This window comes from Streptococcus sp. IMAU 99161 (assembly GCF_014435245.1).
Classification (GTDB): Bacteria; Bacillota; Bacilli; order Lactobacillales; family Streptococcaceae; genus Streptococcus; species Streptococcus lactarius.
In genome coordinates, this window is the sequence record NZ_JAAPAW010000011.1 from 63,498 (window position 1) to 121,168 (window position 57,671).

At 43.3% G+C, this 57,671-nt stretch carries 46 protein-coding genes and 2 pseudogenes (1 of these 48 only partly in view); 45 read left to right on the forward strand and 3 right to left on the reverse strand.

Annotation, left to right across the window (positions count from 1 at the left end; genetic code table 11):
- Positions 1 to 397 precede the first annotated feature (397 nt).
- The 6 genes from HA044_RS05920 (at position 398) to recG (ending at position 10,188) form a co-directional block, all read left to right on the forward strand.
- Positions 398 to 2,242 (forward strand): APC family permease, encoded by a 1,845-nt coding sequence (locus tag HA044_RS05920; RefSeq protein WP_187540124.1) that lies wholly within the window; start codon positions 398 to 400, stop codon positions 2,240 to 2,242.
- A gap of 719 nt (positions 2,243 to 2,961) precedes the next feature.
- Positions 2,962 to 5,481 (forward strand): preprotein translocase subunit SecA, encoded by a 2,520-nt coding sequence (secA, locus tag HA044_RS05925; RefSeq protein ID WP_187540126.1) that lies wholly within the window; start codon positions 2,962 to 2,964, stop codon positions 5,479 to 5,481.
- 51 nt (positions 5,482 to 5,532) lie between these two features.
- Positions 5,533 to 6,561: a 3-deoxy-7-phosphoheptulonate synthase gene (locus HA044_RS05930; RefSeq protein ID WP_187540128.1), complete on the forward strand. Its 1,029-nt coding sequence runs from the start codon at positions 5,533 to 5,535 to the stop codon at positions 6,559 to 6,561.
- 86 nt (positions 6,562 to 6,647) lie between these two features.
- Positions 6,648 to 7,013, forward strand: coding sequence for a holo-ACP synthase (gene acpS, locus HA044_RS05935; protein ID WP_187540130.1), 366 nt, complete (start codon positions 6,648 to 6,650; stop codon positions 7,011 to 7,013).
- Positions 7,000 to 8,112: an alanine racemase gene (gene alr, locus HA044_RS05940; RefSeq protein ID WP_187540132.1), complete on the forward strand. Its 1,113-nt coding sequence runs from the start codon at positions 7,000 to 7,002 to the stop codon at positions 8,110 to 8,112. The genes acpS and alr overlap by 14 nt, the downstream gene beginning before the upstream one ends.
- Positions 8,113 to 8,172: 60 nt before the next feature.
- On the forward strand, positions 8,173 to 10,188 hold the full coding sequence (gene recG, locus HA044_RS05945; protein WP_187540134.1) for an ATP-dependent DNA helicase RecG: 2,016 nt from the start codon (positions 8,173 to 8,175) through the stop codon (positions 10,186 to 10,188).
- 540 nt (positions 10,189 to 10,728) lie between these two features.
- Here the strand turns inward: recG and HA044_RS05950 are convergent.
- Positions 10,729 to 11,691, reverse strand: a complete 963-nt coding sequence (locus tag HA044_RS05950) for an asparaginase (RefSeq protein WP_187540136.1) — start codon at positions 11,689 to 11,691, stop codon at positions 10,729 to 10,731.
- A 64-nt stretch (positions 11,692 to 11,755) separates the two neighbouring features.
- Here HA044_RS05950 and HA044_RS05955 point away from each other — a divergent pair, with 64 nt between their 5' ends.
- Positions 11,756 to 13,156 (forward strand): Cof-type HAD-IIB family hydrolase, encoded by a 1,401-nt coding sequence (locus HA044_RS05955; protein ID WP_187540138.1) that lies wholly within the window; start codon positions 11,756 to 11,758, stop codon positions 13,154 to 13,156.
- Positions 13,157 to 13,767: 611 nt separating this feature from the next.
- Here the strand turns inward: HA044_RS05955 and HA044_RS05960 are convergent.
- Positions 13,768 to 14,220: a universal stress protein gene (locus HA044_RS05960; protein WP_187540139.1), complete on the reverse strand. Its 453-nt coding sequence runs from the start codon at positions 14,218 to 14,220 to the stop codon at positions 13,768 to 13,770.
- Positions 14,221 to 14,431: 211 nt separating this feature from the next.
- Between HA044_RS05960 and HA044_RS05965 the strand changes: the two genes are divergently transcribed.
- The 36 genes and pseudogenes from HA044_RS05965 (at position 14,432) to HA044_RS06135 (ending at position 56,011) form a co-directional block, all read left to right on the forward strand.
- Positions 14,432 to 15,646: a pyridoxal phosphate-dependent aminotransferase gene (locus HA044_RS05965; protein WP_187540141.1), complete on the forward strand. Its 1,215-nt coding sequence runs from the start codon at positions 14,432 to 14,434 to the stop codon at positions 15,644 to 15,646.
- Between the two features lie 179 nt (positions 15,647 to 15,825).
- Entirely contained in the window at positions 15,826 to 16,614 is a 789-nt protein-coding gene (gene codY / locus HA044_RS05970; RefSeq protein WP_187540143.1) for a GTP-sensing pleiotropic transcriptional regulator CodY, read from the forward strand.
- Positions 16,614 to 17,198, forward strand: coding sequence for a cysteine hydrolase family protein (locus HA044_RS05975; protein ID WP_187540144.1), 585 nt, complete (start codon positions 16,614 to 16,616; stop codon positions 17,196 to 17,198). Before codY ends, HA044_RS05975 begins: the two co-directional genes overlap by 1 nt.
- A 107-nt stretch (positions 17,199 to 17,305) precedes the next feature.
- On the forward strand, positions 17,306 to 18,529 hold the full coding sequence (locus tag HA044_RS05980) for a glycosyltransferase (RefSeq protein WP_187540146.1): 1,224 nt from the start codon (positions 17,306 to 17,308) through the stop codon (positions 18,527 to 18,529).
- Complete coding sequence (locus tag HA044_RS05985; RefSeq protein ID WP_187540148.1) at positions 18,516 to 19,406, forward strand: glycosyltransferase family 2 protein; 891 nt, start codon at positions 18,516 to 18,518, stop codon at positions 19,404 to 19,406. Before HA044_RS05980 ends, HA044_RS05985 begins: the two co-directional genes overlap by 14 nt.
- 22 nt (positions 19,407 to 19,428) lie before the next feature.
- Positions 19,429 to 20,727: an accessory Sec system glycosyltransferase GtfB gene (locus tag HA044_RS05990; protein WP_187540150.1), complete on the forward strand. Its 1,299-nt coding sequence runs from the start codon at positions 19,429 to 19,431 to the stop codon at positions 20,725 to 20,727.
- Complete coding sequence (locus HA044_RS05995; RefSeq protein WP_187540152.1) at positions 20,708 to 22,201, forward strand: glycosyltransferase; 1,494 nt, start codon at positions 20,708 to 20,710, stop codon at positions 22,199 to 22,201. Before HA044_RS05990 ends, HA044_RS05995 begins: the two co-directional genes overlap by 20 nt.
- 118 nt (positions 22,202 to 22,319) lie before the next feature.
- Positions 22,320 to 22,622: an Asp-tRNA(Asn)/Glu-tRNA(Gln) amidotransferase subunit GatC gene (gatC, locus tag HA044_RS06000; protein ID WP_187540154.1), complete on the forward strand. Its 303-nt coding sequence runs from the start codon at positions 22,320 to 22,322 to the stop codon at positions 22,620 to 22,622.
- Entirely contained in the window at positions 22,622 to 24,088 is a 1,467-nt protein-coding gene (gene gatA, locus HA044_RS06005) for an Asp-tRNA(Asn)/Glu-tRNA(Gln) amidotransferase subunit GatA (protein ID WP_187540156.1), read from the forward strand. The genes gatC and gatA overlap by 1 nt, the downstream gene beginning before the upstream one ends.
- A complete protein-coding gene (gatB, locus tag HA044_RS06010) occupies positions 24,088 to 25,530 on the forward strand; it encodes an Asp-tRNA(Asn)/Glu-tRNA(Gln) amidotransferase subunit GatB (RefSeq protein WP_187540158.1) in 1,443 nt (480 codons plus the stop codon). Before gatA ends, gatB begins: the two co-directional genes overlap by 1 nt.
- A gap of 99 nt (positions 25,531 to 25,629) precedes the next feature.
- Entirely contained in the window at positions 25,630 to 26,013 is a 384-nt protein-coding gene (locus HA044_RS06015) for a hypothetical protein (RefSeq protein WP_187540160.1), read from the forward strand.
- Positions 26,014 to 26,142: 129 nt separating this feature from the next.
- On the forward strand, positions 26,143 to 27,186 hold the full coding sequence (locus HA044_RS06020; RefSeq protein WP_187540162.1) for a 2,3-butanediol dehydrogenase: 1,044 nt from the start codon (positions 26,143 to 26,145) through the stop codon (positions 27,184 to 27,186).
- A gap of 277 nt (positions 27,187 to 27,463) precedes the next feature.
- A complete protein-coding gene (locus HA044_RS06025; RefSeq protein WP_187540164.1) occupies positions 27,464 to 34,996 on the forward strand; it encodes an SIALI-17 repeat-containing surface protein in 7,533 nt (2,510 codons plus the stop codon).
- 350 nt (positions 34,997 to 35,346) lie between these two features.
- The gene (locus HA044_RS06030; RefSeq protein WP_187540166.1) at positions 35,347 to 36,258 is read left to right on the forward strand and encodes a DMT family transporter; all 912 of its coding nucleotides are present in this window, start codon (positions 35,347 to 35,349) and stop codon (positions 36,256 to 36,258) included.
- 282 nt (positions 36,259 to 36,540) lie between these two features.
- Positions 36,541 to 37,629, forward strand: coding sequence for a DUF4352 domain-containing protein (locus tag HA044_RS06035; RefSeq protein WP_262407546.1), 1,089 nt, complete (start codon positions 36,541 to 36,543; stop codon positions 37,627 to 37,629).
- Between the two features lie 139 nt (positions 37,630 to 37,768).
- Positions 37,769 to 38,905: an amidohydrolase gene (locus HA044_RS06040; protein ID WP_187540170.1), complete on the forward strand. Its 1,137-nt coding sequence runs from the start codon at positions 37,769 to 37,771 to the stop codon at positions 38,903 to 38,905.
- 129 nt (positions 38,906 to 39,034) lie between these two features.
- Positions 39,035 to 39,862, forward strand: a complete 828-nt coding sequence (locus HA044_RS06045) for an amino acid ABC transporter substrate-binding protein (protein ID WP_187540172.1) — start codon at positions 39,035 to 39,037, stop codon at positions 39,860 to 39,862.
- Positions 39,863 to 39,882: 20 nt separating this feature from the next.
- Positions 39,883 to 40,746, forward strand: a complete 864-nt coding sequence (locus HA044_RS06050) for a MetQ/NlpA family ABC transporter substrate-binding protein (RefSeq protein ID WP_187540174.1) — start codon at positions 39,883 to 39,885, stop codon at positions 40,744 to 40,746.
- Between the two features lie 73 nt (positions 40,747 to 40,819).
- Positions 40,820 to 42,193 carry a M20/M25/M40 family metallo-hydrolase gene (locus HA044_RS06055; protein ID WP_187540176.1) on the forward strand — a complete coding sequence of 458 codons (1,374 nt, stop codon included), beginning with the start codon at positions 40,820 to 40,822 and terminating at the stop codon, positions 42,191 to 42,193.
- A complete protein-coding gene (locus HA044_RS06060) occupies positions 42,186 to 43,253 on the forward strand; it encodes a methionine ABC transporter ATP-binding protein (RefSeq protein ID WP_187540178.1) in 1,068 nt (355 codons plus the stop codon). Before HA044_RS06055 ends, HA044_RS06060 begins: the two co-directional genes overlap by 8 nt.
- Complete coding sequence (locus HA044_RS06065) at positions 43,250 to 43,942, forward strand: methionine ABC transporter permease (RefSeq protein WP_187540180.1); 693 nt, start codon at positions 43,250 to 43,252, stop codon at positions 43,940 to 43,942. The genes HA044_RS06060 and HA044_RS06065 overlap by 4 nt, the downstream gene beginning before the upstream one ends.
- A 12-nt stretch (positions 43,943 to 43,954) precedes the next feature.
- Positions 43,955 to 44,551 carry an MptD family putative ECF transporter S component gene (locus HA044_RS06070; protein ID WP_187540182.1) on the forward strand — a complete coding sequence of 199 codons (597 nt, stop codon included), beginning with the start codon at positions 43,955 to 43,957 and terminating at the stop codon, positions 44,549 to 44,551.
- Positions 44,541 to 45,389, forward strand: coding sequence for an S-adenosyl-l-methionine hydroxide adenosyltransferase family protein (locus tag HA044_RS06075; protein ID WP_187540184.1), 849 nt, complete (start codon positions 44,541 to 44,543; stop codon positions 45,387 to 45,389). Before HA044_RS06070 ends, HA044_RS06075 begins: the two co-directional genes overlap by 11 nt.
- A gap of 13 nt (positions 45,390 to 45,402) precedes the next feature.
- On the forward strand, positions 45,403 to 45,954 hold the full coding sequence (locus HA044_RS06080; protein WP_187540186.1) for an ECF-type riboflavin transporter substrate-binding protein: 552 nt from the start codon (positions 45,403 to 45,405) through the stop codon (positions 45,952 to 45,954).
- 139 nt (positions 45,955 to 46,093) lie between these two features.
- Positions 46,094 to 46,288 carry a helix-turn-helix transcriptional regulator gene (locus tag HA044_RS06085; protein WP_003005328.1) on the forward strand — a complete coding sequence of 65 codons (195 nt, stop codon included), beginning with the start codon at positions 46,094 to 46,096 and terminating at the stop codon, positions 46,286 to 46,288.
- Between the two features lie 28 nt (positions 46,289 to 46,316).
- Complete coding sequence (locus HA044_RS06090) at positions 46,317 to 46,799, forward strand: DUF6773 family protein (RefSeq protein ID WP_187540188.1); 483 nt, start codon at positions 46,317 to 46,319, stop codon at positions 46,797 to 46,799.
- 10 nt (positions 46,800 to 46,809) lie between these two features.
- A complete protein-coding gene (locus tag HA044_RS06095) occupies positions 46,810 to 47,301 on the forward strand; it encodes a DUF6773 family protein (protein ID WP_187540190.1) in 492 nt (163 codons plus the stop codon).
- 142 nt (positions 47,302 to 47,443) lie between these two features.
- Positions 47,444 to 48,298, forward strand: a complete 855-nt coding sequence (locus HA044_RS06100) for a helix-turn-helix domain-containing protein (protein WP_187540192.1) — start codon at positions 47,444 to 47,446, stop codon at positions 48,296 to 48,298.
- Positions 48,299 to 48,512: 214 nt separating this feature from the next.
- Positions 48,513 to 49,748, forward strand: a complete 1,236-nt coding sequence (locus HA044_RS06105) for a permease (protein ID WP_187540194.1) — start codon at positions 48,513 to 48,515, stop codon at positions 49,746 to 49,748.
- Positions 49,749 to 49,862: 114 nt separating this feature from the next.
- A complete protein-coding gene (locus HA044_RS06110; RefSeq protein WP_187540196.1) occupies positions 49,863 to 50,846 on the forward strand; it encodes a rhodanese-related sulfurtransferase in 984 nt (327 codons plus the stop codon).
- A gap of 134 nt (positions 50,847 to 50,980) precedes the next feature.
- Entirely contained in the window at positions 50,981 to 51,754 is a 774-nt protein-coding gene (locus tag HA044_RS06115; protein ID WP_187540198.1) for a nucleoside phosphorylase, read from the forward strand.
- Positions 51,755 to 52,606, forward strand: a pseudogene (locus HA044_RS10165) (DUF3744 domain-containing protein); the annotation flags it as partial. It lies immediately after the preceding gene.
- A gap of 30 nt (positions 52,607 to 52,636) precedes the next feature.
- A pseudogene (locus tag HA044_RS10170) lies at positions 52,637 to 53,458 on the forward strand (energy-coupling factor ABC transporter ATP-binding protein); the annotation flags it as partial.
- Positions 53,430 to 54,263 carry an energy-coupling factor transporter transmembrane protein EcfT gene (locus HA044_RS06125; RefSeq protein WP_187540202.1) on the forward strand — a complete coding sequence of 278 codons (834 nt, stop codon included), beginning with the start codon at positions 53,430 to 53,432 and terminating at the stop codon, positions 54,261 to 54,263. The pseudogene HA044_RS10170 and the gene HA044_RS06125, both read left to right, overlap by 29 nt.
- Before the next feature lies 1 nt (position 54,264).
- Positions 54,265 to 55,017, forward strand: a complete 753-nt coding sequence (locus tag HA044_RS06130; RefSeq protein WP_187540204.1) for an SDR family oxidoreductase — start codon at positions 54,265 to 54,267, stop codon at positions 55,015 to 55,017.
- A 91-nt stretch (positions 55,018 to 55,108) separates the two neighbouring features.
- Positions 55,109 to 56,011: a carbohydrate kinase family protein gene (locus HA044_RS06135; RefSeq protein ID WP_187540206.1), complete on the forward strand. Its 903-nt coding sequence runs from the start codon at positions 55,109 to 55,111 to the stop codon at positions 56,009 to 56,011.
- Between the two features lie 203 nt (positions 56,012 to 56,214).
- Here the strand turns inward: HA044_RS06135 and rsmG are convergent, their stop codons facing one another.
- Positions 56,215 to 56,928 (reverse strand): 16S rRNA (guanine(527)-N(7))-methyltransferase RsmG, encoded by a 714-nt coding sequence (gene rsmG / locus HA044_RS06140; protein WP_187540209.1) that lies wholly within the window; start codon positions 56,926 to 56,928, stop codon positions 56,215 to 56,217.
- 70 nt (positions 56,929 to 56,998) lie between these two features.
- Between rsmG and HA044_RS06145 the strand changes: the two genes are divergently transcribed.
- Positions 56,999 to 57,559 (forward strand): LemA family protein, encoded by a 561-nt coding sequence (locus HA044_RS06145; protein WP_187540211.1) that lies wholly within the window; start codon positions 56,999 to 57,001, stop codon positions 57,557 to 57,559.
- Position 57,560: 1 nt separating this feature from the next.
- Positions 57,561 to 57,671 carry the 5' end (the start) of a zinc metalloprotease HtpX gene (gene htpX, locus HA044_RS06150; RefSeq protein WP_187540213.1) on the forward strand. Its footprint extends 786 nt past the window's final position, so 111 of the gene's 897 nt are visible here — the first part of the coding sequence; it begins with the start codon at positions 57,561 to 57,563; its stop codon lies off the right edge, out of view.

The window sequence follows — 57,671 nt, forward strand, 5'->3', positions numbered from 1 at the left end:
TATCAGCGTAGTAGAGCCCACTCAACCACTGCGTCTTGCTCGACAATCTAAAAATAATTGAGAGGCTAGGACTTTTGTCCCAGCCTCGTTTTTGCTTGGAAATTTTGATAAGAAGCTGCGCGAGCTAGGGTCGGTTTAGGAGATGGACAAGATGAAAATTTTATGAAATTATTACAATAATTTCATGATATAAGTTGACAGCTATAAAAAAAAAGAGTAGAATAACCCCAGTTTTATGAAAAGTGGAAGTAGGGCAGGCTCTTGTGCTTGCAGGTATAGTTTGTCCTACTCTTTGAGCTATGAATCGTCAGAAAGACGCGGTTGGCTTGTAAGATGACGATGATTGCTCAGAGGTTGGAGATTTTTCAGCCTCTAGATCTTTTTCAAGGAGTTTTTTATGTTTTCAACATTAAAAAAATGGTTTATTGGTCGCCCTTTGAAATCTGGTGCGGAAGCTGAAGGAGGCTTGCTTGGAAAAATGCAGGCTTTGGCCATGCTCTCAAGTGACGCCCTTTCCTCTATTGCTTACGGTCCTGAACAGGTCGTGTTGGTCTTGATGACGGTATCAGCAGGAGCCATTTGGTGGTCTCTTCCAATTGGGGTTGTGGTGCTGATTCTCTTAGCCAGCTTGACTATTTCCTACCGTCAAGTTATTCATGCCTACCCTCAAGGGGGTGGAGCCTACATGGTGACTTCGGAGAACCTGTCTCCCAAAGCGGGGCTGATTGCAGGTGGGAGCCTCTTGGTCGACTATATGTTGACGGTGGCAGTATCTGTTTCATCAGGTGCAGATGCCATTACCTCAGCCATCCCAGCCTTGCATCCATACAACCTTCATATTTCCATCCTGTTGGTCTTGATCTTGATGCTGATGAACCTGCGGGGTCTTCGTGAATCGGCTTCTTCCTTGATGGTTCCGGTTTATCTTTTTATTGTCAGTACCATTGCCTTAGTTGGCTATGGCTTTGTCCAAATCTTGACTGGCCAATTGCCTTACAATGCGACAGCTCATGTGGGGCAAACCATTTCAGGTGTTAGTGTCATCCTTTTGTTGCGGGCCTTTACCAGTGGTTCTGCCTCTCTGACAGGGGTTGAAGCCATCTCCAATTCAGTTCCTTTCTTTAAAAAACCAAAAGCCAAGAATGCGGCGTCGACGTTGACCATCATGGCCTTGATTTTGGGGATCATGTTTGCAGGAATTACCTTCCTTAATTACTGGGTTGGTGTGGTCCCTGCTAAAAATGTGACGACCTTGGCTCAAATGGCCCAAGCTATTCTAGGCAACTCTCCAGTTGGACAAGCTTTCTTCTATATTTTCCAATTATCAACAGCCTTGATCCTGGCAGTTGCGGCTAATACTGGTTTTTCAGCCTTTCCTATGTTGGCCTTCAACATGGCTAAAAACAAATACATGCCACACATGTATATGGAAAAAGGGGATCGTCTGGGCTATTCCAATGGGATCTTAACCTTGGCGATTGGAGCCATCGTCTTGCTTCTGATCTTTGATGGCCAAACAGAAAGTTTGATTCCTCTTTATACCATTGGGGTGTTCATTCCGTTTGCCCTTTCTCAAACAGGGATGGTCATTCACTGGAAACGCCAATACCAAAGAGGATTTTTCAAGTACTCGATCGCCAATATCCTTGGTGCTGCTATCTGTTACGGCATTGTCTTGATTCTCTTGCTCTTCCGTTTGCGTGAAATCTGGCCCTTCTTCCCTATTATTGGGCTCTTGCTATGGATGTTCTTAAGAATTCGTAGCCACTATGATAAGGTTGCTGCTCAATTACGCTTAGGTGCAAAGATCGAAAAAACAGACTATGCTGGCAATACCGTCATCGTTCTTGTCGGAAATGTGACCCAAGTAAGTGTTGGAGCGATGAGTTATGCCAGCAGTTTGGGAAATGACATCGTGGCCATGCACGTTTCTACAGAAGAAACCAAGGCTAAGGATACGGAAGTAGCTGAAGAATTCAAGCATTACTTCCCAGATATTCGTTTTGAAAATGTTATGACGAGCTATCGGGATATTATCCAGCCAACCGTTGAATTTGTTGCAAAAGTAGCCGAAGAAGCAAAAGCCAAAGGTAATACCGTTACAGTTTTGGTTCCCCAATTCATTCCTAAGAAACATTGGCAAAATATCTTGCACAACCAAATGAGTTTGAAATTGAAATATGCTCTTCGTTGGCACGAAGAAGTCGTCGTCGCCAGCTATTCTTACCATTTGTCACAATGATCGAATGGTCTTCCAAAGATGTCTGTTCTAGCAGGCATTTCGGATTGAAAGCAAAGTTGTCTTAGAAACTTTCCTTAGGTGAGTACGGACGTCAGCGAACTTCTTCGAAGTTCCATGACTTAGTTTTGGACCTAAGGTTCCAAAACTCCCGAGTGCTAGAAACGTTATTGTTTCTAGCACTTTTCTCACGGCGGAAAGTTTCAGTGAATGTTTGAACCACCTGAATAGTTCCTTTCTCATTTTAATTTTATCCGCATCGCTTAGGTTGCTTTATGTGAAATATAACTTGTCTACAATTAAAGGAGGCTGGGACAAAAGTCCTAGCCTCTCAATTGTTTTTGGTTTGTCGAGCAAGATGCAGTGGTTGAGTGCTCAAAGCACTGCTTTGAGGTGGCGGATAGAACTTGCAAAGCAAGTATCCTAAGTTTTTGTTCGCTTTTTAAGCTTCAAAGATGCCCTATGTTGACGGAAACTATGTTTCCTTTATCTGCAACCTTCAACAGTCTCCCAGACTGTTGAAGCTGTGCGGAGGTGGGACGACGAAATCGAATTCTAACGAAATACCGATTTCTGTCCCACTCTCTTTTTTGAATCTTTTTACGCGGGAAAATCCGCTTAAAAGTCCTGTAAGATACAGTCTTAATCTTGAAAAAATCTTTAAAAAATGCTACAATAAAAAGAACGTTTTAGATTTTGAAAGATTCAAAGTAAGGAAAAAAATGGCAAATTTAGTAAAAACAATTATTGAAAATGATCGAGGCGAAATCAAACGTCTTGAAAAAATGGCGGACAAGGTCTTTTCTTATGAAGATCAAATGGCAGCGATGTCTGATGACGAACTAAAAGCAAAAACTGCTGAGTTTAAGCAACGCTACCAAGATGGTGAGTCTTTGGATGACCTCTTGTACGAAGCTTTTGCAGTTGTTCGTGAAGGGGCAAAACGTGTGCTTGGTTTGTTCCCTTATAAGGTTCAGGTTATGGGGGGAATCGTCCTTCACCATGGGGATGTTCCTGAAATGCGTACAGGGGAAGGAAAAACCCTGACTGCGACCATGCCTGTTTATTTAAATGCCCTTTCTGGTAAAGGGGTACACGTTGTTACCGTCAATGAATACCTTTCTGAACGGGATGCAACTGAAATGGGTGAGCTCTACTCTTGGCTTGGCCTTTCAGTAGGGATCAACTTGGCAGCTAAATCTCCAGCTGAGAAAAAAGAAGCCTACGAATGCGATATCACATACTCTACCAACTCAGAAATTGGTTTTGACTATCTTCGTGATAACATGGTTGTTCGTGCAGAAAACATGGTGCAACGTCCGTTGAACTATGCCTTGGTCGATGAGGTTGACTCTATCTTGATTGACGAAGCCCGTACACCTTTGATCGTCTCTGGTCAAACAGCTTCTGATACAAGCCAACTTTACCACATGGCTGATGCTTATGTGAAGACCTTAAATGAGGATGACTACATTATTGATGTGCCATCTAAAACTATTGGTTTGTCAGACTCAGGGATTGATAAGGCGGAAGAATACTTTAAGTTAGAGAACCTCTACGATATCGACAACGTGGCTCTTACTCACTTTATTGACAATGCCCTTCGTGCTAACTATATCATGATCTTGGATATCGACTATGTGGTCAGTGAAGATCAAGAAATTCTGATCGTTGACCAATTTACGGGTCGTACCATGGAAGGACGTCGTTATTCAGATGGCCTCCACCAAGCGATTGAAGCTAAAGAAGGCGTACCCGTTCAGGAAGAAACCAAAACTTCTGCATCGATTACCTACCAAAACCTCTTCCGTATGTACAAGAAGTTGTCAGGGATGACAGGGACAGGGAAAACGGAAGAAGAAGAATTCCGTGAAATCTACAACATTCGCGTCGTTCCAATTCCAACCAACCGTCCGATTGCTCGGATTGACCATCCAGACCTTCTCTATCCAAGCTTGAAATCAAAATTCAAGGCCGTTGTGGAAGACGTGAAGGCTCGTCATGAGAAAGGTCAACCAGTCCTAGTCGGTACAGTTGCCGTTGAAACCAGTGATTATTTATCTCAATTGTTGGTACAAGCAGGTGTTCCTCACGAAGTCTTGAATGCGAAAAACCACTACAAAGAAGCGCAAATCATCATGAACGCTGGTCAACGTGGTGCGGTTACGATCGCAACCAACATGGCCGGACGTGGTACCGATATCAAGCTCGGTGAAGGAGTTCGCGAACTCGGTGGACTTTGTGTCATCGGAACAGAACGTCACGAAAGCCGACGGATCGATAACCAGCTGCGTGGTCGTTCAGGACGTCAAGGAGATCCAGGGGAATCTCAATTCTACTTATCACTTGAAGATGAATTGATGCGTCGTTTTGGTTCAGAGCGGATCAAAGCAGTTCTCGATCGCTTCAAGTTGAGTGAAGAAGAATCCGTCATCCGTTCGAAGATGTTTACCCGCCAAGTAGAGGGGGCTCAAAAACGGGTCGAAGGGAACAACTACGATACTCGGAAACAAGTCCTTCAATACGATGATGTCATGCGGGAACAACGTGAAATTATTTACGCCCAACGTTATGATGTCATCACGGCGAACCGTGACTTGGCTCCTGAGATCAAAGCCATGATCAAACGGACCATCAAACGGATTGTTGAAGGAGCCAGCCACTCAAGCAAGGAAGAACGCGTTGAAGCAATTCTGAACTTTGCCAAATACAATTTGGTTCCTGAAGATACGATTTCTGAAAACGATATTGAAGGTAAATCTGACAAGGAAGTTATTGATTACTTGTATGCACGTGCAGAAGAAATCTATGCCAGCCAAGTAGCGAAATTGCGAGATGAAGAATCTGTACAAGAATTCCAAAAAGTATTGATCCTTCGAGTGGTAGACAGCAAATGGACAGACCATATCGATGCCTTGGATCAATTGCGGAACGCTGTTGGACTTCGTGGTTATGCTCAAAATAACCCAGTGGTAGAATACCAATCTGAAAGTTTCCGTATGTTTAATGACATGATCGGATCGATCGAATTTGATGTCACTCGTCTGATGATGAAAGCTCAAATTCACGAACAAGAGCGTCCACGTACGGAGCACAATATTTCAACAACTGCGACACGCAATATTGCAGCACAACAACAAGACATTCCAGATGATATTGACTTGTCACAAGTGAAACGCAATGACTTGTGTCCTTGTGGATCTGGTAAGAAATTTAAAAATTGTCACGGACGTAAATTTTAAGAGTCCTCTTCAGCCAAGAGAGGAAGGGTCTAAGTAGCAAAAGGAGGCCGTATGGTATTCGTTACGAAGAGCACTAAAATTGATGAAAAAGAAATTACGTCGCTTTACCGTTTGGAGGGCCCTGCCTTGGAGCGGAAAGAAGCGCGTGATCGTGAGTTAGAAGCGATTATCAAAGGGGAGGACCAACGGATTCTTCTAGTGATTGGTCCTTGCTCATCTGATAATGAAGAAGCGGTTTTGGATTATGCTCATCGCTTGGCAGACTTGCAAGAGCAAGTCAAAGATCAGATTTTTATCGTCATGCGGGTCTATACGGCTAAGCCTCGAACCAATGGGGATGGTTACAAAGGATTGATGCACCAACCAGATACACATGGTGCACCAAGCTTTGTGGATGGTCTGAAGGCTGTCCGTCATCTCCATTACCGTGTGGTGACAGAAACTGGTTTGACAACGGCAGATGAATTGCTTTACCCAAGCATCCTACCTTATGTGGAGGATCTGATTTCCTATCACGCCATTGGAGCGCGCTCGGTTGAAGACCAAGAGCACCGTTTTGTGGCAAGTGGGATTGCAGCACCTACAGGGATGAAGAATCCAACTTCAGGAAATCTTTCGGTCATGTTCAATGCGATTTATGCAGCCCAACATCCAAAAAATTTCTTGTTCAATGCCCAAGCCGTGGAAACATCAGGAAATCCTTTGGCCCATGCGATCCTTCGTGGAGGCTTGGATGCTAGTGGTAAGAATATTCCAAATTACCATTATGAAGATTTGCTTGCGGCAGCCAAACGCTATAGCGAAATGGGCTTGCAACATCCCTTTATCCTTGTGGACACCAACCATGACAATTCTGGCAAACAATTCGAAGAGCAAGTACGGATTGTGAGAGAGACCATGATGAACCGTGCTTGGAACAAGGAGTTAGCTTCCTTGGTTCGTGGTTTCATGATTGAATCCTATCTTGAAGATGGTCGTCAAAATGAACCGGTAGTTTATGGTCAATCCATCACAGACCCTTGCCTAGGTTGGGAAAAGACAGAGGCTTTGGTCAAAGAAATAGCAAGCATGAATCAGTAAAAGGCAGGGGCGGAAGGAGTGATTCTTTGGCCCCTTCTCTTTTATCAGTTAGACGATACTGAAACGATAACAAAGGATACATCAAGATGATCAAAGGACATGGCATCGATATCGAATCGATCGCTGCGATTGAAAAAGCCTATCAAAAGAATACCCGATTCGCTGAAAAAGTCTTAACTGAGGCTGAGCGGGAGCGCTTTGAGGAATTGTCTGGGAAACGAAAGATGGAATATTTAACGGGCCGCTGGTCCGCCAAAGAAGCCTTTTCAAAGGCAATGGGGACTGGGATTGGACCAGTTGGTTTTCAAGATTTAGAAATTTTAAATGATGCCCATGGAGCTCCCTATTTTTCTAAGTCCCCGTTTTCTGGGAAGGTTTGGGTTTCGATCAGTCACAAGGGTGATTTGGTATTAACCAGCGTCATTTTGGAGGAAGTAGATGAAAGCAAGTAAACATAGACCAACAGTTGCTACAGTCGATTTGGATGCCATTGCCTTTAATGTGCAGCAAGTCAGTCGGCATATTCCAAGCCAAACTTTAAAATATGCAGTGGTGAAGGCCAATGCTTATGGCCATGGAGTGGCAGCTGTGACGAAGAAATTGGCGGCTCAAGTGGATGGCTTTTGCGTGTCCAATATGGATGAGGCCCTTGAAATCCGTGAAGAGGGCTTAGACCACCCCATTTTAATTTTAGGAGTGGTCCCAACTGAAACAGTTGATTTAGCTAAAAAGTATGACATCAGATTAACGGTGGCCAGCCTTGCTTGGTTGAAGCACTTATTGGCAGAAGAGCCAGATTTTTCAGGATTAAAAGTTCATATCAAGGTAGATTCAGGAATGGGGCGGATTGGATTCCGAAAAATCGAAGAGATCAAAGAGGCAGAAGGCCTGCTCTTAGCAGCTGGAGCTGAAGTTGAAGGAATTTTTACTCATTTTGCGACAGCAGATGAAGCAGATGATCGGAAATTTCAAGACCAATACCACTTTTTCAAAGAAGTATTGGCTGCTCTTGAAAGCCTTCCTCCGATTGTCCATGCTAGTAATTCTGCCACTTCTTTGTGGCATCCTGATACGATTTTCACAGCTGTACGTCTAGGAGATGTCATGTACGGTTTGAATCCGAGCGGTTCTGTGCTAGCCCTGCCTTATGAAATCAAGCCGGCCTTGAGTTTGGTGAGTGAGTTAGTTCATGTGAAACAGTTAGAAGCGGGTCAAGATATTGGTTACGGGGCTACCTATACGACGGATGATGCCCAATGGATTGGGACGATTCCCATTGGCTATGCGGATGGTTGGATTCGGGAAATGCAAAATTTCCATGTCCTCATTAATGGAGAGTTTTGTCCCATTGTTGGTCGTGTTTCGATGGATCAGGTGACGGTTCGCCTGCCACATGAATTTCCTTTGGGAACCAAGGTTACCTTGATTGGACGAGATGGCGAGAAGGAAATCACTGCAACAGAGGTTGCGGACTACCGTGGCACCATTAATTACGAAGTGGTTTGTCTCTTGAGTGACCGGATCCCTCGTGACTATACAGGTGAAGAATAAGAAAAAGCAGGTGGAACTTTCCCAGAAGGACCTGCTTTTTTATCAAAGAAAGGAGGAGCAATGAATTTACACCAACCCTTATCCGTACTGCCTGGTGTTGGCCCCAAATCAGCGGAGAAGTTTCAAAAATTAGGGATTGAAACTCTAGAGGATTTGCTTTTGTACTTCCCATTTCGCTATGAAGACTTTAAAACGCGCAATGCCTTAGAGTTGGAAGATGGTGAAAAAGCTGTTATCTCTGGGCTTGTAGCAACGCCAGCCAATGTTCAATATTACGGCTACAAACGAAATCGCTTGCGCTTTTCGATCAAACAGGGAGACCAAGTCATTGCGGTTAATTTTTTCAACCAACCTTACCTAGCAGACAAAATCGAGATCCAGCAGACAGTGGCGATTTTTGGGAAATGGGACAAGGCCAAAGGCAGTTTGACGGGCATGAAACTTCTGGCCCAGGTGGAAGATGATTTGCAACCGGTCTATCGAGTGATGCAAGGAGTCAGCCAAAATAGCCTGGTAAAGTTGATCAAAATAGCTTTTGATCAGGGATTGGATCAACTCTTGGAAGAGAATTTGCCCCAAGTTTTGCGGGATCGTTATCAGCTTTTGTCACGCTCGAATGCAGTGCGAGCGATGCATTTTCCGAAGGACTTGGCAGAGTATAAACAAGCCCTTCGTCGGGTGAAATTTGAAGAACTCCTCTTTTTCCAGTTGCAGCTTCAAGTGTTAAAAGAAGAAAATCACGATGCCAGTCAAGGGATTTCCTTGGCTTGGAATCCAGAAAAATTAGCAGAACGAAAAAAACAGCTCCCTTTTGAGCTGACACAAGCCCAAGAAACAAGCTTAACTGAAATCTTGACAGATATGGCTTCTCCATACCATATGAATCGGCTCTTGCAAGGGGATGTGGGAAGCGGGAAGACAGTTGTGGCCGGTCTTGCTATGTATGCTGCCTTAAGTGCTGGGAAGCAAGCAGCCTTGATGGTGCCAACGGAGATTTTGGCAGAGCAACACAAGGAAAGCTTGCAAAATCTTTTTCCAGATTTGCCAATTGCCCTTCTAACAGGAGGGTTAAAGGTGGCTGAGAAACGAGAAGTCTTAGACGAGATCGCTTCTGGCAAGGCTCAACTGATTGTGGGAACACATGCCTTGATCCAAGAAGGAGTTCACTACCAAGATCTTGGATTGGTCATTATTGATGAGCAGCACCGTTTTGGGGTTTCTCAGCGACGTATTCTCCGAGAAAAAGGCCAAAATCCAGACGTCCTGATGATGACGGCGACTCCTATCCCCCGGACCTTGGCCATTACGGCTTTTGGAGATATGGATGTGTCAATGATTGACCAGATGCCTGCTGGACGAAAGGAGATCATTACGCGTTGGGTCAAGCATGAACAGTTAAAAGTGGTCCTCGACTGGTTGGTAAAAGAGCTCGTAAAAGGTTCTCAAGCCTACTTTATCTCTCCCTTGATCGAGGAGTCAGAAGCGCTAGATCTAAAAAACGCCCTTGCGCTTCAAGAGGAGTTGGAAGCCTTCTTTGGTAAGCGGGCGCGCGTTTCTCTTCTTCACGGGAAGATGAAAAGTGAAGAAAAAGAGACCATTATGCAGGCCTTTAAAGAGCACCAAGTTGATGTTCTAGTATCCACGACCGTCATTGAAGTAGGAGTCAATGTGCCTAATGCGACTGTCATGGTCATCATGGATGCAGATCGGTTTGGCCTTAGTCAACTCCATCAGCTTCGAGGTCGGGTTGGTCGGGGAAATAAGCAATCCTATGCCATCCTAGTTGCCAATCCTAAGACGGACAGTGGCAAACAGCGCATGAAAATCATGACCGAGACGACCAATGGGTTTGTGCTGGCAGAGGAAGATTTGAAAATGCGGGGTTCAGGTGAAATTTTTGGAACCCGTCAATCGGGGATTCCAGAGTTTCAAGTAGCAGACCTGGTTGAAGATTACCCCATCCTTGAGGAAGCGCGGAAAGTCGCTAGCCAGATCGTAACGACGCCAAATTGGCGAGAACATCCAGACTGGCATTTGCTCTATCTTTATCTGGAAAAGCAAGAACATTTAGATTAGAGTATAAAAAGCGAGCAGAGGCTGGGACAAAAGTCCTAGCCTCTTCTTGTTTTTGGATTGTCGAGCAAGACGCAGTGGTTGAGTGGGCTCTACTACGCTGCTTTCATCAGCTTTTACAGCCCTACTCAACTGTGCGGAGGTGGGACGACGAAATCGAATTCTAACGAATGACCGATTTCTGTCCCACTCTCTACTCACTTTTATGATTGCATTTTACGGGCTTTGTATCTTGTTAAATTGCGACAGGACAAAGGTGGATCGATATCATCCACCTGAGGAGTTAGTGAGTCGTGTAGGCAAGGCACCCTAGTTCTTGCCGTTACACGAATTGAACACTGGCTGCGGATTGTGTCAAAAAACGCCAACTATACTAGTACTAACTGCAAGACACAGTAGCTGATTGGACTCTTCTCTCGCTTATAAGCTTGGAAGAATCCTAATCAGCCTTGTGGTGGCAGGACAACGAAGCATTCCTATACAACAGTGCTTCTGTCCTGCTCTCTATTTTGACTGTATCCGCTACGTCCTTTGTATTTGATACTACCCTTCGATATATTCTTTGAGTTCTTGTCCTTTGAGACCGGCATTGAGGGCGATGAGGAGTTTGATACGTGCTTTGGGGGCGTTCAATTCTTTGATAAAGAAGACGCCTGATTGATGGAGTTGGACACCGCCTCCGTCGTAGGCATAAACGGGTTCAGCGATTCCATTGAAACAGCGTGACACTAAAGCGATTGGGAGCCCTGCATCCATGAATTCTTGGAGTTTATGGGCTGTTTCTTTGGGAATATTCCCAGCTCCAAAGGCTTCGATAATGAGGCCGTCCAGTTTAGCTAGATCCAGCATATCCAATAAGTCTGTTTTCATTCCTGCATATGTCGAAATAATGGGAATAAAACCTTCGATCTTGTCGAGATCAAAGCGAACTCGAGGCTCTGCCGTCTTGAAAAATAGAATCTCTTTTTTCATAACTAAGCCGAGTGGCCCGTGTGTCGGCGTCTGAAAGGTGCTGACGTTGGTGGTGTGCGTTTTGGTAACATATTTAGCTGCATGAATTTCATCGTTCATGACGACTAAGACACCTTTATCGCGTGCTTTTGGATCGGCCGCCACTCGAAGGGCTGTCAGAAAATTGTAGACGCCATCGCTTCCAAGTTCATTGGAACTTCGCATAGCACCTGTAATGACCACAGCGATCTCTGGTAACTCCATGGTATCCAAGAAATAAGCCGTTTCTTCCAGCGTATCTGTCCCATGGGTGATGACGATACCGTCGTAGTTGTGGGCTTCCTCTTTGATTTTTTGATATAGGGCTAACATGTGACGAGGAGTCATTTGAGGGCTAGGAAGGTTGAAAAAGTCCTCTGAGGTGACTGCAATCCCTTCAATTGGTGAAGTGACTTGGGTCATAGGATTGACTTCATTGGTAATCACTGCCCCAGAGTCATCCGCTGCCATCGAAATGGTTCCACCTGTATGGAGTGCTAAAATTTTCTTAAACATGTGAAGCTCCTTGGAATATGTGATATAATTTATTTTAACATAAAAAGAAAGAAACAGTAGAGAGATGGAAATAAAAGCAGTCTTTTTTGATATTGATGGGACCTTGGTTAATGACAGCCGAGCGGTCTTGAAATCAACAGAAAAAGCCATTCAATCCTTAAAAGAAGAAGGAATTTATGTTGGACTTGCGACTGGTCGAGGTCCAGCCTTTGTTCAACCGTTTATGGAGCGCTATGGCTTTGATTTTGCGGTGACTTTTAATGGTCAATATATCTTTACCCAGGACCGTGTGCTGTTTACGAGTCCAATTGATAAAAAAAGCCTGCATCAGTTAATCGACTATGCTCACGAACACCGTAAAGAAATTGCTCTTGGAACCAAGGACGGGGTATTTGGCTCTCGAATCATGAGCTTTGGGATGAGTCCTATTTCGATTTGGTCTAGCCGCTTTGTTCCGCGAAAAATGGCCCGTACAGTGAGTCGAGGATTTAACAAAGTGGTGAGTAAAGTAGTTCCTCAAGATCAAAAGCATCTCTATACGATAGCTCAAGAACCAATCTATCAAGTATTGATTTTATCAAGTCCTGAAGAGACGGCAAAGATTGAAAAAGAATTTCCTCATCTAAAATTCACACGTTCCAGTCCGTTTGCTGCAGATGTCCTCAATCCAGGGATTTCTAAACTAGAAGGGATTCGCATCGTTGGCCAGGAGTATGGCTTTGACATCGATGAGGTCATGGCTTTTGGTGATTCGGACAATGATTTAGAGATGCTTTCAGGTGTTGGTTTGTCGATTGCGATGGGGAATGGGACCACAAGCGTCAAAGCGATTGCCAAGCATACAACAACCAGTAATGACAAGGATGGTATTGAAAAGGCCTTACAACATTTTGGAATTCTCTCTGGGAAAGAACTCTTTCTTTCTAAAGACGATCATTTCAATAAGGTCAAGACCTTCCATGGCGTGATGGATGGGGCAACTCAGGAAAAACCAGTTGTCTGGCAACCTCAGGATGCCCTCTATCGGACCATGTTTAAGCAAGAAGAGCTGGTAGAATTTATCCGAGCAGCTAGTAGCAGTGAGGAAGAGTTTGACCGCTCGGTGGTGGCCCTTCATGAAGCGATTGAAACGGCTGCTGCCAAGGTTCGTAGCAAGCATCCAGCTGAAATTTCTATGACAGGGCAAGTGGATGCCTTGATCGACACGCTGTACCTGACTTATGGTAGCTTTGTTCTAATGGGAGTTGACCCAGAAGAGGTCTTTGAGATTGTTCACCGTGCCAACATGGGTAAGATCTTCCCAGATGGAAGAGCCCACTTTGATCCGGTAACTCACAAGATTTTAAAACCAGATGATTGGGAAGAAAAATATGCCCCAGAACCTGCTATTGAAAAGGAACTGGAGCGCCAACTAAAGGCCTACGAAAAACACGCCAAACAAAAAGAAACACCAACAGACAATTAAAAAACTCTAACAGATACCATTAAAGTCTTATTCCTAAGAGTTTTTGCTATATGCTATACAATTTCTAAAAAGGAAATTTCTTATTGTCTACATAAAGCAAGCTAGGGAATGAAGAAAAAATTAAACGAAGATATTCTATTAGGCTCATTCAAAAGTATACTGAAACTTTCCGTCGTGAGAAAAGTGCCTGAAACAATAAAGATTCAGGCATTCGGAATTATTGAGACCTTAGGCTCAATAATTAGTCATGGAACTTCGAAGAAGTTCGCTGACGTCCGTACTCACCTAAGGAAAGTTTCTAAGAAAAGTTTATCTTTAAAAAAGAGGCTGGGACAAAAGTCCTAGCCTCTCAATTGTCTTTGGATTGTCGAGCAAGACGCAGTGGTTGAGTGCTCAAAGCACTGCTTTGAGGTGGCGGATAGAACTTGCGAAGCAAGTATCCTAAGTCTTTGTTCGCTTTTTAAGCTTCAAAGATGCCCTATGTTGACGGAAACTATGTTTCCTTTATCTGCAACCTTCAACAGTCTCCCAGACTGTTGAAGCTGTGCGGAGGTGGGACGACAAAATCGAATTCTAACGAATTACCGATTTCTGTCCCACTCTCTTTTTAGTTACATGGTTTTGTCTTTGTCACGTACCACTAGTAAGTCGACCTTGGCGTGGCGAAGGATATATTCTGAGGAGGATCCGACCATAAGGCGTTCAAAGGCATTGAGTCCAGTAGCTCCAACCATAATCAGGTCAATTCCTTCTTTACTTGGGATATCATTTGCCAGGAGCACTTTTGGATTTCCCATCTCTACCACAGTGACTACATTTTTAACCCCAACATTTAGAGCGCGTTCTTTGTACCCTTGAAGGAGCTCTGTGGCTTCTTTTTGCAAGGCTTCGTAGACTTCGGCATCAAAGGTTGAGACGCTTTGTAGTGCACGTGTGTCAATCACATGAGCAATGGTCAATTTGGAGCCATTGCGAAGAGAAACATTGACCCCCTTTTCAAAGGCCAACTCGGCTTCATGCGAACCGTCAATTGCGACCATAATGTTTTCGTATGTTTGAGACATGTCTCTACCTCCTTTTTAACTTGAAAACAGGGACTAGATACCAGAAGGATCCATCCTTTCTATAATTGTATTGTATCTCTTTTATACTGGAATGTAAAGGTAAAGTCGTGCTTTTTCTTCTCTATTTTTTCCGAAAGTTTTGAAGGTATCAGATTGTACTCTCTCTGAACTAGTGGTATAATAGAAATAATTTCGTGAATCGAGGCATAGTATGAAAGAATACAATAAATCAAGTAAGTTGGAACATGTGGCTTATGATATTCGTGGCCCAGTTTTAGAAGAAGCCATGCGTATGCGGGCAAATGGCGAAAAAATCCTCCGTCTGAATACAGGAAATCCTGCTGAATTTGGCTTTACAGCACCCGATGAAGTCATCCATGATTTGATCATGAATGCGCGTGATAGTGAAGGCTATTCGGATTCAAAAGGGATCTTTTCAGCCCGTAAGGCGATTATGCAGTACTGCCAGTTGAAGAAAATTCCAAATGTGGATATCGATGATATTTACCTTGGAAACGGGGTGAGTGAGCTGATCGTCATGTCCATGCAAGGCTTGCTGGACAATGGCGATGAGGTCTTAGTTCCCATGCCGGATTACCCTCTTTGGACAGCAGCTGTCAGTCTAGCTGGTGGGAATGCGGTGCATTACCTTTGTGATGAAGAAGCAGATTGGTATCCAGATATTGAAGACATCAAATCCAAGATCACCTCAAATACCAAAGCCATCGTCGTTATCAATCCCAATAACCCAACAGGAGCGCTCTATCCAGATGAGATCCTGCTTGAGATTGTGGAGATCGCTCGTCAAAACAACCTGATCATTTTTGCGGATGAAATTTACGATCGTTTGGTCATGGATGGGGAAAAACACACAGCTATTGCAAGTCTGGCCCCGGATCTCTTTTGTGTCAGCATGAATGGCTTGTCAAAATCTCACCGGATTGCAGGTTTCCGTGTTGGGTGGATGGTTCTATCTGGTCCAAAGAAACACGTGAAGGGCTACATTGAAGGACTCAATATGTTGTCCAATATGCGTTTGTGCTCGAATGTTCTATCCCAACAGGTCGTGCAAACCTCTCTTGGTGGCTACCAATCGGTGGATGAACTCTTGCTTCCAGGTGGTCGAATCTACGAACAACGCAACTTTATCTACAAGGCTATCAATGATATTCCAGGTCTCTCAGCGGTTAAGCCAAAAGCTGGTCTCTATATCTTCCCTAAGATTGACCGGGACATGTACCGAGTGGATGATGACGAGCAATTTGTCTTGAATTTCTTGAAACAAGAGAAGATCCTCTTGGTTCATGGACGTGGATTTAACTGGAAAGATCCAGATCACTTCCGGATTGTTTACCTCCCACGGGTGGACGAATTGGCTCAAATTCAAGAAAAAATGACCCGTTTCTTGAAACAATACAAACGCTAAGAAGAAATAAAGGTGGGAAACCGAAGGAATTGTCTTCAAATTCTGTTTGGTTTCCCCCTTTTTTAGTGGTTTTTTAAATTGTGCACAATTGTAGAAAAAAATAAATAATTTTCAGATAATTCGATTGAAATTCCCTCACTTATATGATATACTTTAGTCGACTATATGCGAGGTTTATTATGGCAAATTTATTAGAAAAGACACGTAAAATCACCTCTATCCTGAAACGGACAGATGAACAGTTACAGGCTGAGATGCCTTACAATGATATTGCTCAGCAATTGGCAGATATCATCCATTGCAATGCTTGTATCATTAACAGCAAGGGGACCCTTCTTGGTTATTTCATGCGATACAAGACCAATAACGATCGGGTGGAAGCTTTCTTCCAAAACAAAAAACTACCAGAAGATTATGCCAAGGCAGCTAGTTTGGTCTATGATACAGAAGCTAATTTAGATGTGGATCATGATTTGAGTATCTTTCCGGTCGAAACCAAGTCTGAATTTCCTGATGGCTTGACCACCATTGCGCCGATTCATGTTTCTGGGATTCGGTTGGGTTCCTTGATCATTTGGCGCAATGATAAACCGTTTGCGGATGATGATTTGATCTTGGTTGAGATTGCGAGCACCGTGGTGGGCATTCAAATGTTGAACTTCCAACGCGAGGAAGATGAGAAGAATATTCGTCGCCGGACAGCTGTCAACATGGCGGTCAATACCTTGTCCTACTCAGAATTACGGGCAGTCTCTGCTATTTTGAATGAGTTGAATGGCAACGAAGGCCAATTGACGGCCTCTGTCATTGCAGACCGGATCGGAATTACCCGCTCGGTGATTGTCAATGCCCTTCGTAAATTAGAGTCAGCTGGTATTATTGAAAGCCGTTCTCTAGGAATGAAGGGAACCTATTTAAAAGTGTTGATACCAGATGTGTTTGAGGAAATTAAGAAAAGAGAATACTAATGATGAAAGCGTTGATTTCCATTGATTATACCGTTGATTTTGTAGCAGATGATGGCAAGTTGACAGCAGGGGCACCTGCCCAAGCCATTTCTGAGACCATTGCACAGGTGACCCAGTTGGCCTTTGACCAAGGAGCCTATGTCTTTTTTGCCATTGATGGGCATGACGTTAACGATCCATTCCATCCTGAAAGTAAGCTTTTCCCACCTCATAATATCATTGGGACGAGTGGTCGTGATTTGTACGGCCCTTTAGCAGATTTTTATCGGGAGCACAAAGCGGATCCACGCGTCTTTTGGATGGACAAGCGGCATTATTCGGCTTTTTCTGGGACGGACTTGGATATCCGCTTGCGGGAACGCCATGTAGATACAGTGATCTTGACGGGTGTATTAACGGATATCTGTGTTCTTCACACAGCGGTTGATGCCTATAATCTTGGCTATCAGATCCAAGTGGTCGCACCGGCAGTAGCCTCACTCACTCCTGAAAATCACCAGTTTGCCTTGAATCATTTCAAGCATGTCTTAGGAGCCAGCTTGGTGGACGATCAACTCGCTCCATTAGATCAAAATGAAGGCTAAGTTAAAATAGAGGTTTGTGGCAAGCTGTCCAGGCCTCTTTTTTGTGCTTAGGAATTGTTTTCCGCTCATGAAAATGGTATTCTAATGAAAGAAAACAAGGGGGAGTTATGACTAAAAAAGCTGTTGTCTTTTCGGCCAATCTATCTTATATGGAGAAGTTGGAAATTGCTATAAAATCTCTGTGTGCGCATCAGGGTCAATGGAAGATTTATGTGTTGAATGAGGACTTACCAACAGAGTGGTTTGCCATCATGAATCAGCGCTTGCAAGTGTTGGATTCAGAAATCATCAATTGTCGGATGTCGGCGGAGCAATTTCAATCCTTCTCGCTTCCAAGTAGCCATATCCACTATTCAACCTATTTCCGCTATTGTATTCCAGATGTGGTGGAAGAAAAGCGGGTCCTCTACTTGGATTGCGACATGATCTTTACACAGGATTTGTCTCCCTTGTTTGACGTAGATCTACAAGGATTGGGACTTGGGGCTGTTGTTGACAAACCAACGACGACAGCGGGATTTAATGCTGGTCTCTTGCTGATCGATAGAGATTGGTGGCAGGAACATCACGTCACAGAAGCTCTATTTGCTCTGACCAAGGACCACCATCAGGAAGTTTACGGGGATCAAGGAATCTTGAATCTTTATTTCAAAGATGCCTGGTGTCCCCTGCCTTGGACCTATAATCTCCAAGTAGGATCCGATAAGGATCAGTATATCTATGGAGACCTAGCTTGGTACGATGCCTTTCAAGGGGTTCCGGCGGTTATCCACTATACCTCCCACAATAAACCATGGACTTCCAAACGGTTCAATCGTTTCCGCGAACTCTGGTGGTTTTATTATGCTCTTTCTTGGGAGGAAGTTTTGCTTCGAAAACCAATTCTCAAGCAAGATTTTGAAGATTTGGTGGGAACATATCCTTATCATGCTGCTATCTACACGAATACCGCAGATGTCCATGAGCTAGAGACTCTGTTAAAAGAGTTGCCGAATGTCGCCTTTCATGTCCTTGCTCATAGCCATTTTGGCTTTAACTTGGTACAATTAGAACGTTACCCCAACCTCTTTCTTTACCCTTCATTTGATCCGTTGACCAGTCGAAAGGTCTTGGGGAAATTGGACTTTTATCTGGATATCAATCCTTATGGCGAAGTGGATCAGATCACGGAAAAAATCAGTCAGAAAGGCCTCCCTATTTTTTCTTTTGAAGGGACGAATCATGTGAAGACAGGGAAAAATGTCGTCTTTGCGGATGATCAAGTGGCCCAAATGGTGGCAGCCATTCGCGATTATTTAAAGAGAAGCGAGAAGAATCATGCAAGCAAATGAAGTAGTGAGTATCATCATTCCCATTTATAAGGTGGAAGCGTATCTGAGGCAGTGTTTGGAGACGGTTACCCACCAGACCTACCCGCATTTGGAAATTATTTTGGTCAATGACGGTTCGCCAGATCGGTCCGAAGAGATCTGTAAGGAATTTTTCAAACGAGATACTCGTATTCGCTATGTCCGCCAGGAAAACGGTGGCCTATCAGCAGCTCGAAATACGGGAATTGAGTTAGCTACAGGAGACTACATCACCTTTATCGACCCGGATGACTGGGTGACAGAGGATTATGTAGAAGTCCTCTATCAAAAACTCAAAGACTACCATGCGGATGTCTCAACCGCTAATTACAATCTTTATGATGACAGTAGCAGCAAGTACTTGATCAAGGTGACGGAAGCGGATTATTCCGAGACCCTTTATGAAGGGCGAGCGATTATGGACCAGGACGCCATTCAAGAAACCAGAGATGTGGCCTGGGCCTGTGCCATGATGAAGCTTTATAAGCGCAGCTTATTTGAGGGCTTACGCTTTCCAGTTGGAAAAAATGTGGAAGACAACTTCCTCATGTACAAGTTGTTGTTAAAGGCTGATCGGGTGGTTCATACAGAGAAGTGCATTTATTGGTATCGAGTGGGCCGTAAAGATACCCTCTCACAAGTTTGGACAGAAAAGCGGGTGATCGATGAGATGGAAGCCAAACAGGAAAAATTAGCTCTCCTTGGGATGTTGGGCTATGATTTGACCTGGCACCGTTATATCTATAAAACACGTTTGAAGCGGGCCCTTGAAAAATTAGAGGAAGCGGGTCTTCAGGAAACGGAAACCTATGCGCGTGTGCGGATGAACCTCAGTCTGATTGAAAATATAAAGGAATAGGATGGCAACGGAAAGGAGCACTATGCTCATCATTGCAAAAGAAGAGACCCTGGAGCTGGCTCGTTTGGAAAAACTTCTACACCAACTCAATCAACCCTACCGGGTGCTATTGACCAATCTGGAAACCGATCTGGAGAAGGAAAAGGAAAGCCTGGCAACTTTCTTTACCCAGCAAGATCCAGCATCGAAAATAGGAGAGCCCTTATTTTTCAATGATTTGGAGGTTCCTGAATATTGGGAGCCGTGGACATTGGGAATCACGACCTATATTTTTGATGGAACAGAACGTCGGGCAAATGTGATTTTTCGGAAAGATGTCTTGTCTCGGACCGTTGGAAGAGTTGAGTGGTTTGGTCAGGGAGAAGAGATCGCAACTATTGATCTCTATAATCGCTATGGTTGGCGTAGTAAGCAAAGTTTGTTGGATGAAAGAGGTCAAGCCTATCTGGAGATTTACCTCAATCAAAAACAAGAAGAAGTCCTCCTCCACTTTGTCTCAGAAGGGACCTTTTTGCATCAAACTGCTAAGGGACGTGATCGGGTGTATGCCAACAAAGAGGAGCTTTTAAGAGCTGTTTTAGATCACCTTCTGCCTGAGGCAAAAGGCGTTCTTTTGATGGACAAGTACCTGCTTTCTTTTGTAGAACGGATAGATAAAGAACGATTGGCCTATTGTGGGAATTGGTCACTCGATCTAGCTGAGCTTACAGAGCATGTCGGCCAACTGATGGTTTTGGATGAGACTCTCTTGCCAGAGAAAAAAGAAGGCTTGATGGAGCTCTCAGGATTTGTGGACCTTGAAGGAGTCAGCTTTCATCCTCAAGCTCTGATCATGACAGCTTCGCAAGAGGTAAAAGGCTTATCCAACTTGGTTGATCAATTTCCACAAGTGACCTTTCACATTTCAGCCTTGACAACTATGGGGCCTAAATTAACAGAGCTTGCTCCTTGCTCCAATGTTCGGCTATACCCGGGCATTTCAATGGATCAATACGAAGAGTTACTGGCAAGCTGTTCGCTTTATCTGGATTGCAATCAGGGAAAAGAAGTGCTCAGCAGTAGCATACGTGCTCTTGAAAATGGGCAACTGTTACTTGGCCTACAGGACACGGTGCATCAGGAAGTCTACAAAAAATTGACCACCGTCACGGAGACTGTAGAGGAGATGAAGGTGCAACTTGGAGAAATCCTAGCTCATCCAGAGAGTTTCCAAGAACGCTTGAAAGAGCAAGCCCACATCTTGCAGCTTCCCAAAAAAGAAGAGCTACGAAGACGATTTGAGTGTTTAGAGGGAGGCAGCCATGAGCATCTATACCTTTAATTTATTGGTGGGTTATGAGCCCAATGGGGTTGATGTGGCGCAAGCCTCAAGAGCTAAGCTACTTCGTGATTTAGGAGTGCAATCGACCTTTGTTTTTACCACTTGGCCAAGCCCTGAAAAATTAGCTTATTACCTTTCTTTGGGACACCGAGACGAGGAATTGCTTTATGCCCAGCTAGCTTTTACGGATCAAAAAAAGACGGTCCCTCAACAGACAGTTGGGGCCTTGCAAATGGCCTTGCAGTTGACTCGCCTAGATATCATCGAACAATCAGAAGAAAAAATTTGCTATCAGTTGGCAGACAATAATGTCTTGGCCTTTCATCTAGATCCCTACCACCCAGACTGCGTGCGCTATGTGGAGTATCTGTTGGGGACCACGATCATCAAGCGAGAGTATTATGGTGCTTGTAAACTGGTGACGGAATATTTTCAATACGGGAGTGTGATTAGACGGACCTATCATGATCAGAATGGGCGGATCGCCTTTGAAGAAGCGAGACAAGGTGGACATTGGCTCTCTAAAATGGGGCCGGAAATCTTGACAAGCCAAACGGAGGTGATGAGACGATTTCTCTCGAAACTTTCACTAAAAAAGGAAGATTTAATCCTAGTGGATCGAGCTTCAAGAATGGAATTTGCTCGTCCCTTGTTGGAGCAAAGATCTCCGGCTAAGTTGGCTATGGTCTTTCATTCGGAGCACGAATTTGAAAATGGACAGCTCAACTACGAATATTATTATGTATTCAAGTATGCCCAGCGCTTTGATGCCTTCATCACTGCGACAGAGGCACAAAAGGAAGTGTTACAGCAGACGCTTGCCAAGCAAGATTGTCACGGAATGCCCATCTACACCATTCCAGTGGGGCATCTAGAGAAGCTGACAGGTTCACTAGAAGGAAGGCGCCCTTTTAGTCTGATGACAGCATCGCGTCTTGATCCAAGAAAGCGTCTGGATTTGGCCATTCGTGTCGTCGCAACAGCTCATCTAACCATGCCGGATCTTCGGTTTGATATCTATGGGAAAGGTGGAGAAGAGGACAACTTGCAGAACCTGATTCAAGAGCTTGGAGCGCAAGACTATATCCACCTGCGCGGTCATGCGGATCTTCAGCAGATTTATCCTTGCTACCAGGCTTATCTCACCACTTCTCAGTGGGAAACCTTTGGTTTGACCCTGATGGAGGCGGCTGGAGCGGGTTTAGCCTTGCTTGGCTTTGATGCTCGCTATGGGAATCCGACCTTTATTAAAGATGGGAAGAACGGCTTTTTAGTGGAGTATAGTGAAAAGATCCCTGAAGCAGACTTGGTCAAGGAGCTTGCAAATAGGCTTGTAGAGCTTTTCCAAGGGAATGTCACTCCTTTCCATCAAGCTTCGTATGACCTAGCTTCTTGCTACCTCACATCCAAGGTCCAGGAAGTCTGGAAGCAGGCTCTCAAGGACATGGGGCAACTGGATGAAAAAGAAATCTAAACAGTAGAATCTGTAGTGACAAAAAAGTCCTACAGATTTTTTATCCTCCAAGCAAAATAGCTGAAATTATGATAAAATAGAAGGTATTGAAAATCATCATTTCACGAAAGGAAGCAAGATGAAAATTACGCAAGAAGAGGTAACCCACGTTGCCAATCTTTCAAAATTAAAATTCTCTCCAGAAGAGACAGCTGAGTTTGCGACAACCTTGTCGAAGATTGTTGACATGGTGGAATTGTTGGAAGAAGTGGATACAACGGGTGTTGTTCCAACAACGACCATGGCGGACCGCAAGACTGTATTGCGTCCGGATGTTGCTGAAAAAGGGACGGACCGTGACCGCTTGTTTAAAAATGTACCTGAAAAAGATAATTACTACATCAAGGTGCCAGCTATCCTAGAAGATGGAGGAGATGCCTAATGTCATTCAACCATAAAACCATTGAAGAGTTGCACGACCTCCTTGTCTCTAAGGAAATTTCAGCAACCGAATTGACCCAAGCAACGCTTGATGATATCAAGACGCGTGAAGAAGCCGTCAATGCCTTTGTGACGGTGGCAGAAGAAGCAGCCCTTGCGCAAGCCAAGGCCATTGACGAAAAAGGAATCGATGCCGACAACCTCATGTCAGGAATTCCACTTGCGGTCAAAGACAACATCTCAACAGATGGTATCTTGACGACTGCGGCATCAAAAATGCTCTATAACTACGAGCCCATCTTTGATGCGACAGCGGTTGCCAATGCGAAAGACAAAGATATGATTGTCATCGGGAAGACCAACATGGATGAATTTGCCATGGGTGGATCTGGTGAAACGTCTTACTATGGACCAGCAAAAAATGCTTGGGACCACAGCAAGGTTCCTGGTGGATCATCCAGTGGTTCTGCAGTTTCTGTAGCATCAGGGCAAGTCCGCTTGTCACTTGGTTCGGATACAGGTGGTTCTATTCGCCAACCAGCAGCCTTTAACGGGATTGTTGGTCTTAAGCCAACTTACGGAACGGTTTCTCGTTTCGGTCTTATTGCCTTTGGTAGCTCACTCGACCAAATTGGACCGTTTGCGCCAACCGTTAAGGAAAATGCTCTCTTGCTTAATGTCATTGCCAGTGAAGATGCTAAGGATTCAACTTCTGCACCAGTACGTGTAGCAGACTTTACTTCTAAAATCGGTCAAGATATTAAAGGTATGAAGATTGCCCTTCCTAAGGAATACCTTGGGGAAGGAATTGATCCAGAAGTCAAAGAAACGATTCTTAATGCGGCCAAACATTTTGAAAAATTGGGAGCAACTGTCGAAGAAGTCAGCCTTCCTCATTCTAAATATGGGGTTGCTGTTTACTACATCATCGCTTCATCTGAAGCTTCATCAAACTTGCAACGTTTCGACGGGATTCGCTATGGTTTCCGTGCGGAAGATGCCAAGAACTTGGATGATATCTATGTGAACACTCGCAGTCAAGGCTTTGGTGATGAAGTCAAACGTCGGATCATGCTGGGAACTTTCAGTCTTTCATCAGGTTACTACGATGCCTACTATAAGAAAGCCGGTCAAGTTCGTACCCTCATCATTCAAGACTTTGAAAAAGTATTTGCAGATTACGACCTCATCCTTGGTCCAACAGCTCCAAGCGTGGCCTTTGATTTGGATTCGCTTAATCATGATCCAGTTGCCATGTACTTGGCGGACTTGTTGACCATCCCAGTCAACTTAGCGGGTCTTCCAGGAATTTCGATTCCTGCAGGTTTTGCGCAAGGTCTTCCAGTTGGTTTGCAGTTGATTGGTCCGAAGTATTCTGAAGAAACCATCTATCAAGCTGCAGCTGCTTTTGAAGCAACAACGGATTATCACAAGCAACAACCCGTGATTTTTGGAGGTGACAATTAATGAACTTTGAAACAGTCATCGGACTTGAAGTCCACGTTGAATTGAATACAAATTCAAAAATTTTCTCACCAACCTCTGCTCACTTTGGGAACGAGCAAAATGCCAATACCAATGTGATTGACTGGTCCTTCCCAGGAGTACTTCCTGTCTTGAACAAGGGTGTTGTGGACGCTGGTATTAAAGCTGCTTTGGCCTTGAATATGGATATCCATCAGCACATGCACTTTGACCGTAAGAACTATTTCTACCCTGATAATCCAAAGGCCTACCAAATTTCGCAATTTGATGAGCCTATCGGCTACAAGGGTTGGATTGAAGTGCAATTGGAAGACGGCTCAACTAAGAAAATCGGGATTGAACGGGCTCACTTGGAAGAAGATGCCGGTAAGAATACCCACAGCCCAGACGGTTTCTCTTATGTAGACCTGAACCGTCAAGGGGTGCCATTGATTGAAATCGTATCTGAAGCTGATATGCGTTCTCCTGAAGAAGCCTATGCTTATTTGACAGCATTGAAAGAAGTTATCCAATACACAGGTATTTCTGATGTTAAGATGGAAGAAGGATCCATGCGTGTGGATGCCAACATTTCCCTTCGTCCCTATGGTCAAGAGGAATTTGGAACCAAGACGGAGTTGAAAAACTTGAACTCTTTCTCAAACGTGCGCAAAGGTCTTGAATACGAAGTGGAGCGTCAAGCAAAAATCTTGCGTTCAGGTGGTGTCATTCGTCAAGAAACACGCCGTTACGATGAAGCCCACAAGAGCACGATCCTTATGCGGGTCAAAGAAGGAGCGGCAGATTACCGTTACTTCCCAGAACCAGACCTTCCCTTGTTTGAAATCTCAGATGAGTGGATTGAGGAAATGCGCACAGAGTTGCCAGAGTTTCCAAAAGATCGCCGTGCTCGCTACGTGGCGGAGCTTGGCTTGTCTGACTATGATGCCAACCAATTGACAGCGACGAAAGTCACTTCTGACTTCTTTGAAGCAGCAGTAGCCCTTGGTGGAGATGCCAAACAAGTGTCTAACTGGCTCCAAGGTGAAGTTGCTCAATTCTTGAATGCAGAAGGCAAGACGCTTGAAGAAATCCAATTGACACCAGAAAACTTGGTCGAAATGATTGCCATCATCGAAGATGGCACCATCTCATCTAAGATTGCCAAGAAAGTCTTCGTTCATTTGGCGAAAAACGGTGGCGGTGCGCGTGAATACGTCGAAAAAGCCGGATTGGTACAGATTTCAGATCCTGAAGTCTTGATTCCAATCATCCACCAAGTCTTTGCAGATAATGAAGCAGCCGTAGCCGACTTCAAATCAGGGAAGCGGAACGCTGACAAAGCCTTCACAGGCTTCCTCATGAAAGCAACCAAAGGCCAAGCCAACCCACAAGTAGCCCTCAAGTTACTTGCCCAAGAATTGGCGAAGTTGAAAGAAGAGTAATAGAGAAAAAACCAGCCGAGAGGTTGGTTTTTACTATCCATAAAATTGTGTTAGAATAGGAAAGACGATTACATGTCAACAGGTATTAGGAGGAATTACATGAATAAATTTTTAAGAGTTTTATTTATCCTAGTCATTATCGCTATGTCTGGAGCGATTATCTTCCAACTATTCTTTCCATCCTATATGGGAAGTCATTCGGGATATGGTATTTCTGTCGGTTGGCAGCGGGAGATTGGGATTTGGAATATGGCAGTTCTTGTGATCCTGATTGCTGTCAATCTTAAATACGATTGGTTTTATCTTCGGACGGTGCTATTGGCCTTAATTATTGGTGGGCTCGGGATTGGGACCAATCATCTCTTCAATTATTTTCACTATCATCTGCCTGTCAATGGGATTGGTGCGCTTGAAAATTATCTCCTCGTCTTTGGTTGGATTGTGGGTTGGAGAATAGAGACTTCACGAATCAAGAAGAAATAAGACCAGCTGGAGGGCTGGCTTTTTAGTTCAATTTTTCCTTGACAAAGTTTGTGAAAAGGCTTACAATGGGGTTGTTGAGTTTCCTAAAAAGGAAATTGCGAATCATGGAAATATAAAGGAGACATTCACATGGCTACTATGAAAGCAGCTCGCTGGCATGCAGCAAAAGACGTTCGTATCGAAGAAGTCGAAGTACCTGAAGTACTTCCACACCAAGTAAAAGTGGCAGTTAAGTTCACAGGGATCTGTGGAACAGACTTGCATGAATATTTGGATGGTCCGATCTTCATTCCAACTGAAGAACATGTCTATTCTGGTCAAAAAGCACCGGTTACTTTGGGGCATGAATTCTCAGGTCAAATTGTCGAAGTCGGAAGTGATGTGACTCGAGTGAAAGTTGGCGATCGGGTAACGATTGAACCAATTTTGGCAAAACATAACTTGATTGGTGATTACAATCTTGATCCAAACTTGAACTTTGTTGGGCTTGCTGCTGATGGTGGTTTTGCGAAGTATTGTGTGCTTGATGGTGATCTTGTGCATGTGATTCCAGATAGCTTGAGCTATGAGCAAGCAGCTCTTACAGAACCGGCAGCTGTTGCGGTCTATGCTGTTCGTCAATCTGCTATCAAGGCTGGAGATACAGCAGTTGTCTTTGGTTTGGGGCCAATTGGTCTCTTGATCGTGGAAGCTCTTCGTGCAGCAGGTGCTTCAAAAATTTATGCGGTTGAGTTGTCTCCTGAACGCCAAGCTAAAGCGGAAGAGCTGGGTGCCATTGTGGTTCATCCTCAAGATGGTGAATCAGTGGTTGATGCTATCCATCGTTTGACAGGTGGTGGTGCCGATGTGTCTTATGAAGTTACAGGTGTTCCGGTCGTTTTAGGCCAAGCCCTAGCAGCTGTTCATAAAGCTGGGGAATGTATGGTTGTATCTATTTGGGAACGCGAAGCAAGTATCAATCCAAATGAATTCGCCATCCAAGAAAAATCTCTCAAAGGAATTATTGCTTACCGTCACATTTTCCCTAAAGTATTAGAGTTGATGGAACAAGGCTATTTCTCTGCTGAAAAATTGGTTACCAAGAAAATCAAGTTGGAAAATATCGTCCAAGATGGCTTTATTGAATTGACACAAGATAAGTCTCAAATCAAGATTTTAGTTGAGCCAGAATAATGGGAATTTTAGAAGGTATTGCATCCTATTGTTCTAGATTATCCTAGAATGCCTATGAGTTGAAAAGCCTTCATCATAGAAGAGTGGAACAGAAAGAATGTTGAAACATTCTTTCTGTTTTGCTCTTTTTTGAATCAAAAGAAAATAATCCATTGCAATTTTTCTGAAGTTTTGATATATTAAATATATCAACATTGATATAAAATATAGGCGTTTTATCAGGAGGTGTCGATGAAAAAGAAAACGCTTACTCAAGATCAAGGAAAAGAGGATTCTTATGAACCATAAAATGTTTGAAAAACGTTGTCATTATAGTATCCGTAAGTTTGCGATTGGGGCAGCATCGGTCATGATTGGGGCTAGTTTATTTGGTGTTCAACTAGCGCATGCAGCAGAGACGGAAGCTCCCACATCTGAAGAGGAAGTCATCCATCAGGTTGAGCCCTTAGACAAATTACCTGAGGATGTTGCAGCAGCTATTTCCAAAGCAGATCAAACCCCTAGCCCTGCCCCTTCTACTGAAGAAGCTGCAGAACATCCAAAACCATCCAGTGAAACAGCGGATGCAACCCCGCTTGCACCTAAGGTGGAGACTCCTACAAGTCCAGCAGATTCTGGAAATGGAAAGGCTGAGGCTGCTACTCCGAAGCCTTCCTTAGATAAGGCTCTTGAGCCAAAGCCGGATACAGCTGCAATACCTGACAAGAATGAGCAAGGAGGCCAAGCGGGTGCTAAGGAAGCAACCCCAAATACGACTAAGCCAGAGCTGACGAAAGACAAAGAAACTGAAGATCGGCTCTTACAGGAAAGAAAGCAAAATTTCAATAAAGACTGGTATTTTAAACTAAATACTTCAGGAGATTTTTCTAAGAAAGAGGTAGATGTTCATGATTGGTCTAAGTTGAACCTGCCCCATGATTGGAGTATCTATTTTGATTTTGACCACCAATCACCTGCGCGAAACGAAGGTGGACAATTAAATGGGGGGACGGCATGGTACCGCAAGACCTTCACTGTCAATGAAGCAGACAAGAATAAGGATGTACGTCTAACATTTGATGGGGTCTATATGGATTCCAAAGTTTTTGTCAATGGTAAATTCGTAGGAAACTATCCAAGTGGTTACAATCATTTTTCATACAACATTACCGATTTTCTAAATAAAGATGGTAGTGAAAATACGATTGCCGTTCAGGTTACCAATAAACAACCAAGTAGCCGATGGTATTCAGGAAGTGGGATCTATCGAGATGTCACACTGAGCTATCTGGATCAGGTGCATGTGGCTGAAAATGGCAATCACATCACCACACCAAAACTAGCAGAGCAAAAAGATGGAGCTGTTGAAACTCTTATCCAAAGTAAGGTCCAAAATACGGGCAAAGAGCTTGCCAAGGTATTCCTTGAACAACAGATCTTTACCAAGGAAGGAAAAGCTGTTTCTGAAGTGATTCGCTCCGTTACAAAGAGTTTAGCAGAACATGAAACGGCTGCCTTTAACCAAACCATCTTGGTGAACCAACCGACCTTGTGGACGACCAAGAGTTACCATCCTCAACTCTATGTCTTGAAAACCAAGGTTTACAAGGGAGACCAGCTGGTTGATGTTACGGAAGATACCTTTGGCTATCGTTATTTCAATTGGACGCCCAATGAAGGCTTTTCACTCAATGGTGAACGACTGAAATTTCATGGGGTGAGTATCCACCATGATAATGGTGCCTTAGGGGCAGAGGAAAACTACAAGGCGACCTATCGAAAATTAAAACTCTTAAAAGATATGGGGGTCAATGCGATTCGGACCACCCACAATCCAGCTAGTCCGCAGTTGTTGGATGCTGCTGCAAATCTTGGACTTTTAGTCCAAGAAGAAGCTTTTGATACTTGGTATGGTGGCAAAAAAACCTATGACTACGGTCGATTCTTTGACCAAGATGCAACGCATCCTGAAGCTAAGAAGGGTGAAAAATGGTCGGATTTTGACCTAAGGACCATGGTAGAACGCGATAAAAACAACCCGGCTATCATTATGTGGTCACTCGGAAATGAAGTAGATGAAGCCAATGGTAGTCAGCGCTCAATCGAAACCTTAAAGCGCTTGAAAGCAGTCATTAAGGCCATTGATACGGAACGCTATGTCACCATGGGTGAAAATAAATATAGCCGATCTGCTACGGGAAATTTCTTGAAACTGTCAGAACTACTGGATGCTGTAGGAATGAACTATGGGGAACGTTATTATGAGGCTGTTCGTAGAGCTCATCCAAACTGGTTGATCTATGGTTCTGAAACATCTTCAGCAACACGTACGCGCGATTCCTATTTTGATCCGGCTCATATCCTCAGCCACGACAATCGTCCAAATCGCCATTATGAACAATCCGATTATGGAAATGACCGTGTAGGATGGGGACGAACAGCTACGGAATCATGGACATTTGACCGAGATCATGCTGGTTATGCTGGCCAATTTATCTGGACAGGTATTGACTATATTGGTGAGCCAACTCCTTGGCACAACCAAGACAGCACACCAGTTAAAAGTTCCTTCTTTGGTATTATTGATACAGCTGGTTTGCCAAAAAATGACTTCTATCTTTATCGGAGTGAATGGTACAGTGACAAAGAAAAGCCAACGGTTCATATCTTACCTCATTGGAATTGGACAGATGAAACCCTTCGGGAACGGAAGATTTTGGTAGATGGAAAAGTTCCAGTTCGGACCTTCTCTAATGCGGCAAGTGTCGAATTATTCTTAAATGGGCAATCGCTTGGTAAAAAGGAATTTACTAAAAAAACAACCGAAGATGGTCGCCCTTATCATGAAGGGGCAAAACCGAGTGAGTTGTACTTAGAGTGGTTAGTGTCTTACCAACCAGGTACCTTGACAGCGATAGCGCGGGACGAAGAAGGTCATGAGGTTGCACGAGATCATGTCACGACTGCAGGAGAGCCAGCTAAGGTTCGCCTGACCAAAGAAGAAGAGGTGATCACAGCTGATGGAAAAGATCTCTCTTATATTCACTATGAAATTGTGGATAGTGAGGGAAATGTGGTGCCAACCGCTAATCAATTGGTCTACTTCAATCTTCATGGACAAGGGCAAATTGTCGGAGTAGACAATGGGGAACAAGCAAGTCGCGAACGCTATAAGGCGCAAGCAGATGGAACATGGCAACGACGGGCCTTCAATGGAAAAGGAGTTGTCATTGTGAAATCTACTGAAAAAGAAGGTAAGTTTACCCTTTATGCAGATGCTGCTGGTCTAGCGTCTGACAGTACTACCGTTACGACAGTTTCTGGTAAAAAAGACCATCGTCACTTTGTCGCTTACTCGCCTGTTCAAGCAACAACAGATGTCAGTACCAAGCCTGTATTGCCAACTACAGTTACGGCAATTTATAGCGATGGAAGTGTAGAAGAAAAGTCAGTTCACTGGGATCTAGGAGAAGACTTACTAGCGAGTGCTGGTCAAAAGAAAGTCCAAGGAAGTGTAGAAGGTCTAGAGGCTCGAGCCCAAGCCCTTGTCAAAGTTGTCGCTCTAGACAAGTGGTTACCTAAAGTGGTTACGGTTCCAGTTGGGACAAAACCAGAAGAATTGGATAAAAGTGTGACAGCCCTTTTGACGGATGGGAACCTAGTCGACACAGAGGTGGTTTCGTGGACCTTGAAAGATCCTTCAGCTTTGACAAAAGAAGGAGGAAGTACACAAGCAATAGGTCAGTTGGTCGGCGATCAGCACGAAGTGACGGCTACCTTTACTGCAAGTGATAAGGAAAGCACTCCGAGTGTAACGGGAATCACAGTCGGAGACCGTCCGCTTGAAAACTTTGAACCTGAAAAGACCTACTATCGCCTTTCTCTTCCTTATACGGCGACCACTCCGACTGTAGCAGCTCAAGTTAGTGGCTACCAGGTCACTGTTCAACAAGCTTCAGATAGCAATGATCATCAGGCTTCGATTTTCTTAAGTGCTCAGAATGGAGAATTAGTCCAAACCTACCTGATTCAGTTTGTCAAGGAAGCTCCAGCTTTGAAACGATTGGAAGTTCTGGTAGAGGGCAAAGATGCTGCAACAGAAGATCAAGTCTTACCATATCGCGTTGTTGGACACTATGAGGATGGTTCGCAAACAGAATTTTCAGCTTCAGATGTACATATAGAGGCCCAATCTACTGATGGAGGACGTGTCGAAGTCAGCGGACAAAACCTACTTCTTTATAGCAAAGGTCATATGACCTTACGAGCTCGTTTGGACCATCAAGCTGACACTACTGAGTCCATCGCTACCCAAATGGTGATCAAAGAAAATACAGCAGTCAAGAAGATTGTCAAATTGCATCCTGTCTCCATCTCAACAGACCTTCATCAGCAACCGAATTTACCGACACAAGTTGGGGCTGAATTTGACCAAGGCCTGCCACGCAAAGTTTCGGTAACTTGGGACAAGATCGATGATAAAGACCTCAGCTCTTATCACAGCTTTAGTCTCAAAGGTCATGTTGATGGTACGGATATGGAAGCTCTCGCTACTGTTACGGTAGAAGGGTTGCAAGTGGCTGAAGATATTAGTCTTACCCTTCCAAAAGGGGAAACGGTTCAATTGCCAGCAACTGTTCGCGCCTACCATTCAAACGGTACGATCCTCTATAAAGATGTCGTATGGGATCCAGTCCCAGCCAACTTCAGCCAAACTGAAGGAATGCATGACATCACGGGTCACATAGTGGGTAGCACGTTGACGACCAGGGCGCATGTTCGGGTTTCAAGCCAGGTTGTTGCTGGAAAGAATATCTCAAAACAATGGACAGGCTCTCAACTACCTGCAGCCATTGTATCTAATACGGGTGGAGACGATGCTGCCAATGCCTTAAATGATTTGACGATTTCAAGAACCAATGCAGATGCTAAGAATCGCTGGACAACTTGGCAAACAGATACAGATAATGATTGGGCAGCTATTTTATTTGGAAATTCTGGGGATTTGACCAAGCGCTTTGTTGATAATCTTTCTCTAGATTTTTACACAGATGGAGCGATTGGCCTTCCAAAAGACTATACCGTTGAATACTATGTTGGCAAAGAAATTCCAGATTTACCAAACGATGTCAACCATACCCAATCGGATCCCCATCATCCGTTTAACAATCCAGCCAATTGGAAAACCGTGGAAAATCTACAGGCTCCAAGTCAATTGTCTGCGACTCAAACCAATCATCTGACCTTTGATAAGGTTGAAACCTATGCTGTTCGGATTCGCATGAAGAAGGCAGATGGAAAGGCAGGTGTTGGCTTGACAGAAATGACCATTTTAGGCAATCAGGTTCCAAGTGCCACAAATTCAGAAATTTCGATCATGGTGGATGGCAAGAAGCTGGACCATTTCAATCCAGAAGTGACGGATTATTATGTCTCTGAAAAGACTAAGGCCATCACCGCAAGTGCTAGCCAGAATGGCCTAGTCACCATTGTTCCAGCAACCAGTCCAAAAGGGGCTACCCGTCTTATTTTGAAGGCAGAAGATGGGTCTATTCTGAAGGAATACCGGATCTTCCGCAATAATGAAAAAGAAACGGCTCTTCCTCTTGCTACAGAAAATGGTGCCATGACTGTTAATATTGGTGATCCGATTACCTTGCCAGCAAGCATGAAGGTCTATTACCCAGCTCAAAGTGGTTGGGTGACAGCCAATCTTGCAGTATCATGGGACACTCTTCCAGCACATGCAGGAGAACAAGAAGGAAGCTTTGAAGTTCTGGGCCATGTCTTGGGTACTGATTTGACCACCAAGATGCAAGTGACAGTCCTTACCAAGGGCCATCAAGTCTTATCTGAAAATACCAGCAACAACACCAGTGATTCCAAAGCTTTTGCTTCTACCACAAATGACACTCAAGCTGCTTCCCATGACCGTATTTTCTACATCAATGATGGACAATTGAATGAAGATGGCCGTTGGACCAACTGGTCGCGTACTCCAAAAGATCAAGAAACTTCTGTGGGTATTCTCTTTAAGAAAAATGGCCAAATCATTTCACAAACTGTAGGAGAGGTTGCTATTCAATTCTTTAGAGATAGTGGCACAGATGCCCCTGCAAATCTTGTTCTAGAAAGATATGTTGGCCCTGCTTATTCAGAACCAAGCACGATCTCTCGTTATGAAGAAGATAGCACCCATCCGTTTAACAAGTCAGAAAATTGGACAGCCATTCCTTATCAGGCATCTGGAGAAATTGTAGCTGGTAAACCGATCACCTTTACCTTTGATCCGATTCAAACGACTGCGATTCGTGCACGTATGACGCGTAAACCGACTACCAATGGTCTAGCTGTCGTAGAATTCACGGCTTACTCACCAAGAAAAGTAGAAGATACTGTGACCCCGACGGTTGCTATTTCAGTTGCTGGGAAAGCCCTGGAACACTTTGATCCGGCAGTAACAGATTATACATTGGATGTAAATGGTGCCAGACCACAAGTAACGGTTCAAACCACTGGACATGGTGTTGCAAGTGTCATTGCTTCCACGAAGGATGATCTACCGACTCTTGTTCGCCTCTTATCTCAAGATGGTAGTCTGGTGAAAGAATACCATCTTCACTTCCAGACTCATCACCAATCCACTCCTCTAGAGGGAGATCGAAGTCTGGTTGTGGATCGTCCAAGTTTGGAAGTTAAAAAGACTCCGATTGCCTATGAAGAAGTGATGCGTGAAAATCCTGAGCTTCCTATCGGTCAACGGCGCGTGCTTGTAGAAGGAAAAAATGGGGAAAAAGTCGACTATTTTGCAGTATTAGGAAGCAAACGTACCCTTGTACATACAGAAACGACACCAGTTCAAAATCGCATCATCGAGATTGGAGTGAAACCTCTTGTAACTTCAAGTAAAGGTGAAGAGCCTGCTCCAGTCCTTGAAGTACCAGCATTTGAGGGAGGTGTCAATGGCGAAGAAGCAGCGGTCCATGATCTCCCTGCCTATACAGAACCTTTCGGTACAGTGGGTGAGCAAGCAGCTCCAGTCCTTGAAGTGCCAGAGTTTAAGGGAGGCGTCAATGCTGTCGAAGCAGCGGTTTATGATCTCCCAGCCTATACAGAACCTTTCGGTACAGTGGGTGAGCAAGCAGCTCCCATCCTTGAAGTGCCAGAGTTTAAGGGAGGTGTCAATGCCGTTAAAGCAGCGGTTCATGATCTCCCAGCCTACACCGGGCCTCTGGGAACAGTAGGGAATGAAGTTGCTCCAGAGCCTGATCAACCAAGAAAAGACGTTCGAGTCTTAGCGGATAAGGCTACAGGTGTCTGGGTAGCTGGACTCTCAGATGACTTGGCAGCCAATCTTAAGCTTCAGGTTCAAAAGGTTCTGCGCCAAGACTTGGCAGGAACTCCTTACGACGCCTATCACTTGGCCTTGTTGGACCATGATAACCATGTGGTGACACCAAAAGGAGCACTTTTGGTACACTTACCAATCAAAGGTCAGCTAAAAGCTGTGTATGCGATGAACCTTGATCAGACTCTTACAGAACAAAATGTAAAAGTTGTCGGAGATAGCTTGGAATTCGCAAGCAAAGATCTGGGACTGTATGTGATCGTCTATCAAGCGTCTAGCCCTGAGATGGTGCCAACAAATCAAACACTTCCTAAATCCTTGAAACAAGGCGAAAAAGAAGTGAAGACAGGAACTAGCGAAAATCCAGCAAGTCTTCCAAAAACAGGAGATACAAGGAGTACGGCACTCTTCTTAGAAAGTCTTGGTCTTCTGTTTGCAGCCCATCTCCTCTTAAAAAAGGGAAAAGAAGATAAAACTTCCTAAGACGGCTGTTACAAACTTGTAGGCTATCATAGCAATAACCTCCATGGTGAAAAGATGCCATGGAGGTTGCTTTTTTTTGTGATAGTAAAAAAGGTATAGCATTTTAAGAAAGCGCTTGCATATTTTTTGAGCATGCTATACTGATGGAGCATCAATCGTTTTAAAGAGAGATATGAGAAAAAAATCTTCTGTAACAGGCGATAAAAAGATCGTCTATGTGATTTGAACTTTAAAATTAGCTAGTCTCGGCTTCTCTATGGGCAAGAAAGGGAAAAAAGAAGACTAATTTCTGCTAGTGAGGATGGTCTCATTTGTGTTACAATAAAGACAGAAACATTCTAGGAGAAGTTATGTCGCCATCATTAAAAGGGACTGTGATGACCCTGATAGCAGGGATTGCTTGGGGCTTGTCAGGAGCTTGTGGTCAATACCTGATGTCTCACGGTTTTTCACCCATGACCTTGACCACCATGCGTTTGGTCCTTGCCGGAGTTGTACTCATTTTCTTTGCTTATTTAGCGGATAAGAAAAAAATGAAGGCCTTTCTGCACGATCGTTCTACCTATCTCCCTCTTTGTTTGTTTTCCTTTTTGGGATTATTGATGACGCAGTTGACTTATTTAGAAGCCATCGATGCCACAAATGCGGGAACAGCCACGGTCTTGCAGTACCTCTGTCCCATCTTTGTTCTAGTATATACCTGCCTCAAGGATCGCTTAGCTCCAACAATTTCAGAACTAGTATCCATGGTGTTAGCCATTGCTGGGACCTTTCTCATAGCGACCCACGGCCGGATGGATCAGTTAGCGATCACCCCAAGAGGCTTATTTTGGGGCCTCGTATCGGCAGTTGCTTATGCACTGTATATCATTCTGCCTATTCCATTGATTCGAAAATGGGGTAGTATGCTAGTTATCGGATGTGGAATGGTCGTGCCAGGAATGGTCATGCTGCCTTTTACAGCTGGCCAGATCATACAGGGGCAGTACGGTTTGGGCAATCTATTCGGACTTGTTGGCTTAGTGATGATTGGGACCATCTTTGCCTATACCGTCTTTCTTAAAGGAACCAGCCTGATCGGACCGGTAAAAGGAAGTCTACTAGCTTCAATTGAACCAATTTCAGCAGTTTTCTTTGCCTTTGCTATTATGAAGGAGCATTTCTTTGCCCTTGATTTTGTAGGAATGGCCATGATCCTTCTTGCAGTCTTGATTATTTCCCTCAAGGATCTCCTGCTTCAAAAACAAAAAGGAATCTTGTGAAATAGATAAAGTTGCCTTTAGTCAATGGGAGAGTGTGACAGAAATCCTAGCCTCTCAATCGTCTTTGAATTGTCGAGCAAGACGCAGTGGTTGAGTGGGCTCTACTAGGCTGATTCCATCAGCTTTTACAGCCCTACTCAACTTTGCGGAGGTGGGACGACGAAATCGAATTCTAACGAATGACCGATTTCTGTCCCACTCTCTTTTTACTTATCACTATGTAGCGTATACATAAGGGGGAAAACGTGTTACAATAGAAAAAAAACTTTTAAGGAGATGATGATGAAAAAGATTTTCAAATGGAGCATCCTAGCAGCTGCGACGCTCAGTCTAGTCGCTTGTGGTGCGACTTCTCAAAAAAATAATTCCCAGCAATCTAAGACAGAAAAATCAGCGGGGACCTCAGCATCTGACGGCCAAGTGGAAGTTAGCCTCAAAGGTGGCCTATACATTAAGCCACCGGTCTTCAACCAATCAGAAGATTGGACTTATCTAGCGGTTCAATTGGAATTTAAAAATGTCTCCAAGGACTCTGTGAATGTGTCGGATTCGGATATTACTGTCTATGACTCGTCAAACAACAAGGTCAAATTGAAAACAGCTATCGCAGATCAAAGTGAGGCCTTTCAATTGCTTAAGAGCGATCAGTTAGCCAAGGATAAGAAAGTATCGGGTTACATCGTCTTCCCTGCTGAAAAAGGGAAAAAATACGAAATTCAGTACGAGCGCAAAACTTATAGCTCAGATAAAAAATCCAAGCCACTCAAATTTGCTGTCGATTCTTCCAAATATGAGAATAAGATAGAAAATGCTAGCGTTTTGGCAGATGAGTACATCAATCAAGTCTACTTTAGCGGGCAACGAAAAGTCGACAAGGATGATCAATTCGTCTTGGGGACGGACTTGAAAAAAGAGCGCAGCGATTTTCGGGCCAAATTTGCATCCGACTTTACTCGTAAATTGCATGATTACCAATTCTCAAATGAAGAAGTGACCCAGTTTATCGATGCCTATGAAAAAGAAAATGACAAGCGGGCAAAATTGACCTACACGGTGAAAGAGTACCTTCCTGATAGAGTGGTGATCAGCTTAAATCCTGAAACGGTCAGCATGGAAAAAACCATTCTAAATCATATGCAAACCTTCTACCAAGAGCATCGCAAAGACTATCCAAATATCATTGAAGCCAATCAAGCTCAGAACAAAGTTTACCGAGAAGAAATGATGGCTTCGCTGAAAGATCGTCCGCTCATTACACCTGACCGCTATGATTTCCAATTGACCTTTGTTAAAAAAGATGGCAAGTGGGAAGTGGAAAAAGCCTACAATAGTGATAGCTTTATGGAAAAATTTGAAGGAAACCTATCCTAACAAAAAACACTTCTGGGACCAGATCCAGAAGTGTTTTTTGTTATAGTTTCTAGCTATAGCAAAGCCCAAAAAACAGGAATTAGACGGCACTACCGATTAGTGATAAAATAGTTTTATGTTTGAAAGGAGATGAGGCCCTGTGGCTTATTCTTATGAAGAGTTAGCAGAGATTCGCCACTACCTGCACCAGCATCCAGAATTATCGGGTCAAGAATACCAAACAACTGCCTTTTTACGAGGAAAGTTGGAGGACTTGGGAATCCGTGTTTTGGATAGTGGTCTGAAAACGGGTTTGATTGCAGAAATTGGGAAGGGCCGTCCAGTGGTGGCACTTCGGGCGGATATCGATGCTTTGCCCATTTTAGAACAAACAAACCTTCCCTACCAAAGTCAAAATCCTGGAGTCATGCATGCCTGTGGTCATGATTTTCATCAGACCAGCCTATTGGGAGCAGCGGCTCTTCTCAAGGAAAAAGAAGACCAGCTAGAAGGGACCATTCGCTTGATCTTTCAGCCGGCAGAAGAAATTTCTGAAGGAGCGTCTGCAGTTTTAGCGACTGGATTGCTGGATGATGTAGAAGGAATTATTGGATTTCACAACATTCCCCAGCTAAAGGCAGGAAAACTTGCCATCAATTCTGGCGCTATGATGGCTGGAGTGGAAAAATTCAAGGTCAGTGTGACGGGCGTTAGTAGCCATGCCGCAAGACCAGACTTAGGAGTTGATACTGTAACAGCCGTGACAACCATGGTTCAGAATTTACAGTTGTTGATTTCCCGAACGGTTTCGCCTTTTGAGGCAGCGGTTTTATCCATTACGCACCTAGATGTTGGTTCGACTTGGAATGTGCTTCCCAAATCAGGCTATTTTGAAGGGACGATTCGTTCCTTTAATCCCAAGGTGCAAAGAGACTTGAAGGAACGTTTTATTTCGATCATCAATCACCTAGCAGAAAGTTTAGGAGTTGATGTGGACTTTGAATGGGGGGTGACACCACCTGTCACCTATAACGATGCAGCATTGACCAAGGTCGTATGGGAACATTCGCAGGGCATAGCTGACGTCATTGTAGCTGAACCATCTACTGCAGGAGAGGACTTCGCCTTTTATCAAGAGCGGATTCCAGGAGTCTTTGCCTTTGTCGGCTCCAACGGAGCCCCAGATGCCCCTGATCTGCACCATGATCACATGACCATTGACGATGCAGCCTTTGAGGTATCGGTTCCCTATTATGTTGAGAATGCACAAGCCTTGTTACGATATTTTAAAAAATAGAAAGTGTGATAAAGAAAACCTATCACCTCTATAAAGAAAATATAATAGGCAAGTGGATTTGATTCTGATAAAATGGAAGAATAATCTTAGAATGGCATTTTGTGTGCCAATGACTAGTAAGGAGATCTTATGAATCTAAAAAAAATCATGAAATACTCTACTTTAGGTTTGGTTGCAGTCCTTGCAACTAGTGCTTTAGTAGCTTGCTCATCTGGAAAATCTTCTAGCGGCAAGAAAACCATCGAAGTTGGGACGGTTGGAACAACCAAACCCTTCTCTTACGAAGAAAAAGACGGAAAGCTAACCGGTTATGAAATCGAAGTGTTGCGTGAAGTCTTCAAAGGTTCAGACAAATATGAAGTAAACTTTAACAAAACCGAATGGTCTTCAGTATTTGCTGGATTAGACAGCGACCGCTTCCAAATCGGTGCCAACAACATCAGCTACTCAAAAGAGCGGGAAGAAAAATACCTCTACCCAAATCCTTATGCGCGCAATCCCTTGGTCTTGGTTGTACCGAAAGATTCATCGATTAAATCTTTGGATGATCTAGGCGGCAAGAAAACAGAAGTCGTTCAAGGAACTTCGACTGCTAAGCAATTAGAAGACTACAACAAAAAACATGCGGACAATCCGACAGAATTGAAGTATACGGATGGAACCATTCAAACCATCATGGCAAATCTTGCTGACGGTCGTACCGACTATAAGATCTTCGAACGGATCTCAGTGGAAGCAATTATCCGTGATCAAGGTTTGAAAAATTTGAAAGTGATTGAACTTCCAAGCGATCAACAACCATACGTTTATCCAATCATCGCAAAAGGAGATAAAGACCTTCAAAAATTTGTCAACAAACGCATCAAGGAACTCTATGACAATGGAACCCTTGAAAAATTGTCTAAGAAATACTTCGGTGGTACTTACCTACCAGACGCTAAAGATATTAAAGAATAACATTTAAAGGAGAAATTAAAATGAAATTGAAAAAAGTTCTTGGTTTGACGGCTCTTGCCGCTATTGCAACCTTCGCCCTTGCCGCTTGTGGCTCTTCAAAATCATCTGGTAAAGATGGTGAAACAACTGTTAAAGTCGGTGTTATGACATTGAGCGACACTGAAAAAGCTCGTTGGGACCAAGTCCAAAAGAACTTGGATGAAGCTAAAACAGGTATCAAATTGGAATTCACTCAATTTACAGATTACTCACAACCAAACGTGGCTGTAAAAGATGGTAGTGTCGATATCAATGCCTTCCAACACTACAACTTCCTTGATAACTGGAACTCTAAAAACGACAAAGCCCTTGTCTCTGTAGGAGATACCTACATCGCTCCAATCCGTCTCTACTCTGGTACAGAAAACGGTAAAAACAAATACACTTCGATTAAAGAAATTCCTAAAGGTGGGACCATCGCTGTACCAAATGACCCAACAAATGAAAGCCGTGCCTTGTACGTCTTGCAATCAGCTGGTTTGATTAAATTGGATACCAAAGATGGAAAATTGGCAAACGTGTCAAACATCAAAGAAAATCCAAAAGACTTGAAGATCTCTGAATTGGATGCTTCACAAACACCATCTGCTCTTCCATCAGTAGATGCTGCAGTGATCAACAATACCTTCGTTCGTGAAGCAGGTGTTGACTTCAAGAAAGCCATCTATATTGAAAAGAAAGATAACAACTCAAAACAATGGTACAACTTGATCGCAGCGAAGAAAGATTGGGAAAAATCTGATAAAGCAAAAGCAATCAAGGAAATCGTCAAAGCTTATCACAAAGACAATGTGAAAAAAGTAATTGAAGAGTCTTCAGAAGGTATGGACCAACCAGTCTTCTAAGAAAGAGACTCAAATGTATGAAATGAGGTGGAGAAGCAATTCTCTGCCTCTTATCGCGTATTAGGAGGAAGTCATGCCTGTTGCAACAGAAGCGGAACAAATCCGTAAATTTGAAAATGACGAAGTCGCTCAGCATTATTTTGAGGTTTTGCGGACTCTGATTTCAAAGAAATCTATCTTTGCTCAACAGATTGGGCTCAAGGAAGTGGCCAATTATTTAGGCGAAATCTTCACGGCTGCAGGTGCAAAAGTAGAAGTAGACGATAGCTATACGGCTCCCTTTGTCATTGCCAAATTTTTCTCCCCAAATCCAGATGCCAAGACCATTATTTTTTATAACCACTATGATACGGTGCCAGCTGATGATGACCAACCCTGGAGTGGGGATCCCTTTACCTTATCGGTTCATTATGGGACCATGTATGGTCGAGGAGTCGATGACGACAAAGGCCACATCACAGCCCGTCTCACAGCCCTTCGAAAATACATTCGTGAAAAAGGAAACTTACCAGTCAATATCACCTTTATCATCGAAGGAGCGGAAGAATCTGCATCAACCGACTTGGATAAATACTTGGCCAAGCACAAGAAACACTTGCGTGGGGCAGACCTCCTAGTATGGGAACAAGGTACTCGAAACAACCAAGGACAGTTGGAAATTTCTGGTGGTAGCAAGGGAATCGTCACCTTTGATATGGTGGTAAAGAGTGCAGAGGTGGACATCCATTCCAGCTATGGCGGTGTTGTAGACTCGGCTTCCTGGTACTTGTTAAATGCCATTGCAAGCCTCAGAGATGCCCAAGGTCGCATCTTGGTGGAAGGCATTTACGATCAGATCCAAGAACCGAACGAACGTGAATTGGCCTTGATCGAGCAATATGCCAATAAGGGACCAGCAGACGTGGCTGAAACCTATGGCTTGACTCTTCCGGTCCTACAGGAAGACCGCAAGGAATTCTTGCGCCGCTTTTATTTTGAACCAGCTCTGAATATCGAAGGGATCAGCTCTGGCTATCAAGGACAAGGTGTTAAAACGATTCTTCCGGCAGAGGCACGTGCCAAGATGGAGGTACGCTTGGTTCCAGGTCTAGATCCCAAGGATGTCTTAGAAAAGATCAAGCAGCAATTGAAGAAAAATGGCTACGATCAGGTGGAATTGATCTACACACTTGGGGAAATGAGCTACAGAAGTGATATGAGTGCCCCATCCATCTTAACGGTCATCCGCCTCGCCAAAGAATTCTATCCTGAAGGGGTTTCCGTCCTTCCGACAACAGCAGGGACAGGGCCTATGTACACGGTCTTTGAAGCGTTGGAAGTACCGATGGCAGCTTTTGGAATTGGCAATGCCAATAGCCATGACCATGGAGGCGATGAGAATGTGAAAATCGCCGATTATTACACCCATATTGAATTGATAAAGGAGTTAATAGCAAGTTATGAGTAAAGCAATGATTCAGCTGGATCACATCGATGTGACCTTCCAGCAAAAGAAACGTCAAATCCAAGCGGTCAAAGATGTGACCATTCATATTAATGAAGGCGATATCTATGGGATTGTAGGATATTCTGGAGCCGGGAAATCGACCTTGGTTCGGGTCATCAATCTCTTGCAAGTGCCTAGCGCCGGAACCATTACTGTGGATGGAGATGTGATTTATCAAGATCAGGTGACCCTAAAACCAGCTGCCCTAAGAGAGAAACGTCGGGATATCGGGATGATCTTCCAACACTTTAACCTGATGGCCCAAATGACGGTCGCAGAAAATGTGGCTTTCGCCCTCAAACATTCTAAATTAAGTAAAGAAGAAAAGAATGAGAAAGTGGCCAAATTGTTAGAACTAGTTGGTCTAGAAGACCGTTCTGAAAATTACCCAGCCCAACTGTCTGGTGGACAAAAGCAACGGGTAGCGATTGCGCGTGCCTTGGCTAATGATCCAAAAATCTTGATCTCTGATGAATCAACTTCCGCCTTGGATCCAAAGACGACCAAGCAAATTCTAGCTTTGCTCCAAGAGTTGAATAAAAAACTCGGCTTAACCATTGTCTTAATCACTCACGAGATGCAAATTGTCAAAGATATTGCCAATCGAGTAGCCGTCATGCAAAATGGTGAATTGATCGAAGAGGGCTCTGTTTTAGATATCTTCTCCAATCCGAAAAATACCTTGACCCAAGACTTCATCACAGTCGCAACAGGGATCGATGAAGCCATGGTGAAAATCAACCAACAAGCGATTGTGAAGAACTTGCCATATGATTCGATTTTAGCGCATCTCAAGTATGCTGGATCTGTGACAGATACCGCCATCATCAATGATATATACAAACAATACCAAGTATCTGCCAATATCTTATTTGGAAATATCGAGATTCTCGACAACACTCCAGTTGGGGAATTGGTGGTCATCTTATCAGGTGAAAATCAAAATCTAGAAACTGCTAAAACAGAATTAGAAAATGCAGGCGTTGCAGTGACTATTGTGAAAGATGGGAGAAAAGCATGATTGAATTGATTCAAACCTATTTACCAAATGTTTATAAACTAGGCTGGTCTAGCCAATATGGATGGGGAACCGCCATTTACCTGACTCTGTATATGACCGTTATTTCCTTCATTATTGGTGGATTTTTAGGCTTGGTGACCGGACTCTTATTGGTCTTGACGCGACCTGGGGGTGTCATCGAAAATAAAATCGTCTTCCAAATTCTGGATAAGGTTACTTCCTTGTTCCGTGCCATTCCCTTCATTATCTTGTTGGCCTTTATTAACCCAGTGACCTACTTGCTCTTGAAAAATACCATTGGCCCTACAGCAGCCCTTGTTCCACTTTCCTTAGCGGTCTTTCCATTCTTTGCCCGCCAAGTCCAAGTTGTCTTGTCCGAATTGGATGGAGGCGTGATTGAAGCTGCCCAAGCCAGTGGGGCAACCTTCTGGGATATTGTGGGAGTCTACCTTCGTGAAGGGCTTCCAGATTTGATCCGTGTGACCACCGTGACCATCATTTCCTTAATCGGAGAAACTGCCATGGCGGGTGCCGTTGGTGCAGGAGGACTAGGAACCTTAGCCATCAACTATGGGAAAAATATGTTCAACAACGATGTCATCTTTGTTGCAACTTTATTGATTCTTATCCTCATCGTTTTGGTTCAATTTTTCGGCGACTTTCTTTCAAAGAAAATCAGCCACCGTTAGGATCAGTGTCCTATGAATAGACTAAATGTGAATCAGATGAAAGAAGTTGGAGCCTTCATTCTCCTCTATTTCCTAGCGATTGGACTGGGTGTTATCCTGAGCAATCTAGTCGATCACCAAGGAAATATGTTTTATGCTCCAGCCTTCTCAGCCCTCATTGGCGGTCCCATTTACCGCTATTACCTGGAAAGAATCAAAGCAATTGGCGCCATCTTTCTAGTTGGCTGCGTGATCGGATCCTTTTTCCTCTTTTCACGTCATGGTGCAGGAGCCTTTGTTCCAGCCTTGATAGCAGGGAGTTTTGCGGAGATGGTCGCATCAAGTGGTCGTTTTCGCTCGGGTTTGCGAAATGCCTTGTCTTTTCTTATTTTCGCCTTTGCGACGACAGGGCCCATCCTGATGATGTGGTTTTATCCGACAAGTTACCGCATGTCTTTATTGGATCGTGGAAAATCGATAGACTACGTCAATCGGGTGATGGTATCACCAGATCTAACGACCATCACTTGGTTTGTCTTCACGGTCTTACTAGGTGCTGGTATAGGATGGGGATTATCTACTATTTTACAACCATTATTGGTCAAAAAAGGAGATAAAGATGCACAATAATTTACTCGTTCTTCAGTCGGACTTTGGTTTGGTGGATGGAGCAGTATCAGCTATGATAGGGGTTGCTTTAGAAGAATCCCCAACTCTTAAAATTCACCACTTAACTCATGATATTACCCCCTATAATATCTTTGAAGGGAGTTACCGTCTCTTTCAGACAGTAGATTACTGGCCTGAGGGGACAACCTTTGTTTCGGTCGTTGATCCGGGTGTCGGCTCTAAACGAAAGAGCGTCGTAGCCAAAACGGCCAAGAATCAATATATTGTGACTCCAGATAATGGAACTCTATCTTTTATCAAGAAACATGTAGGAATCGTTGCCATTCGTGAGATTTCAGAGGCCAAAAACCGCCGGGCCAATACAGAGTTTTCTTATACCTTCCATGGGCGCGATGTCTATGCCTATACAGGAGCTAAGTTGGCAAGTGGCCATATCAGTTTTGAAGAAGTTGGACCAGAACTCAGTGTTGAACATATAGTGGAAATCCCAGTGGTGGAGACTGTTTTTGGGGACAATCTTGTCAAAGGAGCAGTTGATATCCTAGATGTGCGCTTTGGTTCACTTTGGACTTCGATTACTCGGGAAGAGTTCAATCATTTAGCACCCGAATTTGGGGAGCGTTTTGAAGTGACCATCTATAACAATGACATGCTGGTTTACCAAAATCAAGTGACCTATGGCAAGTCATTCGCCGATGTGCGGATTGGACAGCCAATCCTTTATATCAATTCCCTCTACCGTGTTGGTCTTGCCATCAACCAAGGATCCTTTGCCAAGGCCTATAATGTAGGAGTTGGGGCTTCTTGGCATATTGAAATTAGAAAAATGGAAAATTAATAGGAGATAAAATATGAAACAAAAATCATCATTTTCAATTAAAGATGTTGTAGCTATTGGGGTTGGAGCAGCCCTCTTTGTCGTGATTGCTATGTTGCCAATCCCTGCACCCGCACCGAATACAAGCATTCAGTTGCAATATGCCCTTCAGGCCCTCTTTAGTGTAGTTTTTGGCCCAATTGTTGGATTCTTAATGGGTTTGATTGGTCATGCCATTAAGGACGCAATGGCAGGTGGTCTATGGTGGACTTGGATCATTTCAAGTGGGTTGTTTGGACTCTTTGTCGGTATCTTCCGCAAGCAAATCGGTGACCTCAAAGGAGAAGTGACCAAGAAAGAATTGATTCTTTTTAATGTCGTTCAAATTGTATCCAATCTTGTGATCTGGGGCTTGATTGCTCCAGTTGGTGATATCTTGATTTACAAAGAAAGTGCCAATAAAGTCTTCCTACAAGGTGTTGTGGCAGGTTCCTTTAATGCTCTGACAGTGGCGATTGCAGGTTCCATTCTTTTGATTGCCTACGCTCGTACTCAAACAAAAGATGGAAGTTTGTCTAAAGATTAATCTTAAATAAGAAGAGAAAGCCTGGGAAACCAGGCTTTTTTTGTTTATCAAAAATATTTTTTACAAAATGTAAGATATATATTGCAAAATAGAAAATATAGTGTATAATAGAACTATAAAAATAAGAAAGGAAAAACCTGTGGCGAAAAATCTCAAATTAAAAATGGCTCGGGTCGAGCATGATATGACCCAGGGGGATCTTGCAGATGCTATCGGGGTGACACGCCAGACCATTGGTTTGATCGAGGCAGGAAAATACAACCCGACCCTTAGCCTTTGTCTGGCCATTTGTAAGACCTTGGATAAGACGCTAGATCAACTGTTCTGGGAGTAACAGTTTTAATAATAGAAAGAGGAAGAATATGAAACAAAAGAAAGAACCAATTGTAAAAGATGAACGGACCATGCTGATTGATGGAAAAATCGCAGGAGAACTTGCCCTTGGGATGACCTGCTTTATTGCAGTCTCGGCCTTTGTGAAAGCTAGTATCCTGGACTTGGACCTAATAGCCTATATTCCAGAGCTCATTCTCTTGATTGCCATGGGGGTGTACGCTTTGGTGAGAAGGATGAGTTCAGGGATTGATATTCGAGATATGTTAGAAAAAGATAGCTGGTTCAGCCGCATCGGGGCAGGTCTAGTCTTTGCTGTGCTGATGATAGCCATGGATGTGATTGGAAAGCGAGAGGCAACGAGCTTTATCTTGAGTCCCAAGTATCTGGTCAAAATTTTATTAGAAATCGTCGTCTTTGCCATCTTGACTTATCTGCTTGAAAAACCACTTGCTCTTATCAATCGGAAAAAACAAGAGAAGATAGAGGCAGAGTTAGAGGATGAAGAATAAGGAGAAAACAATGAGATTACAATTGCTGAACAAACAAATCATAGATGAACGAGAAGAAGGCTTAGCTAATAAGGCTGGAGCTGAGACGGCTGGTTTTCTGTTCCTTGCCTTAACTGTTTTTAGTGTGGGATCCATTTTTACGTCTAAGGTGGGGTTAAGTCCAATCATGGTGGTAGCCTTACTCATCGTCTCAGGATTGTATTATTCGGTTCGTTGTCAACGATTGGGTGTGAGATTTATCAATTATAGCTATCTAAATGTGATGGGAATTGTAGCAGTAACCCTTGTTCTTTCCTTGTTTATCTGGGCTCAAAATTTTCAATTAAACCAGGCTGTCTATCACTCAAATCCCTTCCATTCAAAATTCTTGCTGGTGCTTCCGATCACATTTCTCCTGAATCTTCCGATTGTATGGGGGATGAATTTCCTTTTGATGCTCCTAGCAAAAGTTGAGAAAAAACGCTATGAAGCCTATCTGGATCAGTTGGAAAAAGAAGAGTAGGAAGAAAAAACGAATAAGATTCCTTCCATTGTTAAATCTGGTATAAGTTAGATTTTTCTCTCTCATAGATTTTGAAATCTGTTTTTTTCTAAAAAATGAGCTATAATATAAAAAATTGAATATAAGCAAAATGAGGTTTTGGATGAAAAATTTAGGCTTAGTTTTTAAAACAATGAGAAAATCAAGAAAGCTATCATTAGCCGAGGCTACAGGGGGACTTTTTTCCATTTCAATGCTATCTAGATTTGAGAATGGCCAAGCAGAAATGTCTGCCGAAAAATTGAGAGATTGCTTAGAAAATATCTACTTGCAAATGGGGGAATTTGAATTTATGGTTTCGGAGTTTCAACCCTCTGAGATTGAAGAGCTGCATTGGAAGTTGACAAAATATCGCTCCCCCCTTCAAAAGCAAGCGTTAGAGATGCTACTAGCCGAACAGAAACAGAAATTTTTAACTAGTTCAAAAAAACAGTTTTACAGGTTAAATACAATATGGATTAAAGCAGTATTAGCAGCATCAATTGATGAGTATGAAGTCCCAAAGGAAGATGTTGATTTCTTAACAAATTATTTATTTTCTACCGAAATTTGGGCACGCTATGAATTACTCCTATTCTCAGAAACAGCTCATTTATTTGACAGTCAATTATACCTTTCCTATTGTCAAGAAATGCTAAAACGATCTTCGTTCTTTCGGCATAATAATCTAAATGACAATTTGATTCACACGATGTTAGTAAATGGACTTTTTCACGCAACTAAGGAACACAATTTTTTAGAAAGTACAATATTTGAACATTTACTTTCAGAACATTTTGCAGATACACGAGATGCATTTATGAGAATAATGGAGAAGATAGCTAGGGGGTATCATCGATTAGAAGAAGGTAATAGTAGAGGTAAACAAGAAATTGAACAAGGAATTTTAATATTTGAACAATTGGGATATCTTGAACAAGTTAATTACTTTAAAGAAGTTTTTAAAGACAAGTTATAAATTTGCTTATATTCAAAAAAGATGCGAAAGCATCTTTTTTTGATAGTCTAATAATAAAGGGATTAGAAAGGAGATTGCTTATGACTGCATTTGTTGAAACATTACACAAATTGCCGATTCATTTACTTATCAATGCATCGTTTTACCTTTATTGTGAAAAAATTGACCTAGAGGACTTTTATCCCGTTTGGAGACGATATCTGGAGGTGATCGAATGAATCTTGTGAAAGAAAATCGATTTATTAGATATTCTATGATCGCAAATTTTTTTAACCAATTCGGTTCCTCCTTATATAATATTGTTTTCATTATCTATGTTGCAACGACGTTTCATTCTAAGTTATATATTAGTGTTGCAAATATGATTATCATGGTGCCCATATTTTTTCAACTTTGGATTGCACAAAAAGCAGATGAGACAGAATTGAAATCCAAATGGATCATTCGTATCGGATGGATTCAAGGTTGTTTCTTCTTCGTAATAGCGTTTCTAACTGGAAAGGTATCACTTTTTGCTTTTTCAATAATTTGTTTTTTAAATATCATATCGGATTGTTTATCTTGTTATCAAAGTAGTCTCTATACTCCAATTTTTAGTCATCAAGTCCATGAAGAGCAATTGCTTGAGGCTTATTCCTTGAATAATATTATAGGTTATATTTGTATAATTGGAGGTCAAACTACTGGAGTTTGGATATTAAATGCGACGCATCAACAATTTAAAGTAATCGCCATTTTAAATGCGATCAGTTTTATCCTATCCTCTCTTATTTTTTGGTCCATAAAAGATGACTTAAGACACGGACCGGTCTTGAAATCTTCCGAAACTACATTTTTTAAGAAAATAAAAGCAAGTTACCAATTGGCGATTCAAACATTTAATGAGAATGAAAAAGTATCCTTTAGATGGATGTTTGTTTGTATTGTTCTCATGAATGTATTGAGTACAGCAATATCTCCGATTTTATTAATTTACTATTTAGATCATTCACTTTTTAGTTTCTCTTATGGAGAGAGTATCTTACTATTACAGATTGTTGGTCTAGTGTTTGGAATTTTAGGAAATCTTCATCCAGAGGGATACTTTGCTCAAAAATCCTTAGTTTCAATCTTAAAAATGAGTACGGTAGTTCTTGTAGTTACAGGTTTCATTGGAATATTAAATTTACCATCTATTTTTATTATTCTATTAAGTGGAGGAGATGCCTTCTTAACAGGAAAATTTAATCCAAAATTAAGTGCTTTTTGGGCCAAAAGTATTCCAGAAAATCAATTAGCTCAGGTACGAACGCTTATTTCCACCGTAGTAATGGCTGCAATTCCTTTAGGTACAGTAGTCTTTTCAGCGTTAGCATCCTACTCAGTAAAGCTGAGTTGGTTTGTATTTTTTGGAATATCAATGGGAGTAATGATTTCAATTGTGTCGTATAAAGGCAAAGAAGTTGATTAGGATTCGGTACTTAGCTTTTTTCAGTCAAATTAATTGCATCCCGTATGGAGGCAGAGTATACTAGAATAGTTGAATGAAAAATTCTGATAATTTAATCTTAGAAAAGAGAAACTTATGGCAAAACCTATTCGCGTATTACTCTATTACCTCTATACCCCCATTGAAAATGCAGAACAATTTGCAGCCGACCACTTGGCCTTCTGTAAATCCATCGGTCTGAAGGGACGTATCCTAGTGGCTGACGAAGGAATCAATGGAACGGTTTCTGGTGACTATGAAACCACTCAAAAGTACATGGACTACGTTCATAGCCTTCCAGGCATGGAAGACCTTTGGTTCAAGATTGATGAGGAAGAAGAACAAGCTTTCAAGAAGATGTTTGTACGTTATAAGAAAGAGATCGTTCACCTTGGTTTGGAAGATGATAACTTTGATAACGACATCAATCCTCTTGAAACAACAGGTGCTTACTTATCGCCAAAAGAATTTAAAGAAGCCCTTCTAGACGAAGATACAGTTGTCCTTGATACTCGTAACGACTACGAGTACGACCTTGGACACTTCCGTGGTGCCATTCGCCCAGATATTCGCAATTTCCGCGAATTGCCACAATGGGTCCGTGATAACAAGGAAAAATTCATGGATAAACGTGTCGTCGTATACTGTACGGGTGGTGTCCGTTGTGAGAAATTCTCAGGCTGGATGGTCCGTGAAGGCTACAAAGATGTCGGTCAATTGCACGGAGGAATCGCAACTTACGGGAAAGACCCAGAAGTTCAAGGAGAACTGTGGGATGGAAAAATGTACGTCTTTGACGAGCGAATTGCGGTTGATATCAACCATGTCGATCCAAGCGTTGTTGGAAAAGACTGGTTCGATGGGACGCCTTGTGAACGCTATGTCAACTGTGGGAATCCCTTCTGTAACCGTCGGATCTTGACCTCAGAAGAAAATGAAGACAAGTACCTTCGTGGTTGCTCACACGAATGCCGGGTTCACCCTCGCAATCGTTATGTAGAAGAACACAACTTGTCACAAGCAGAGGTTGCTGAGCGTTTGGCCCTTATCGGTGAGACGCTTGATGGAGAGCCTGCTTAAAATAAACAAACAGTCTGAAAGCTCAGGCTGTTTTTTTATCCGAAAAGCGGGCTTGTCTTACTTGCAAAGACCCTCCAATGAGCCGTTTTATGGTATAATAGAGAACCAGAAGTCCTGACGAAGAGGAGGGGAAAATGATTTTAGAAGAATTTGATACCAATCGAGAGGCGATTATCAATCCGCAAGATCTACACGATCCGATTGAAGGATTTCCAAAAGTAGCTGTCTCTTGCTTTTCAAGGGTCACCTTTGCCCGCCTGCTAGAAAACTACGATCATGAGGTCATTACAAGAACTTCCATGGCCAACTTTGAAGTCCTAGTCTATGGGATTAGGATTGGAGACCAAGAGATTGCTGTCTTTAATGCACCAGTTGGGGCTGCTTCTTGTGTGGGAATTATAGAGGATTTGATTCAATTTGGAATGGAAAAACTCGTTCTATTTGGGACCTGCGGGGTCTTGGACCAAGATATTGAGGCGACCTCTATCATGATTCCAACAGCTGCTCTTCGCGATGAAGGGACCAGTTACCACTATCTACCAGCTAGTGATGAAGTAGAGGTTAACCAGTCTTCGCTTCCTTTGTTTCAGGCTTTCCTCAAGAAACATCAGATCTCTCACACCATCGGGAAAGTGTGGACGACAGATGCTCCCTACCGAGAAACCATCGACAAGATGAAGAGTCGAAAGGAAGCAGGAGCTATTTGTGTGGATATGGAATGTTCGGCCGTGGCAGCCTTAGCAGCCTTTAGGGGGGTTGAACTCTGCCATTTCTTCTACGCAGCAGACCACCTCTCGGAAGAAAAATGGGATATTCGAACCTTATCCAGTCATGAGGATTTAGATGGCAAGGATCGAATCGCGGAGTTAGCTATCCAATTTGCACTCTTATGGGAGAAGGCAAACTAAATGAAAGAAGCAATGATTGAACTGAAGGATTTTTCCTTCCAATACAAGGCACAGTCTGAACCAACTTTGAAAAATCTCAACTTAACCATTTATAAGGGGGAAAAGGTCCTAATTGTTGGACCATCTGGTTCAGGAAAGTCAACCATTGGCCAGTGCTTAAATGGGATTATTCCCAATATTTATAAAGGAACCAGTAGTGGGCAATTCCTCATTCAGGGAAAAGAGGCCTTTGATCTCAGTATTTATGAGAAATCTCACTTGGTCAGTACGGTCTTGCAGGATACAGATGGTCAGTTTATTGGTCTCAGTGTCGCAGAAGACTTAGCTTTTGCCCTTGAAAACGATATGGTGGAGCTGGAAAGTATGAAATCTCGGGTTCACACCTGGGCGGAGCGCTTAGATTTGATGAAGCTCTTGGATCATCGACCTCAAGATTTGTCCGGTGGGCAAAAACAGCGGGTGAGCTTGGCGGGCGTCCTGATTGACGAGAGTCCGATTCTACTCTTTGATGAACCACTGGCTAATCTAGATCCCAAGTCGGGCCAGGATATTATTGATCTGATCGATCAGATTCATGAAGAACAGGGGACGACCACCATTATTATCGAACACCGTTTAGAGGATGTACTCTACCGTCCTGTCGATCGGGTTATCTTGATCAGTCAAGGCCAAGTTCTCTTTAATGGTCAACCAGATGAGTTGTTGAGAACGACACTGTTGGGTGAAAATGGGATTCGAGAACCTCTCTATTTAACAACTCTTCGTCAACTCGGTCAGGATTTAGATCAATTGGAGCATCTGGATCGTCTAGAAGATATTGAGCTTACTGGTGTGAATCATTCCATTCCAGAAGCGACCTTTGCTAAAACTGATGAAGCAGAAGAACTATTGAAGTTGGAGCAGATTTCCTTCGCTTATCAAGAAAATCATCCGATCTTGAAAAATATTTCCCTCAGTATACCTAAGGGCCAGCGCTTAGCCATTGTCGGGAAGAATGGGGCAGGGAAATCAACTCTTGCTAAAGCCATCTGTGGCTTCATTACAACTGAAGGACAATACACCTTTAGAGGAGAAGACATCAAGCAGGAGAGTGTCAAGGAACGGGCAGAGCGAGTCGGCTATGTCTTGCAAAACCCCAATCAAATGATTTCAACCAACATGATTTTTGACGAGGTGGCTTTAGGCTTGCGCTTGCGGGGTGTCGCTGAAGAAGACATCAAAGAACGTGTTTATCAAGCGCTGAAGACTTGTGGCCTCTATGAGTTTCGTAAATGGCCTATTTCTGCTCTGTCATATGGACAAAAGAAACGGGTGACCATCGCTTCTATACTGGTTTTAGGACCAGAAATTTTGGTCTTGGACGAACCAACGGCAGGTCAGGACCAGCGCAATTACACTGAAATCATGGAATTTCTAGATACTTTGCAAGAAAAAGGCCACACCATTGTCATGATTACTCATGATATGCAACTGATGCTGGATTATTCTGATCGTGCAGTAGTGGTGACAGATGGTCAAATCATTGCCGACCTGTCTCCTGCAGCATTATTTACCCGTCCAGATATTTTACGACAGGCCAATTTGAAAGAAACATCTATTTTTTCCTTGGCCAATCGATTAGGAATGGATCCCTTGGACTTAACACAATTTTATATGCAACAGAAAGGAGCAGGTCATGAATCATCGATTAGTCGGCTACCATGAGGGGACGAGTTTTCTTCACCGCCTCTCAGGTGCGAGTAAGTTACTCTTTCTTCTCTTTGTATCTCTTGCGGCCATGTTGAGTTATGATACCAGGCTCCTTCTGGGAATTGGTCTGGGTGCCTTGGCCTTGTTCTCTACTGCTCACATTCGCTTTCGGGATATTTCTTTTGTACTTGGATTTGCTCTTGTTTTTGCTTTTCTAAATGTGCTTATGGTCTATCTCTTTGCTCCTCAGTATGGTGTCGAGATCTACGGGGCAAAAACGGTACTGATGAAGGGCTGGGGATCTTATAGTATCACCTCACAGGAGCTCTTTTATCTTTTTAATCTCGCTCTTAAGTATGTCTGTACCATACCTCTTGCTTTGATTTTTTTGATGACGACCCATCCCAGTCAGTTTGCTTCAAGCCTCAACCAAATTGGCGTATCCTACAAGATTGCCTATTCTGTCAGCTTGACCTTGCGTTACATTCCTGACGTACAGGAAGAATATCAAACGATTAAATTGTCTCAGGAAGCCAGAGGGGTGGAGTTGTCCAAAAAGGCCAAACTGATCCAGCGAATTAAAGGCAATTTGCAAATCATCTCTCCCTTAATTTTTAGCTCACTCGAGCGGATTGACAGCATTTCTACGGCCATGGAATTACGTCGCTTCGGAAAAAATAAAAAGCGAACTTGGTATTCTTACCAAGCCATGAAAGGGAAAGATTATGGGATGATTCTATCAGCCATAGCTGTACTGGTTTTGAGTATTGTCCTGATTGTTCTTAATCAGGGACGTTTTTACAATCCATGGAGGTCATGACATGTCAGAAACAATTTTAGTCACAGGTGCTTCGGCTGGTTTCGGTCAAGCGATCTGCCGTCGTTTAGTTGCAGATGGACACCGCGTCATTGGAGCAGCCAGACGTATCCAGAAATTACAGAAGTTACAAGAGGAGCTTGGAGAGTCCTTTTACCCCCTTCAAATGGATGTGACAGATCTTTCTCAGGTAGATCATGCACTTGCTAGTTTACCAGCAGATTGGTCTCAGATTGACGTTTTGATCAACAATGCTGGACTGGCATTAGGTCTTGCTCCAGCCCAGGAAGCAGAGATGGCAGACTGGTTGACCATGATTCAGACCAATATCGTTGGCTTAGCCTATTTGACACGACAAATCTTACCTCAGATGGTGGAGCGAAATGATGGCTATATCATCAATATGGGCTCTACAGCAGGGACAGTTCCCTATCCAGGTGCCAATATCTACGGGGCATCCAAGGCTTTTGTCAAACAATTCTCCCTCAATCTTCGGGCAGATTTGGCGGGGAAGAAGATTCGTGTCAGCAACATTGAACCCGGTCTTTGTGAAGGGACAGAATTCTCTTTCGTCCGCTTTAAAGGAGATGAAAAACGGGTTGAATCCCTCTATCAGGGTGCTCATGCCATTCAGCCTGAAGACATTGCAAATACGGTTTCATGGTTGCTCCAACAACCCAAGCACGTCAATGTGAATCGCATCGAGATCATGCCGGTTTCTCAAACATTTGGCCCTCAGCCTGTTTATCGCGACTAACGCTCATTTCAACCAATACCTGCCGTGTTGGTTGATTTTTTATGTTTGTCTAATTTTTTGGTATAATAGATGGCAAAGTAAGGAGAATGAGATGTCAAGCGCTTTAGTCATTGGTTCCACTGTTTGTGATGTCATGGTCTATTTAGACCGTCTACCTAGTCGAGAAGGCGATGCCCATATTGATCATCAGCAATGGTCTGTCGGAGGGTGTGCCTTTAATGTTGTCAATATCTTGCATTTTTTGTCCCAAGACTATGAGTTTATCTCACCCGTTGGTTCGGGTATTTACGGAGATTTTGTAAAGAGTCACTTAAAAGAGTTGGGCATTACTTCCTCGATCTCATTAGCTGGTCCAAATGGTTGTTGCTACTGCTTTGTAGAGTCAGATGGCGAACGGACCTTCTTATCGGATCACGGTGTGGAGTATAGCTTCCAAGCAGAATGGCTCAAAGAGATCGCAACCGAACGGTTTGATTATATATATTTGTGTGGCCTAGAAGTAGAAGAACCAACCGGTCTTGCCTTGGTAGAGTCGGTTTCTCAATGCCAGGGACAGGTCATTTTCGCCCCTGGGCCAAGAGGACTCCTTATTCCGACAGACCGACTGGAAGCGATCTATGATCTTCATCCGATCCTGCACGTCAATGAAGCAGAAGCCCTTGCCTTTTCTGGATGTGATGATACTCGGAAGGCTGCTGAGAAATTGCACCAACGAACGGGTCAGTTGGTCATTGTGACCTTAGGTAAAAAAGGAGCGATTGCCTATGATGGCACCTGGTACCAAGCCGCGGGTCAGCCTGCACAAGTCGTGGATACAGTTGGTGCTGGCGATAGCCATGTAGGAGCCTTTCTAGCAGCGCGCTTAAGAGGGTTAGAAATTGAAGAAGCCCTCAGCTTTGCCAATAAAGTCTCCAGCCAAATTGTCGCAACCAAGGGTGTTCACCTTACTCAGGAACAGTACCAAGCACTAAGAGAAGAACTGGCACAAAACTAAAAAGAGAGTGAGACAGAAATCGGTCATTCGTTAGAGTTCGATTTGGTCGTCCCACCTCCACACAGTTGAGTAGGGCTGTAAAAACTGATGAAATCAGCGTAGTAGAGCCCACTCATGCTCAAACTCCAAAGACAATTGAGAGGCTAGGACTTTTGTCCCAGCCTCTTATTTGACTATATCCGCTTAGCCCTTTGTATCTTAATTTACAAGGGGCGTTTATTGGGCATTCCTGCTTTTCTTGGGTATTTGTTGGGGGTTTCTTTTTTCTTTTCTACGATAGTGATATAGCGCGGATCCCCATTTGGCAATGCATACTGTAGATTGTCTTCAATCTTGCTAAAGAGCAGGTTAAGAGCATTTTTTGCTTCCTCTAACTCTTCTGGAGCGTTACTGGCCTTGAGAGCGAGGAGGCGACCACCGACTTTTAGATAAGGAATGGTCAGCTCAGAAAGGACCTGCATCCGGGCAACGGCACGTGCAGTCACGACGTCAAATTGGGCACGAAAATCCTTGTCTTGCGCAAAGTCCTCAGCACGTCCATGGTAGAAATGAACACCACTCAAACCTAACTCTTCAGCCAGCAGATGGAGAAAGTTGATGCGCTTATTGAGGGAATCAATGATGGTTACATCTAGCTTAGGAAAAAGGATCTTCATAGGAAGGCTGGGAAAGCCTGCACCAGCCCCAATATCCAAGAGACGAATCGGCCGATTTTCAATCAAACCTTGCAAAATCGGTGCGATAGAATCATAAAAATGCTTGAGGTAAACCTCGTCCTTTTCAGTGATGGCAGTCAGGTTGATCTTTTCATTCCATTCAACGAGGAGCTCAAAATAGCGTTCGTATTGTTTTTTTTGATGTTCGGTTAATGAGTAGCCGAGATCGGCTAAACGTTCATAAAATTCTTCTGTTTTCATGATATTATTTTACCACAAAAGAAGGGAAATTTGATATACTGGTAGAAAGAAATGAAAGGAATTCAATAATATGATTTGGATTATTCTTGGGATCCTAGTGGTCCTTGTGTTATTGGTAATTGGAGTTTACAACGGTTTGGTTAGAAGCCGGATGCAAACTCGCGAAGCTTGGAGCCAAATTGACGTGCAATTGAAACGTCGGAATGACTTGCTTCCAAACTTGATCGAAACCGTCAAAGGCTATGCAAAATACGAAGGCGATACACTTGCAAAAGTGACGCAACTTCGTCAACAAGTCGCTCAAGCAGCATCTCCTGCTGAAGCGATGGCAGCCAGTGATGCTCTTTCCCGTCAAGTGGCAGGAATCTTTGCGGTAGCTGAAAACTACCCAGACTTGAAAGCCAACACCAACTTCATGCAATTGCAAGAAGAATTGACCAACACAGAAAACAAAATTTCTTATGCGCGTCAATTGTACAACAGTGTTGCAAGCAACTACAATGTGAAATTGGAAACTTTCCCAACAAATGTCATTGCTGGAATGTTTGGCTTTAAACAAGCCGAATTCCTTCAAGTGCCTGAAGAAGAAAAGGCAGTACCAAAGGTGGACTTTAGCGGATTAGGAGACTAATATGCTGTTTGACCAAATTGCAAGCAATAAAAGGAGAACCTGGATTCTCCTTATTGCTTTTTTCATACTCTTGGCTCTCATCGGAGCAGCTGTCGGCTATCTTTGGTTGGGC

What these genes read in the sequence shown, in the direction of transcription:
- HA044_RS05920 (WP_187540124.1), top strand. Translation starts at nt 398, where the DNA reads ATGTTTTCAACATTAAAAAAATGGTTTATTGGTCGCCCTTTGAAATCT.
- secA (WP_187540126.1), top strand. Translation starts at nt 2,962, where the DNA reads ATGGCAAATTTAGTAAAAACAATTATTGAAAATGATCGAGGCGAAATC.
- HA044_RS05930 (WP_187540128.1), top strand. Translation starts at nt 5,533, where the DNA reads ATGGTATTCGTTACGAAGAGCACTAAAATTGATGAAAAAGAAATTACG.
- acpS (WP_187540130.1), top strand. Translation starts at nt 6,648, where the DNA reads ATGATCAAAGGACATGGCATCGATATCGAATCGATCGCTGCGATTGAA.
- alr (WP_187540132.1), top strand. Translation starts at nt 7,000, where the DNA reads ATGAAAGCAAGTAAACATAGACCAACAGTTGCTACAGTCGATTTGGAT.
- recG (WP_187540134.1), top strand. Translation starts at nt 8,173, where the DNA reads ATGAATTTACACCAACCCTTATCCGTACTGCCTGGTGTTGGCCCCAAA.
- HA044_RS05950 (WP_187540136.1), bottom strand. Translation starts at nt 11,691, where the DNA reads ATGTTTAAGAAAATTTTAGCACTCCATACAGGTGGAACCATTTCGATG.
- HA044_RS05955 (WP_187540138.1), top strand. Translation starts at nt 11,756, where the DNA reads ATGGAAATAAAAGCAGTCTTTTTTGATATTGATGGGACCTTGGTTAAT.
- HA044_RS05960 (WP_187540139.1), bottom strand. Translation starts at nt 14,220, where the DNA reads ATGTCTCAAACATACGAAAACATTATGGTCGCAATTGACGGTTCGCAT.
- HA044_RS05965 (WP_187540141.1), top strand. Translation starts at nt 14,432, where the DNA reads ATGAAAGAATACAATAAATCAAGTAAGTTGGAACATGTGGCTTATGAT.
- codY (WP_187540143.1), top strand. Translation starts at nt 15,826, where the DNA reads ATGGCAAATTTATTAGAAAAGACACGTAAAATCACCTCTATCCTGAAA.
- HA044_RS05975 (WP_187540144.1), top strand. Translation starts at nt 16,614, where the DNA reads ATGATGAAAGCGTTGATTTCCATTGATTATACCGTTGATTTTGTAGCA.
- HA044_RS05980 (WP_187540146.1), top strand. Translation starts at nt 17,306, where the DNA reads ATGACTAAAAAAGCTGTTGTCTTTTCGGCCAATCTATCTTATATGGAG.
- HA044_RS05985 (WP_187540148.1), top strand. Translation starts at nt 18,516, where the DNA reads ATGCAAGCAAATGAAGTAGTGAGTATCATCATTCCCATTTATAAGGTG.
- HA044_RS05990 (WP_187540150.1), top strand. Translation starts at nt 19,429, where the DNA reads ATGCTCATCATTGCAAAAGAAGAGACCCTGGAGCTGGCTCGTTTGGAA.
- HA044_RS05995 (WP_187540152.1), top strand. Translation starts at nt 20,708, where the DNA reads ATGAGCATCTATACCTTTAATTTATTGGTGGGTTATGAGCCCAATGGG.
- gatC (WP_187540154.1), top strand. Translation starts at nt 22,320, where the DNA reads ATGAAAATTACGCAAGAAGAGGTAACCCACGTTGCCAATCTTTCAAAA.
- gatA (WP_187540156.1), top strand. Translation starts at nt 22,622, where the DNA reads ATGTCATTCAACCATAAAACCATTGAAGAGTTGCACGACCTCCTTGTC.
- gatB (WP_187540158.1), top strand. Translation starts at nt 24,088, where the DNA reads ATGAACTTTGAAACAGTCATCGGACTTGAAGTCCACGTTGAATTGAAT.
- HA044_RS06015 (WP_187540160.1), top strand. Translation starts at nt 25,630, where the DNA reads ATGAATAAATTTTTAAGAGTTTTATTTATCCTAGTCATTATCGCTATG.
- HA044_RS06020 (WP_187540162.1), top strand. Translation starts at nt 26,143, where the DNA reads ATGGCTACTATGAAAGCAGCTCGCTGGCATGCAGCAAAAGACGTTCGT.
- HA044_RS06025 (WP_187540164.1), top strand. Translation starts at nt 27,464, where the DNA reads ATGAACCATAAAATGTTTGAAAAACGTTGTCATTATAGTATCCGTAAG.
- HA044_RS06030 (WP_187540166.1), top strand. Translation starts at nt 35,347, where the DNA reads ATGTCGCCATCATTAAAAGGGACTGTGATGACCCTGATAGCAGGGATT.
- HA044_RS06035 (WP_262407546.1), top strand. Translation starts at nt 36,541, where the DNA reads ATGAAAAAGATTTTCAAATGGAGCATCCTAGCAGCTGCGACGCTCAGT.
- HA044_RS06045 (WP_187540172.1), top strand. Translation starts at nt 39,035, where the DNA reads ATGAATCTAAAAAAAATCATGAAATACTCTACTTTAGGTTTGGTTGCA.
- HA044_RS06050 (WP_187540174.1), top strand. Translation starts at nt 39,883, where the DNA reads ATGAAATTGAAAAAAGTTCTTGGTTTGACGGCTCTTGCCGCTATTGCA.
- HA044_RS06055 (WP_187540176.1), top strand. Translation starts at nt 40,820, where the DNA reads ATGCCTGTTGCAACAGAAGCGGAACAAATCCGTAAATTTGAAAATGAC.
- HA044_RS06060 (WP_187540178.1), top strand. Translation starts at nt 42,186, where the DNA reads ATGAGTAAAGCAATGATTCAGCTGGATCACATCGATGTGACCTTCCAG.
- HA044_RS06065 (WP_187540180.1), top strand. Translation starts at nt 43,250, where the DNA reads ATGATTGAATTGATTCAAACCTATTTACCAAATGTTTATAAACTAGGC.
- HA044_RS06070 (WP_187540182.1), top strand. Translation starts at nt 43,955, where the DNA reads ATGAATAGACTAAATGTGAATCAGATGAAAGAAGTTGGAGCCTTCATT.
- HA044_RS06075 (WP_187540184.1), top strand. Translation starts at nt 44,541, where the DNA reads ATGCACAATAATTTACTCGTTCTTCAGTCGGACTTTGGTTTGGTGGAT.
- HA044_RS06080 (WP_187540186.1), top strand. Translation starts at nt 45,403, where the DNA reads ATGAAACAAAAATCATCATTTTCAATTAAAGATGTTGTAGCTATTGGG.
- HA044_RS06090 (WP_187540188.1), top strand. Translation starts at nt 46,317, where the DNA reads ATGAAACAAAAGAAAGAACCAATTGTAAAAGATGAACGGACCATGCTG.
- HA044_RS06095 (WP_187540190.1), top strand. Translation starts at nt 46,810, where the DNA reads ATGAGATTACAATTGCTGAACAAACAAATCATAGATGAACGAGAAGAA.
- HA044_RS06100 (WP_187540192.1), top strand. Translation starts at nt 47,444, where the DNA reads ATGAAAAATTTAGGCTTAGTTTTTAAAACAATGAGAAAATCAAGAAAG.
- HA044_RS06105 (WP_187540194.1), top strand. Translation starts at nt 48,513, where the DNA reads ATGAATCTTGTGAAAGAAAATCGATTTATTAGATATTCTATGATCGCA.
- HA044_RS06110 (WP_187540196.1), top strand. Translation starts at nt 49,863, where the DNA reads ATGGCAAAACCTATTCGCGTATTACTCTATTACCTCTATACCCCCATT.
- HA044_RS06115 (WP_187540198.1), top strand. Translation starts at nt 50,981, where the DNA reads ATGATTTTAGAAGAATTTGATACCAATCGAGAGGCGATTATCAATCCG.
- HA044_RS06125 (WP_187540202.1), top strand. Translation starts at nt 53,430, where the DNA reads ATGAATCATCGATTAGTCGGCTACCATGAGGGGACGAGTTTTCTTCAC.
- HA044_RS06130 (WP_187540204.1), top strand. Translation starts at nt 54,265, where the DNA reads ATGTCAGAAACAATTTTAGTCACAGGTGCTTCGGCTGGTTTCGGTCAA.
- HA044_RS06135 (WP_187540206.1), top strand. Translation starts at nt 55,109, where the DNA reads ATGTCAAGCGCTTTAGTCATTGGTTCCACTGTTTGTGATGTCATGGTC.
- rsmG (WP_187540209.1), bottom strand. Translation starts at nt 56,928, where the DNA reads ATGAAAACAGAAGAATTTTATGAACGTTTAGCCGATCTCGGCTACTCA.
- HA044_RS06145 (WP_187540211.1), top strand. Translation starts at nt 56,999, where the DNA reads ATGATTTGGATTATTCTTGGGATCCTAGTGGTCCTTGTGTTATTGGTA.